Genomic DNA, 56,433 nt, shown 5'->3' with positions numbered 1-56,433 from the left:
CGGGCGTGGCCGAGGAGGCGAGCGAGCGCGGCTACCGCTTCGATGCCGGCCGGATCCATGATGCCGAGGGCGCCGCGGACCCGATCCCGGTGGCCGACGGCCAGTTGCTGCTGGAGTGGGCCCATCTGAGCGCCAAGCTCCTCAGGCGCACGCCCGATCTCGCCGCGCGCTGGTCGCCGGTGCGCCTTCCGGACCCGCACCCCTCCTTCGTGGTGGTTCCCGGACCCGTCGCAGACTGGGAGCGCGCGGCGGTGGTGGATGTCAGTCGGTGACGCCCTCGGCCTCGACGACCTCGGTGGCGCTGAGCGAGTCCAGGAAGGCGATGACGACGTCGCGATCGGCGGCGCTGAGCTCAGCCGCCACGGCGAAGCGGCGAGCGTGTTGCCGGCCCACGCTCTCGCGCGCATCCTTTCGGGTGGCCTCCGTGACCGAGACGGTCAGGGCCCGCCGGTCGGTCGGATGGGGTCCGCGTCGTACGTGCCCGCCCTTCTCCAGACGGTCGAGCAACTTCGTGGTGGACGCGCTCGAGATGCCGAGATAGTCGGTGATGGCGCCCGGTGTGACCTGTCGCTTCTGATTGTGCGCCGCGATGAGGTAACGGAGCGCACGCATGTCCGTCTCGTTCAGCCGCATGTAGCGGCGTGAGGACTCGCTCATCCGTTCCGCTGCCTCGTGCCAGTCGCGAAGTGCGTTCATGACCCGGACGACCTGCTCGACATCGGTGTCGCTCATACCTGTGCGATCCACCAGTTCACTGACCGGATCTCCCACGCGCGGGTCGTGCATGGCTGCTGCGACCGCGTCACGTGTTCTCTTCACGGGCAACATGCTAGCCGCCGACGGTATAATCATGCTAGGTTTAAAGTAAGATTAGCATGTATCTAGACAGGCGAGTATTCCGTGCTCGCCTACCTGCTGGCCGTGCTTCCCTACGCTCGCCTCCGTGACCGTGACTCCGTCCGTGCGCACGGTGGCTGGACGAAGTTCCTTCTGATCAACTACGTCGTGGGCTTCCTCATCACGATGCTGATGATCTGGCACACCCTCACGACCTGACCCCGATCCATGGCGTCCGCCACACCTTGCTCAAGGAGACCGATGTCGACGACCTCGACGAAGAACGAGCCGCCCACGACCGCGCAACCCGCACGGTGGTTGCGGATCCTGATCCCGCTCATCCTGGTCGGGGCCTGGCTGGCCGCGGCCGCCGTCGGCGGACCGTACTTCGGTCGGGTCGATGAGGTCTCGAGCAACGATCAGACCACCTTTCTGCCGGCGAGCGCCGACGCGACCGAGGTCGCCGAACTCCTCCCCGAGTTCGCCGGGAGCGAGAGCATTCCGGCGATCGTCGTGTACACCGCCGCGGAGCCGCTCACCGAGGACGAGCTTGCCCAGATCCAGGAGTCGACGGCGGTCCTCAGCGACGTGCCCGGCGTCACCGACGGGATCTCGCCTCCGGTGCCCTCGACCGACGGACTGGCCGCCCAGGTGTTCCTGACGCTCGATCCCGACGCGGATGTCCCGGTCGCGGTCGACGAGGTGCGGGCCGAGCTCCGGGCGAGCACCCCCGACGGCGTCGAGGTGCATGTCACCGGGCCGGCCGGCTTCACCGCGGACCTGGTCGACGCGTTCGGGGGCATCGACGGGATCCTGCTCATGGTGGCCCTCGGTGCCGTGTTCGTGATCCTCGTGATCGTTTACCGCTCGCCGTTCTTGCCGCTGGTGGTGCTGACCACGAGCATGAGCGCGCTGTGCGCCGCGCTACTGACCGTCTGGTGGCTCGCGAAGGCCGGGATCGTGCTGCTCAGCGGCCAGACCCAGGGCATCCTGTTCATCCTCGTCATCGGTGCGGCCACCGACTACGCGCTGCTGTACGTGGCCCGCTACCGAGAGGCGCTGCGCCGCTCCTCGACCGCGTGGGCTGCGACGAAGGCGGCGCTACGCGGTTCCTTCGAACCGATCCTCGCCTCGGGCGGCACGGTGATCGCGGCCCTGCTGTGCCTGCTGCTCTCCGACCTGAACTCGAACAAGTCGCTTGGACCGGTCGCCGCGATCGGGATCGGCTTCGCGCTGCTGGCCGCGCTCACGTTGCTGCCGGCGCTGATGCTGCTGACCGGCCGCGGCGTCTTCTGGCCGCGGCGCCCGGCCTACGACCCGACCATCGGAGACGAGGACGAGATCCCCACGACGGGCCTGTGGGCCCGCCTCAGCAGCGCCATCGCGAGGCGACCGAACCAGATCTGGATCGGCACCGCCGTCGTGCTTCTCATCGCTTGCGCGTTCGTGCCCCAGCTCAAGGCCTCGGGCGTGGCGAGCAGCGACTTCGTGCTCACGGCATCGGACGCCCGCGACGGACAGGAGGCGCTGGGCGAGCACTTCCCCGGCGGGTCCGGCAGCCCTGCGCTCGTGGTCGCCGACGCCGAAGAGGTCGAGTCGGTCGCGGCCACGATCCTGGACAACCCGGGCGTGGCGTCGCTCGCCGCCGTCAGCGCGGACTCGCCCAGCGGTACGGCGCCGGTGACCGCAGACGGCGTGCAGCCGCTCGCGGACGGCACGCCCGCCCCCGCCCTCACCGAGGTCGACGGCCGGGTGATGCTGCAGGCGACCCTCACGGACCCGCCGGACTCCGATGCGGCCGAGGAGACCGTCCGTGAGCTCCGTGAGAGCCTCGGCGACGACATCCTGATCGGCGGCGTCACCGCCACGGCCGTGGACTCCAACGACGCCTCCACCCGGGACCGGACCCTCCTGATCCCGCTCATCCTCGCCGTCATCGCCGTGATCCTGATGGCGCTGCTGCGCGCGATCCTCGCCCCGGTGCTGTTGGTCGCCACCGTCGTGCTGTCCTTCGGGGCGGCGATGGGGGTGTCGGCCCTGGTGTTCAACAACGTCTTCGACTTCCCGGGTGCGGACCCGGCCGTGCCCCTGTTCGGATTCGTGTTCCTGGTGGCGCTCGGGATCGACTACAACATCTTCCTGATGAGCCGGGTCCGAGAGGAGTCGCTCGAGCACGGTACCCGGTCCGGCATCCTGCGGGGGTTGTCCCTGACCGGCGGCGTGATCACGTCGGCCGGCGTGGTGCTAGCCGCCACGTTCGCGGCCCTGGCCGTCATCCCGATCCTGTTCCTCGCCCAGCTCGCCTTCATCGTCGCGTTCGGCGTGCTGCTGGACACCCTGGTGGTGCGCTCACTGCTCGTCCCGGCGTTGTCCTACTCGATCGGACGCACGATCTGGTGGCCGTCCAAGCTGGCGCGGGGTGAGCGGTGAGGCGGGCCGGCTGAGCGGCTTCGGGCTTCAGGCGACGCCGAGCCGCAGTCGCACCGACTGGAGTGCCGCCGCGGTGTCAGCGTGCGCCAGGACCGTGAGCCACAGGACACTCTCCAAGTGGGCCCGGTCGTGCGCGGGGTCGTCCAGATAGGCGGCCCAGTTCTCGATCGCCTCCAGCAGGTCGTTCGGGCTCGAGGTCGCATCCCAGCCCGCGTCGATCGTCTCGGCGAGCCGTTGCGCCGCCTGGGCATCCATGACGCCCTCGAGCGCCGCCCGGAAGTCGGTGAGCGCGGTCCGCGCGTGCTCGTCCAGGACCCCCACCAGCGAACGTCCGGCGGTGCCCGCGAGGGCATCGGTCAGCGCGCGCTTGGTCGCCGGCTCCACGCGGTGCGGGTCGGCGGCCCCGACGGCGTCGCGCACGTCGTCGATGACCTGTCGCCGCTGGTCGCGCGCGCGATGCGCCGCGGCCTTCTCGCGCCGGCTCGCCCGCCACTCGTCGAACATCGTCCGGCTCCCTCGTCTCATCCGCCGCCAGCGTACGGGTGCGGGCCTTCGCCGGGACAGCCACCGGCAGTTGGTGACTGAGCCCTCGCACGCGACCGTGCGCGGATGGTCCCCCGCCCGCTACTGCCAGATCGACGCGCGCTCGGCGAAGTCGGCCGTCTGCACGGGCACGATGCAGAACACCAGCCCGCCGGGGTCCGCCATGATGCGGTACTCCTCGTGCTCGACGACCACACGCGCGCCGAGTGCGAGCAGCCGGGCCGTCTCGGCCGGGACGTCGTCGGTCTCGATGTCCAGGTGCACCCGCGACGGCGTGCCCGTGCCGGTGCGCTGGAGCACGAGGCTGACGTCGCCACCGAGGGCGGCCAGATGCTCGTAGGGATTCTCCGACGGCGGCGCACCCGTCGCGGGACCGCCGGTGGCGGCCGCCCAGAACCGGGCCGCGTCCGGGTAGAGGTCCGCCGGGTGGTCGATGAGGACGACACCGATCCTGCTTCGATGCATGGCGACCACGGTAGCGGCCGTCACGACCCGGCGGAATCGTCGATGACCCGGGCGAGCCGTTCCAACCCAGGGCCGATCCGCTCCACGTCGATCGCGCCGTAGCCGAGCACGATTCCGTCCGGCGTCGCCGGGTCGGCGGCGAAGTGTGAGATCGGCCGCACCGCGATCCCGGCCGCCCGGGCCCGGGCGGCGACGGTCGGGGCATACAAGCCGGTACCGAGCCGCGCAGCCACGTGCAGGCCCGCCACGGATGGGATCACTGCCAGCCGCCCCGGCGGCCAGTCGGTGAGCGCGCCCAGGAGGGCTGCCCGCCGGGCCGCGTAGACACGGGCGGTCCGCCGCAGGTGCGCGGCCAGGTCCCCGTCCTCGATGAACCGGGCCAGCGCGAGTTCGGTGATCGGGTTCCCGTGCCAGTCGGTCAACGACCGCGCGACCCGCAGTGGGCCGCGCAGCGCCTGCGGGGCGACGAGGAAGCCCAGGCGCAGCGCGGGGGAGAGGGTCTTGGAGAACGAGCCGACGTACACGGTGTGCCCGTCCGGGTCCAGGCTCTGCAACGGGTCGAGCGGGCGGGCGGCGTACCGGTACTCGGAGTCGTAGTCGTCCTCGACGATGAGCGCGTCCGCCTCCCGTGCCCAGAGCAGCAGTGCCCGCCGGCGGGCCAGGGACATCACTGCGCCGAGGGGGAACTGGTGCGACGGCGTCACGTACACCAGCCGGGCGCGGGCCGGGAGCGCGTCCACCATCAGGCCCTCGCCGTCCACGCGGACTCCGATCACGTGCGCGCCGCATGCCTCGAAGACGCGCCGCGCGGGCGGGTAGCCCGGCTCCTCGACGGCGACCACGTCACCCGGGCCCACCATCACCCGGCCGATCAGGTCGAGCGCCTGCTGGGCGCCGTTCGTGACCATGACGTCGTCCGCCGTGGCCCTTACGGCGCGGGAGGCACCGACGTGCCGCGCGATCGCGGCCCGGAGTGGTCGAACGCCCGACGGCGCGGCGTAGCGACCGAGGTCGAGGTTCGTCACCCGGAGCTCACGGGAGAGCAGGCGCCGCCAGGTCGCGAGCGGGAACAGTTCGCCGTCGGGCATCCCGACCGAGAAGTCGAACCGCGGGTTCGAGCCCGCCGGCGGCATCCCCGCCGGCATCCGGGACCAGACCGCGAGCGGACGCAGCCCGTCCGCGGGGCGTCGGGGCGCCACGGCCGTGGGTGGCGGGGGTGCCGCGCGCACGTACGTCCCGGACCCGACCCTCGCCTCGAGGTAGCCCTCCGCGGTCAGCCGCTCGTACGCGCTCGCCACGGAGTTGCGGGAGACACCCAGGTTCAGGGCGAGCTGGCGCGTCGGCGGCAGTCGTCGCCCGCCAGGTATCCGGCCGTCCCGGATCGCTTCGAGGACGCCGCGGTAGATCGCGCCGACGACCGTCGGGTGCCCCTCGAGGCTGATGTGGAGTTCCACGGGAGATGCTCCGATTGGCCCAATCACAATCCTGACATTTGGACCTTATCAGGAGCCAATATCCGGCCTACCGTCGCAATCGGCGCCTCATCGGGAGGCGTCGACGGAAGGAGAACCCATGACCGCACGACTGATCGTCTCCGAGCTGGCCCCGGCTGCCTACAAGGCGATGATCCGCCTCGACACCGTGACCGGCTCGAGTGACCTGCCCCAGCCGCTGCAGGAACTGGTGCGCGTGCGCGCGAGTCAGATCAACGGATGTGCCTACTGCGTGGACCAGCACAGCGCCGACGCCAAGAAGGCGGGCGTGGCGGATAACCGGCTCTGGGCGGTGGCGACCTGGCGCGAGGCGCCCTGCTTCGATGACGCCGAGCGGGCCGCCCTCGACCTGACGGAGTCGATGACCCGCTTGAGCGAGGGGGGCGACCGCGTCGGTGACGGCGTCTGGGAGGCCGCGAGGGCGCAGTTCGGCGACGAGGACCTCGCCGCGCTGATCATGCTGATCACGATGATCAACGCCTGGAACCGGATCGGCGTGACCACGCGGATGGTGCCGGAGTCGTTCGCCGACGCTGCCTGAGTCCTCGATCGCACTGGACGGGTCGACCCGCCCCGTGGGCTCGCTGGGCAGGTCGTGGACCGTGCCCGGGGTCAGCCGTTGAACACGTGGGGCGGCTCCTCTTCCTCCTCGTCATCGAGGTCGGAACTGGTGACGTCGTCGAGGTAGCGGCCCACGGGGCCGGCGTAGGTGGTCAGGCTGTCCCGGAGCCCTTCGAGCGCGACCACGGCGGCACGGCGCTCCTCACCCAGGTCCAGCAGGGTGAGGGCCAGGAATGCGCGGGCCGCCGCGGCGTAGGGCTCGACGAGCGTGGAGTCGAGCTCGGCCCAGAGCAGGTCCGCGGCCTCGGTCGCCCGGCCGAGGTTCCGCAGCGTCGACGCGAGCTGGATGACCGCCTGCTGGTGGTGCTCCGGGTCGAGCCCGCCCGAGAGTGCCCGTCGGTAGGGCGCCTCGGCGCGGGCCTCCTGGCCGGCGTAGTCGTACGCGCCGGCGAGCTCGAATGCGGCCAGCGGGTCACGCTCGTGCCCGGCGACGAGCTTCTCGATCTCCGCGAGGACCTCGTCCGGGTCCCGGCCCTTGGCGTTCGCCCAAAGCTCGGTGATCGACTCGTGCCAATTCGGTGCCGCGGTGCCTTCCATGGCCCCATGATGGCGCACGCACGCCGGTCGCCGCCCGATCGGCAGGATTCCGACCGCCAGGTGAACCCCCGCCGGCAGCGCCGGCACTGGCGCCGGCGTCGGCCCTGGCGGACAATGGAGAACTCGACGAGGTGGCGAGCCGGTGATCTATTGGATGCTCCTGCTGTGGGCCGTGGCCCTCACCCTGGCGGTGTGGCCGTGGGGGTATCTCACGGCCCGGCGCCGGGCCCGGGAGCGCCGCAGGCGGGCCGAGGCTGCCAACCCGACCCAGGCGATCTGGCCGGACCGCGCCAGGCGAGCACCCGCCGTCGACCCCCTCGTGGCGCTCGAGGTGCAGATCCGGCTGGCGGAGCTCGCAGCCGAGGTGCAACTCGTCGAATCAACGCCCGGGATGTACGCCCAGGCCCACCATCTGCGCGCCGCGCTCGCGGCCTATGACGCGATGCTGGCCCAAGCGTGTGCCCTGGCCGGGCTGCCGTTCCCCGGGCAGGCCCTCACCACGCCGGTGCCGGAGGAGGAGCGCGAGCGGCGCGAGTTGGAGCTGAGCTCGCGAGGCTGGCACTGGTGAGACGGTCCATCCGGCGGACGGTGTTCGCGCATGGGCCGCAATGTTTCTATCCTGTACCGGGCGCATCACCGATTCGTTAACAGGCCTGAGCCGGGCCCACCCCCCGAGCGCCCGATCAGTACCGCCTGCGTCGCGCACGCGAAGAACCAAGGAGCCTTTGTGGAACCCGATCTGAATGCCGTCTTCGAACTCGTGCTGCGCCGCAACCCCGGCGAGGTCGAGTTCCACCAGGCCGTGCGTGAGGTGTTCGACTCCCTGGGTCCGGTGCTGAAGAAGAACCCGCACTACGCCGACGAGGCCGTGCTGCAGCGGATCTGCGAGCCGGAGCGGCAGATCATCTTCCGGGTGCCGTGGGTGGACGACGAGGGCACGATCCGGATCAACCGTGGCTTCCGGGTGGAGTACAACTCCGCGCTCGGCCCGTACAAGGGCGGCCTGCGGTTCCACCCGTCCGTCTACCTCGGGATCGTGAAGTTCCTCGGCTTCGAGCAGGTCTTCAAGAACGCCCTCACCGGCATGCCGATCGGCGGCGGCAAGGGTGGGTCCGACTTCGACCCCCGCGGCCGCAGCGACGGCGAGGTGATGCGGTTCTGCCAGTCCTTCATGACCGAGCTGTACCGGCACATCGGTGAGTACACCGACGTGCCCGCCGGTGACATCGGTGTGGGCGGCCGTGAGATCGGCTACCTGTTCGGCCAGTACAAGCGGATCACGAACCGGTACGAGTCCGGTGTTCTCACCGGCAAGGGCCTCACCTGGGGTGGCTCGCTGGTGCGCACCGAGGCCACCGGCTTCGGCACCGTACTGTTCGCGAACGAGATGATGAAGACCCGGGGCGAGAGCTTCGACGGCAAGCGCACCGTGGTCTCCGGCTCCGGGAACGTGGCCACCTACGCGATCGACAAGGCGCAGCAGTTCGGCGCGCACGTGGTCGCGTTCTCCGACTCCTCCGGATACGTCCTCGACGAGGCCGGCGTGGACGTCGGTCTGCTGCGTCAGATCAAGGAGGTCGAGCGCGGCCGCGTGAGCGAGTACGTGGCCCGGCGCCCGGGCGCCACGCTCGTGTCCGAGGGGTCCATCTGGGACGTGCCGGCCGAGGTCGCGCTGCCGTGCGCCACCCAGAACGAACTGCACGAGGACCACGCGGTCACGCTGGTCAAGAACGGCGTCAAGGTGGTCGCCGAGGGCGCCAACATGCCGACCACCCCCAAGGCCGTCCAGCTCCTGCAGGATGCGAATGTGCTGTTCGCGCCCGGCAAGGCGGCGAACGCGGGCGGCGTGGCCACCTCCGCGCTGGAGATGCAGCAGAACGCGAGCCGGGACGCCTGGTCGTTCGAGCACACCGAGGAGCGGCTCGCCGAGATCATGGCCACGATCCACCACAACTGTGCGGCCACGGCCGAGGAGTACGGGCAGCCCGGCAACTACGTGGTCGGCGCGAACATCGCCGGGTTCACGAAGGTGGCGGACGCGGTCATCGCGCTCGGGGTGATCTGAGCCCGGTGGCGACTCGCGTGCGGGCCGCAGCCCTGGAGATCGCGATCACCGGGGTGCAGGGCGCCCGCGCCGCGCTCGATGGCGGGGCGGACCGGGTGGAGCTGTGCAGCGCGCTCGAGATGGGCGGGCTGACGCCGAGCCTCGGCCTGGTGGACGCCGTGATCGCCGCCGGCATCGACGTGCACGTGCTGGTGCGACCCCGCCCCGGTGGGTTCGTGTTCACCGCCACCGAGGTGGAGGTCATGGTCCGCGACCTGGAGCACCTCGTGGACGCGGGCGTCGCCGGCGTGGTGATCGGTGCCCTCACGCCCGACGGCGGGATCGACCGTCATGCGGTCAAGTCACTGGTGCGTGCGGCCGAGGGGCGCGAGGTCACGTTCCACCGGGCGCTGGACGTGGTCACCGACCAGCACCGGGCCCTGGGAGAACTCGCCGACCTGGGCGTGCGCCGGGTGCTGACCTCCGGTGGTGCGCCCCGGGCCGTGGACGGTCTCGACGTGCTGGGCGCCCTCACGCAGACGGCGTCCGGTCGTATCGAGGTGATGGCCGGCGGCAGCGTGGAGCCAGAGCACATCCCGTTGCTGCTCGAGGCCGGCGTGGACGCGGTGCACCTGTCCGCGCGGGTGCGTCGCGACGACGCGGGTGCCGCCGGGCCCGGGGGCGGCCCGGCCGTCTACTCGATCGCCGATCCGGAGATGATCGCGCACGCCGCTGCCGCGCTGACCTGAGGTCGGTCGCCACGTCCCACCTCGAGCCCGCCGTCCGCCGCTCTCAGTGACCAGCGGCCAGCACTGCCGCGAGGCCCTCCTGCAGATCCTTGACGAAATACTCGGGCACCTCCAGTGACGGGAAATGTCCTCCGCGTTCGGGCGACCCCCATCGGACGATCCGTCGGTACCGCTCCTGCGCCCAGGGGCGCGGATACTTCTCGATGTCGCGGGGATACACGGTGATCGCTGCCGGGACGTCGACGCGAAGCTCGGGGTCCAGCGAGTTGTGGCTCTCGTAGTAGATGCGGGCCGACGATGCGCCGGTCCGCGTCAGCCAGTACAGGGTGACGTCGTCGAGGACGCGGTCTCTGGAGATCGTCTCGAACGGGCTGTCCTCGGTATCCGACCACTCGGCGAACTTGTCGAGGATCCAGGCGAGAAGCCCGACCGGTGAGTCGACGAGTGAGTAGCCGATGGTCTGCGGTCGGGTCGCCTGCTGCTTCGCGTACGCCGCGCGGTGGTGCCAGAAGTCGTGGGTCTCCTCGGTCCACCTGCGCTCGAGATTCGTCAGTCCTTCCGTGGACAGCCCGGGCGGCCCCTCCGCGAACGTCGTGTGGATACCGAGCACGTGCTTCGGGAACCTGCCACCGAGAACCGTGGTGATGTTGCCTCCCCAGTCACCGCCGTGGGCAAGGAAGGTGCGGTAGCCGAGCCTTCCCATCAGTTCCACCCAGGCGGCCGCGATCTTCTCGGTTCCCCATCCGGTGGTGGCGGGTTTGTCGCTGTAGCCGAAGCCCGGCAGCGACGGCACCACCACGTGGAACGCCGGCGCGTCCGCATCCTTCGGATCTGCCAGCTCGTCCACGACATCGATGAACTCGGCGACGCTGCCCGGCCAACCGTGCGTCAGGATCAGCGGCGTGGCATCCGCGCGCGCGGACCGGCGGTGCAGGAAGTGGATTCCCAGACCGTCGATGGTCGTGCGGAACTGGCCGATCCGGTTGAGGCGCTCTTCGAACGAGCGCCAGTTGTACCCGGTGCGCCAGTAGCTCACGAGATCGACGAGGTCGGCGAGGGGAACGCCCTGGTCCCACCGGCGCGGGTCGGGCCCGGCACGGTGGATCGTCTCGGCCTCCGGCAGTCGCGCCGCGGCCAGTCGCGCGCGCAGATCGTCGAGGTCGGCGTCGGTCGCGTGGGCCTCGAACGCTTGAACGTCGGTGGTTGGACGGGGCATGAGACCTCCTGGTCGTCGTGGAACCGGCTCGCACTCGCCCGGAACCGGCATAGACGGTTCTACCAGGCTGCCGAGCCGTCGCGCAACCGGCTAAGGTGGTTCCATGCATGCCGAGTTCCCTGACTTCCGCCTCGGCAGCGTGCTCGCAACCAGCTTCACGGCGACACTGACGGAGCGTCAGGGCAACCCTGTGGAGCGCATCCCCACGCCGCACCGACTCATCGACTGGCTGGCACTGAACGGCCTCGCCGTGGACTCCTGCACGACTGCCCAGCTCGACCTCGCCCGGGAGCTTCGAGAGTCGATTCACGCCGCCGCGACAGCGGCCGCGATCCAGGACACCATCCCGGCATCCTCTGTCCACGTCATCAATGAGCGCAGCGTCCAGGGTCGGGCGGCGGCCATCCTGACGTCCGACGGCAAGCGGCGGTGGCAGCTCACCTCGACCTCCGGCGTGGAAGACGCGCTCGGCGTGATCGCCGCCGACGCGATCAGCATCATCGCCGGCGAACGAGACGGGAGATTGGCGCTGTGCGCCTCACCGACCTGCCGGGCCGCCTTCTTCGACACCAGCCAGAGTCGCACCCGCAGATGGTGCGACATGAACACATGCGGAAACCGTCAGAAGAAGGCCCGGTTCAATGCCAACCGGCGCAACAGCCCCACATCAGCTGCGTGACCGGGTCCGGCGGGCAGGACCGCAGCGCGCGGTCATGACCCGAACTCGGTCCAGTGCCCTTCGGAGACCACCTCGACGGCGCCGTCGACGACCTTGATGGCCGTCTGTTCGTCGATTGCGTAGGCCGGGCCGCCGATGCCTGCAGCCCACCGCTCCGCGTCCGCCAGGGTGTTCTGCGGAAAGGCGTTCAGGTGCGGGAAGATCGAGAAGTCGACGACGCCAAGGGTGCGGTCGTCCGGAGCGGCCGGCCACTCGACGAAGTACTCCCCGATCCGGGGCGTCATCACCATGCTTCCGGCACTCACGCCCACCCAGACCATGTCGGGCAGCGAGGGCAGCAGCTCGGCCAGCCCGGACTCCCGCATCCAGTGGCTCAGGTACGTCGCGTCGCCGCCGTCGACGAGAAGCGCGTCGGCCTCCCGGACCCAGGGGACCCACCTCTCGGCGCCGATGGTGGGCAACGCGGTGAGCTCGAGGACGCCGAGCGACGCCCAACCAAGACCGGTGAAGTACTGGAAATCGGGTTCGGCGGCGACGAGGCCCCGCACCGATCTCGGACCACACATCGGGTGACCCCACTGCGCCGTCGGGACGCAGAGGGCGTGGCACTCGGCGACCGGCTTGCCGAGAAGCTGCTCGAGTGTCGAATGGATGCTCGGGTTGGTGACGCCGCCTGACGTGAGCAAGAGTTTCACGGTGCCTCCAGAGTTCGCGACGGATGGATGCACGGTCAGACCCGGGACCGCGCCGGAACTCATCGAAGGTCGGGCAGCTACCGCTCCGTGTGGCCGACGCTCACCCAAGGGCCGGCCGCGGCAGGGTGAGGATCTCGGCCCCGTCGTCGGTGATGGCGATCGTGTGCTCGCTGTGCGCGGTTCGGGATCCGGTCGCGCTGCGGAGGGTCCATCCGTCGGCATCGGTGACGAGTTCATCGGTGTCGGCCATGACCCACGGCTCCAGCGCGAGCAGCAGTCCGGGGCGCAGCCGGTAGCCACGGCCAGGGCGTCCGGTGTTCACGATGTGCGGGTCCTGGTGCATCGTCGACCCGATGCCATGGCCTCCGAACTCGGTGTTGATGGAGTACCCGGCCGCGGTCAGGACCGAGCCGATGGCATGGGAGATGTCGCCCAGGCGCGCGCCGGGTCCGGCGGCGGCGATCCCCGCGGTCAGTGCGCGCTCGGTCGCGTCGATCATCGCGACGCTCTCCGCGGGCCGGGCGTCGCCCACGATGAAGCTGATGGCGGCGTCCGATGCGATGCCTGCGTGGGAGACCGCGAGGTCGAGGGTGAGCAGGTCGCCGTCGGCAAGCGTGTAGTCGTACGGCATCCCGTGCAGCACGGCGTCGTTGACCGCCGTGCAGATGTAATGGCCGAACGGGCCACGCCCGAACGACGGTGCGTAGTCGACGTAGCAGGACTGCGCCCCGGCCTCGGCGATCATCGCCTCGGTCCAGCGGTCGATGTCCAGGAGGTTCGTGCCGACCAGGCTTCGGTTCTTCAGCGTCTGCAGCATGTCGGCGACCAGGGCGCCGGTGTGCCGTGCCTTGGCCATTTCGGTGGGTCTGAGGATCTCGATCATGTGGTGCCTTCCGGACGCTTCCAATAATTATCCCGGCCATATTATCCCGGTACTACTATTGGAGCCATGGTCAGGTTGCCACTCACCCCCGCAGAGGTCGAGCGCGGACGTCGCCTCGGCGCGCTGCTGCGCCGCGCCAGGGGCGAGCGCTCGATGCTCGAGGTTGCGCTCGACGCCCGTGTCTCACCCGAGACGCTGCGGAAGATCGAGTCGGGCCGCGTCGCGACCCCTGCGTTCCCGACCGTCGCCGCGATCGCCGACGTCCTCGGGCTCTCCCTCGATGTGGTCTGGGCCGAGGTCAACGAGCCCGACCGTGGTGTCGAGCACGACGGTCGCGGGATGCTGATGCCGACCGGATCCTCATCTCCCGACCGACGCGCGCCGATCTGACGGCAGCGGTCACCGCGAGTGCCTCGTCGCACCGGTTCCGGACCTGCGGGGCGGTGCGGTCAGGACGTCGGGGAGGTCGCGTCGGGACGTCCCGCGGATCGGTAGCCCGGGTGGACGTCCGGTGGAAGGTCATGACTCGCCGCGATCGTCGCCAGTAGCGAGCCGAGGGTGTGGCGCTCGGCGACCGTCAGGCCGCGCAACAGGTCCGCCTCGTGCGCCGCGCCGAGTTCGCGCATGTCCGTCAATACCGAGCGGCCGGCGGCGGTGAGGCTCAGCTCGTGGTGACGGCGATCGGTCTCGCTCCGGGTTCGCTGCGCCAGTCCCTTGCGCTCGAGGCCGTCGACGAGGGCGACCACCCGGCTCGGCCCGACGCCGAGTAGGTCCGCGAGTGCGCGTTGGCTGACCCCGGGGTGGGTCGCGATCAGTCGTAACAGTCCGACGTCCCCGGGCACGACGCCCAGCGTCGCGACTCGCTCGGCGAACCTGTCCGCCGCAAAGCCCCCCACCTGGGACAGCAGGAACGCGACGCGCTGCCCCGAAGCGCTGGTTCTCGGCGCTGATCCGTCGTCCCGATCCATGGCCTGAGTGTATCACTATCATGAATGATTCTGTGGTATGAATGATTCCCATAGAGCAACCAACTCGTCTCCTCCACAGATCCGAGAAGCCATGGCCATCACCGCACCCGCCCGCCCGCTCCGCCAAGGAGGGCCTCCGCTGCCACCCACGGCCATCGCCACCGTGGCGTTGGTGATGATGTCCTTGACCTTGCCCGCGGTGCTCAGCGGAGGGCAGACGTACCCCTCGCCATTCGGCGACGAGGGCGCGATTCTCGACTACTTCCGGACGAACCCGACGCCGGTGCTCGTCACCGCGCTGTTGCAGTTCGCCGCGTCGTTCCCACTGGCCATCTTCACGGCCACGGCATCCGTGCGCCTGAACAGACTCGGCGTTCGCGCCCCCGGCGCCACGATCGCGCTGGTCGGCGGCGTGCTGGCGGCCGGGGCGATGTCGATCTCGGCCATGATGACGTGGGCGCTCTCGCGGCCCGAGCTCGTCGAGCACGACGAGCTGGTCCGGATGCTGCACGATCTTGCCTTCATCTCCGGCGGACCGGCCTTCGTCGTGCCGAGCGGCCTGCTCGTCGCCGGTATCGCCGTACCCGGGCTGCTCGCCGGGCTGCTCCCTCGCTGGCTCGCGTGGGCGGGCCTCGTGATCGCCGGAGTCGCCGTGCTCGCGACGCTCTCCTTCGCCGTCCCCGCACTCGCGTTCCTGCTCCCGATCGCGAGGTTTCCCACCCTCGCGTGGCTCATCATCGTTGCCTTCCGCCTGCCCAAACACCGGGCACCGGCCAACCAGTCACCACAGCGAGGGGTCCCGGCATGACCGACGCCCAACTGGAGAAGCTCGTCCGCTTCCAGGACCCGGAACGGTCCCTGGGCTACGTCCGCACGATGGACGATCAGACCCGGGCCGCACTGTTCGGCACGACCGTCGGCGAGCTCCTGGCTGCCGAACGGGAACTGGATGACTCCAGGCGTGCCGCTGTCGAGTCGCTGGGCGCCCGCCCCGACGTGCGTGCCGCGTTGGCCGCCCTACCGCTGCAGCCCGGGCAGACGATCGTCGCGCTCGGCGAGAGCTCGACGGCGGACCGGCTCTCCTGGTTCGAACTCCTCGCCGGCCTGCTTTCCGCCGAGCGTCCGGACCTGGACCTGAACCTGCGGAATCTCTCCGTCTCGGGTGCCACCACGACGCAGACGCTCACCGCGATCGGGCAGGTCGCGCGAACGGGAGCGGACTGGATCCTGTGCATGCTGGGCGGCAACGACGCCCGGCGGTTCGACACCGCCGCAGGGCCGCGCCTGGTCAGCGAGCCGGAGACCGAACGGAACCTGCGCCTGATCCGCCGGCGCGCAGGCGGGGGGCGTGATCTCCGATGGGTCTGGCTGACGCCCACTCCGGTCGACGAAGCGAAGATCGCGGCCTACCCCTACTTCGCAGGAATGACCTGGACCAACCGGGATGTCTCGGCGCTCGCGGCCACCCTCGCGAGCACGGGGGATCTCGTGGTGGACTCAGGGCCGTCGGTCGGGGTTGATGAGCCGTATCTGGAGGACGGCCTGCACACGACCCTCGCTGCACAGGCGAACCTCGCCGCACACGTGCTCGTGGCGCTCGCCTCCGCACGCCGTTGAGATCAGGCCAGCCGTCGCCGCTCGTCCACGACGGCGATCACCAGCGCCACGGCCACGATGACCAGCACCACCCGCAGGCTCAGTGACATGGCGTGGTCGTAGTCGCCCGAGGCGGCGAGGGTCGAGAAGAACACCGCGGCGGTGGCGGCCACGCCCACCGAGGTGCCGACGCGCTGCCCGGTCTGCAGGGCGCCTGCGGCGACACCGGCGTGGTGCACCGGCACGTCGGCGAGGGTGAGCGCCTGGTTCGGGGAGATGACGATGCCGTTGCCGAAACCGGAGACGATCAGGACCGCCGCGATCCACCAGACGACCGATGCGCCGTCGAACAGGCTCACGAGCACGTCCGTGGCCGCGATCCCGATCAGCATCAGCACGATCCCGACCACGACGAGCCGCCGCCCGTACCGGTTCACCCACCGACCACCGAGCCAGGACGAGAGTGATCCGGCGAGCGCGAACGGGGTGAGCACCAGCCCGGCCTGCCAGGCCTCGAGCCCCAACCCGTTCTGCAGATAGAGGGTGGATACCAGGAAGATCCCGGTGAACCCACCGAAGTAGGCCATCCCGAGCGTCGCGCCGCGGATGTACGACGGCGTGTGCAGCAGGTCCGTGGTGATCACCGGTTGGCCGCCGCGCGCCTCGAGCCGACGTTCCCACCACCGGAACCCCACCAGGGCGAGCGCGGCCACGACCAGCAACCACCAGGGTGCGTCGGTGATCGAGCCCTCGGAGACCTGCACGAACGGGAACAGGAAGCTCACCACGGCGATCCCGAGCAGCACCAGCCCGGGCGCGTCCAGGCTGACCTTCGCCCCGCCGTCGCGGGCCGGCCGCACCCGTGGCAGCAGCCGCCAGGCGAGCACCAGTGCGACCAGACCCACCGGGACGTTGACCAGGAACACCGCCCGCCACCCCTGCTCCGGGCCGAACGCGGCGATCAGCGCGCCGCCCAGCAGCGGGCCGACGGCGGTCGAGAAGCCCACGGTGGCACCGAACCAGCCGAATGCGCGGCCGCGGTCCGGGCCGCGGAACAACTCCTGGATCATCGCGATCACCTGCGGGTTCAGCAGTCCCGCGGCGGCGCCCTGCAGCAGCCGGCCCACGGCCAGCATCGGCGCGGACACCACGAGCCCGCACAGCGCGCTGGTCAGCACGAACAGCGTCAGCCCGATCAGGAACATCACCCGCCGCCCGAACATGTCCCCGAGCCGCCCCGCGGGCACCAGCACCAGGCCGAACGCGAGCGTGTACCCGGCCACGATCCACTGCAGGTGGGACGGGCTCGCGGACAGGGCGCCCTCGATCGAGGGCAGTGCGACGTTCACGATGGAGACGTCGAGCAGGGTCATGAAGCCCGCCGTCAGGCAGACCGCGAAGGCCTGCCAGGGACGGCTCACGACGGCCGGTGGGGTGGTGGGCATCAGGGCTAGGTCTACCACGCAGCCCCGACGCCCGAGTCAGGTGCCCAGCCCGCGACCGGCGTGTCCCTCCCGCGCCCCCGCGCGGGCGCGGACAATGCAGAGGTGCCTCTCATCGACAACGCCGTGTACGTCGACGGCGCGCGGATCGCCGATCCCACCAGCCTGGACCAGACCTTCGAGTACCTGCGCGCCAAGGGCGGGCTCGGCTGGATCGGCCTGCTGCGGCCCACGGACGACGAGCTGACGACAGTGGCGGACGAGTTCGGGCTCCATCAGCTCGCTGTCGAGGATGCGCGCACCGGCCATCAGCGGGCGAAGCTCGACCGCTACGGGGACACGCTCTTCGTGGTGCTGCGGCCGGCCTGGTACGAGGACGCGACCGAGACGGTCGAGTTCGGCGAACTGCACGTCTTCGTCGGCCACGACTTCGTCGTCACCGTGCGCCATGGTGATGCGCCCGACCTGTCGCAGGTGCGGCGTCGGCTGGAGGCCGAACCGGACCTGCTCGCCCGCGGCGCCGAGGCCGTGCTGTACGCCATCCTCGATGAGGTCGTCGACCAGTACCAGCCGGTCATCCACGGTGTCGAGAACGACATCGACGAGATCGAGGACGCGCTCTTCAGCGACACGCGGATGGCGCTCTCGCGGCGGATCTACGAGCTCTCCAGGGAGGTCATCGCGTTCCAGCGGAGCACCCAGCCGCTGGCCGGCATGCTCGACGCGCTCCAGCGTGGCGGCGAGAAGTACGGCGTGGACGTCGAGCTGCAGCGTCTGTTGCGCGACGTCGCCGACCACGTCATCCAGGTGACCGACCGCATCGCATCGTTCCGCGCCATCCTGGCGAACGCGCTCACCGTGAACGCCACGATCGTCACGCAGCGCCAGACCGAGACCTCGCTCGAGCAGAACGACCAGGTGAAGAAGATCTCGGGCTGGGCGGCCATCCTGTTCGGACCGTCGCTCGTCGGCGCGATCTACGGCATGAACTTCGACCACATGCCCGAGCTGCACTGGGCGTTGGGCTATCCCTTCGCGCTCGCGCTCATGGCGGCGACGAGCCTGACCCTGTGGCGCATCTTCAAGTGGCGCAAGTGGATGTAGCGGGCCCTATCGCTCACGGATCACCAGCACATCCTTCGGGGCGAGCCGCAGCGTCTCACCGACGGTGATGACCCGCCCGGTGAGCACGTCCGTGCCTGCGACGTGCGCGGGCACCTCGACCGGTGCGTCGCCGTGCCAGAGCACGAACGTGTGGCGCACGCCGTCGCGTTCCCGCACGCACACCTCGAGGTCCGCGACGTCCGGGTGCGGCCCGAGCAGCCCGTACCGGGCGAGCGCCGCCTGGACCACCCAGGCGACGCCGTCGGCCGCCAGTTGCGTGCCCACGTACCAGGCCTCGCCCGACCGCCCGGCCCCGCCCCCGGCTGCCGTACCGGGCCGGTACCGGGTCACGGCCGGCTCGCCGACGTAGAAGTCCGCGCCGTAGGTGCCGATCACGTCGGCGCCCTCGGGCACGAGGACCTCCATCACCAACCGGCCGTCGGCGGTGAGCGAGCCACCGCCGTCGGGGTCGGTGAGGGTGACCGGGTTCGCGACGTCGGTCGGCTGGGCGTCCGTCTCGGCCACCCGCACCCCGAAAAGGGACGTGAAGCCGGCGGGGTCGTCGCCGAGGAAGGCGTTGTCGTCGGAGTCCACCCGCCCGGACAGGAAGGACGTGATCACGGTGCCGCCGCGAGCGACCACGGCGGCGAGCCGCTGCGTGAGGTCGCCCTTGATCATGTGCAGCAGCGGCGCGAGGACCACGTCGTAGCCGGTCAGGTCCGCGGTGACCGGGACCGCGTCCAGGCCCACGTTCGCGTCCCACAGCGCGCGGTGATAGCCCAGCACCACGTCCGGGTAGCGCACGTGCCGGTTCGGGCCGTCGGAGATCTCGGCCGCCCACCAACTGTCCCAGTCGAACAGCAGTGCCACCCGGGCCGGCGTGCGTGCGCCGAGCACCGCGTCGCCGAGGCGTTCGAGCTCGGCGCCGAGCGTGGCTGCCTCGGTGAACGCGCGGGTGTCCGTCCGTCCGGTGTGGTCGAGCAGGGCGCCGTGGTACTTCTCGCACGCCCCGACGGACTGGCGCATCTGGAAGTACAGCACCGCGTCCGCGCCGTGCGCGACCGACTGCCACGACCACAACCGCAGCACCCCGGGCCGCTTGACCGGGTTCACGTCCCGGCTCGCGGTGGTGGTCGGGGTCTGCTCCATCACCCAGAACGGGGCGCCGTCCTTGAGCCCGCGCATCAGGTCGTGCGTGAACGCCATCCGGGCCTGGGACTGCTCGTTCGGTGGGTAGTTGTCCCAGGAGGCGAGATCCAGGTGCTCGGCCCAGCGGTGGTAGTCGATCGGGCGGTACATGCCCATGAAGTTCGTGGTCACCGGGGTGTGCGGGTCGTGCTCGCGGATCGCGGCCTTCTCGTCGGTGAAGTTGCGCAGCATCGCGTCCGAGGTGAACCGGAGGTAGTCGAGCGTGATGCCCTGGAACGCGGTGTGGTTCGGTCCGCGCCAGTGCTCGGTGAGCGCGCTCGGTGGCTCGATCTCGTCCCAGTCCGTGAACGTGTGCGACCAGAACGTGGCGTTCCAGGCCTGGTTGAGCCGGTCCAGGCTGCCGTACCGCTCGCGCAGCCAGACCCGGAACGCGGCGGCGCAGTTGTCGCAGTAGCAGGCGCCGCCGTACTCGTTCCCGACGTGCCAGGCGATCAGGCCCGGGGTGCCCGCGTAGCGCTGCGCGATCCGTCCGGCCAGTGCGGCCGAGAGGCGCTGGAACACCGGGGAGCTCGGGCACGCGTTGTGCCGCTGCCCGTATCGGTGTCGGCGACCCTCGAAGTCGGTGCGGGTCACCTCCGGGTGCGCCTTCGCGAGCCACGGCGGCAGGGCCCCGGTCGCGGTGGCCAGCACGATCCGGCGGCCCTCGGCGACGATCCGGGCCACGATCGCATCCAGGGTGGTGAAGTCGTAGGTGTCCTCGGCGGTCTGCAGGTGCGCCCACGCGAACACCCCGACGGTGAGGGTGTCGATGCGGGCCAGCCCGAACGCGCGATGGTCGTCGGCCCAGACCTCCTCGGGCCACTGCTCCGGGTTGTAGTCGCCGCCGTAGGCGATCGCGGGCAGCTGGTGGTCAGCCATCGATGAAGTTCTCCTCGAGATGGTTGCGGACGGGACGCTCCCCACGCAGCAGCAGCCAGATCAGCGGGGCGGCGGCGAGCACAGGGAGCCAGTCGGATACGCCGAGTGCGGCACCCACGACGACCGCCACGAGCGCCGCGACGCCGATGCTCGCCATGGGCTTCGCGGTCAGGTAGTAGATGCTCAGCCGGGCGACGTCCCGGGTGCGCAGCTTGTACAGGGACGAGATCACCACGGCGTGGCCGCTGGCCACGATCAGTCCGAGCCCGACGGCGGCGCTCACCGCCCCGAGGACGGTGCGCAGGGCCGGTGGTCCGGTGACCGCGTCCAGGTTGGTCAGGTTGATGCCGATCAGCGTCAGCGCGGCGAGCGCGGGCAGCCACCAGCGCAACACGTCCCAGGCGCAGCGCCGGTAGCCGCGCAGGAAGTAGCGGGCCGGTTCGGGGTCGCCGTCCTCGCCGAACGCCCGCCAGGAGTACACGACCGCGCCGGTGGCCGGGCCGAGCGGCACCATGGCGAGGGCCATCAGCGGGATGTTGCTGGCATCCGGAGCGAGCAGGAGCAGCAGGACCAGGCCGGGCAGCGACGCGAGGACCCAGCACACCTCCAGGACCACGAGCCAGTGGATCACCGCGGCCACCCGGGAGATGGGTCGGCTGGAGAAGTCGCGCTGTGCCATGGACGTCATTGTGTCGCTCCAGGGTGGGTCGGCGGGTCGGCGGCTCGGGTCGGCGGGCTGGGGTCGGCCCGAGCCGCCGCCCGGCACCGGGGGTGGGGTGCCGGGCGGCGACGCAACGGGTGACTCGGGAGTGGCCGGATCAGCCGGTCGTGACGTCGGCGGCCTCGTTCACGAGGTCGACGTACCGGGACATCCCGGCCGCCTCGAGTTCGGCGACGTAGGCGTCCCACTCGTCGAGCGAGCGCTGACCGAGGATGAACGCCGCAGTGTTCTGCATGACGTTGTCCTGCAGGGCGGTCTGCAGCAGCGACGCCTGCTCGCGCTGCATCTCATCCATCGTGATCGCCGGCCCGCTCGGGGCGACGTCCTTCTCGTTCATCGCGTCCAGGAAGTCCACCACCTCCGGGCGCAGCATCGACTGGACCAGGTCCGCGGTGGCGCCGTGGTTGAGCATCCAGACGCCGTTGTGGAAGCCGTAGTCGGTGTTCAGCGCCTCGGGTGCGCCCGGGTTGAGGCCGTTGATGTCGATGGTCTCCACCAGGGTGCGGGTGCCGTCGGCGGCAGTGTTGTAGGTCTCGCCCTCCACGCCCCACTTGGCGAACTCGAGTCCCTCGTCGGAGAAGTACAGCCAGTCGACGAACTGCAGCATGGCAACGAAGTTCGGCGAGTCGGCCGCGTCGGCCGAGAACGCGATCCCGGACTCGAACCGGCCGCCGGTCCCGGCGTCCATGATGTTGCCGGCCGGACCAGCCGGCACGGTGAGGTAGCGCACCTCGGCCTCGGTGTTCCCGGCGTCGGCGAAGGCCTGGCGGTACCGCAGGATCTCCTGGTCGTTGACGCCGATCGCGGCGGACTGGCCGGAGGTGAACTTCGCGATGGCGGCGTCATCCTCCTGGGTGAGCGACTCCGGGTCCAGCAGCCCCCGCTCCACCAGGTCGGCGAAGTAGGTGACCAGGTCCCGGTAGCCGTCGGAGGAGCCGGTGTAGACGTACTCCTCGGCCTCGGGGTCCCAGATGACGCCGTCGCCGTAGCCCCAGCCGGCCTCCGTGCCGAAGTTTCCGGACGCCGCCTGCAGGGTGGCCTCCAGCGGCCCGTTCGCCGACCAGCGGTCGGAGTAGGGGTAGGCGAGTTCGGGGAAGGCCTCGTTGACGATCTCCAGCTGCTCGGTGAACTCATCCCAGGTCTCCGGGTCCTCGGTGATCCCGGCGGCCTCCCACAGGTCTGCCCGGATGGCGATCGAGTAGCCGGGCTTCGGGTTCTCGTGCAGGCCGGGCAGCAGGTAGTAGTTGCCGTCCTCCTGGCGGAGCAGGTCGAGGTCCTCCTGCAGGCCCCACTCCTCCACCTTCTCGGCGAAGTTCGGCAGGTAGTCGAGGTACTCGGAGATCGGCAGCACGGCGCCGCTGCCGGTGAACGGCTGGATGTCCGCGTTGTAGGTGGACGGGATCAGCATCGGGGCGTCACCGGCGCTGATCAGCAGCGAGCGGCGGTCGTTCCAGTCCGAGAGCGGCACGTTGACGAAGTCGAACGTGACGTTGTTGTCCGCCTCGAGGTGCTGCAGGATCGACCAGTCCTCATTGAACGGGTAGTTCGGGTGGTCGCGGTAGAGGAGGGAGAACTCGATCGGCTCGGTGGCTACGAACGTGGTGCCGATGCCGTAGTCCTCCATCGCGCCGACCATGTTGTCGTCGAGCTCGCCCGGCTCCGGGCCGTTCTCACCCTCGCCGCCGCCGTCAGAGCTGCACGCTGTGAGCGTGATGGCCAGCGCCGCGGTCAACAGGCCGGCGGCGGCCTTCCTTGCATTCCTACTCATTGTTTCCTCCGGGGTTGTGCGTCGTCGCATCCGACGGTCGGTTGTTGCGGGGGTGGGGGGAACGGACGCGACTCAGCCCTTGACCGAGCCGAGCATCACGCCCGAGACGAAGTACTTCTGGATGAACGGGTAGAGGCAGATGATCGGCAGCACGGTGAGCACCATCGTCACGGACTGCACATTGGCGGCGATCTGCGCGCCGTCGGAGCCCAGGCCCTCGGTGCCGGTGGCGGCCGCGAGCAGATTCCGTAGATAGACCGTGACCGGGTAGAGCTCGGCCCGGTCCAGGTACAGGAAGGCGCTGAACCACGAGTTCCAGAACGCCACGGCGTAGAACAGGACCATGGTCGCCAGCACCGCCTTGCTGAGCGGGATCACGATCCTGAAGAACACCCCGTACGTGGACAGGCCGTCGATCGCGGCCGCCTCCTCGAGCTCGGCGGGGAAGTTCTCGAAGAACGACTTCATGATCAGCAGGTTGAAGACGCTGATCGCGTTCGGGATGACGATCGCCCAGATGGTGTTCTTGAATCCGAGCTCGTTGATCAGCAGGTAGTTCGGGATCAGACCGCCGCTGAAGAACATCGTGAACACGGCGAGCCCGATGAAGAACTGGCGCCCCTTCAGTTCCTTGCGGGAGATCGCGTACGCGAACGTGGTGGTCATCGCGATCGCGATGGCGGTGGCCACCACGGTGTAGATGACCGTGTTCCTGTAGTTGATCCAGAACATGTCGTCGCTGAGCACCGCCGCGAACGTGGTGATGTTGAACCCGCGGGGGATCAGGTTCACCTGGCCGGCGATGATGAATCCCTCCGAGCTGAACGCCTTCGCGACCAGGTTGATGAAGGGGTACAGCGTGAGCGCGCAGATGAGGGTGAGCACCACGACGTTCGCCACGCTGAACGCCTTGTACCCGCGGGTGTCCTTGATGGCGGTCGTGGACCGGCGCACGGCCGCGACGTCCGGCACGGCCTGGATCGGATCGGTGGTCACCACAGGGAACTCCCCACGACTCGGCGCGAGATCGCGTTGGCGGACATTACGAGGGTGAGGCCGATCAGTGCCTCGAACAGGCCGATGGCCGTGGAGTAGGAGTAGCTCCCGGACTGGATGCCGACCCGGTAGAGGTAGGTGGAGATGACGTCCGCCGTCGAGAAGATGAGCGGGTTGTACAGGAGCAGGACCTTCTCGAACCCGACGGCCATGAACGTGCCGATGTTCAGGATCAGCAGCACCACCATCGTCGGGCGGATGCCGGGCAGCGTGATGTGCCAGGTCTGGCGCCACCTGTTCGCGCCGTCGATCCGGGCCGCCTCGTACAGCTGGTCGTCGATCGTGGTCAGCGCGGCCAGGTAGAGGATCGTGCCCCACCCGACCGTCTGCCAGATCTCGGACGAGACGTAGATGGGCCGGAACCAGGACGGTTCCTGCATGAACGAGATCTGCTCCGCACCGATCGCACCGAGGATCTGGTTGATGGTGCCGTTCAGCGACGTCAGTTGGAGGACGATGCCGGCCACGATGACGATCGACATGAAGTGCGGCAGGTAGGTCACGGTCTGCACGAACCGCTTGAACTTGCGTGAGCGCAGCTCGTTGAGCAGCAGCGCGAGGACGACCGGCAGCGGGAACACGATGATCAGGGTCAGCGCCCCGAGGATCAGCGTGTTGGTGAAGACCCGCCAGAACGTCGGGTCGTTGATGAACATCTCGATGTAGTACAGGCCCACCCACTCGTCGCCGAACATCGAGCCGCCCGGTCGGAACCGGCGGAACGCGATGACGTTCCCGAGCATCGGCACGTACCGGAAGATGATCAGGAAGACGACGGGCAGCACGAGGAACGTGTACAGGCGCCAGTCCTTGCGCAGCGCCTGCCGCCAGGTGACCTTGCCGCCTCCTGCGCGGCGGCCGCCCGTACGGCGCGTGCCGGCACGGCCGCTGCCGGCCGGCTCCTGGACGGCGACGGCGGTCGCTGCCTCGGCGGGTGCGCTCTCGGGGGCGAGCGGGTCCCGGATCGTCATGGGGTCACCTCCGCGGGTAGGTCGGCCTCTTCGATGACGACGTCGCAGCTCAGTGCGCGGTCGGGTCCGGTCTCGCGTTCGGTTCCGACGAGCCGCAGGCCGAGCGCCGCGACCACGTCCGCGCTCGAGCGGGCGAGCCGCAGCTCGACGTCGCCCGGTTCGACGAGCCGTCGGCCCGCCAGCCCGGTGAACGAGGTCAGGTCCGCGGGCACGGTGAAACGCACCCGGGCCGCGGCGCCCACGTCGAGCGGCACCCGGGCGAAGCCGATCAGCCGCTGCACCGGGCGGGTCACCTGTGCGACCGGGTCGTGCAGGTAGAGCTGCACGACCTCGGTGCCGGCGCGGTCACCGGTGTTGCGCACGGTCACCTCGACGGTCGCGTCGCCGGCCACGTCCCAGTCGGTGGCGCCGGCTGCGCCCGCCTCGTCCACCACGGTCGCGGACTCCCACTCGAACGAGGTGTAGGTGAGCCCGTGGCCGAAGCCGAACAACGCCGTCGGGTCCAGGTTCGAGACGCCGGAGCGGGCGCCGAGCGGCGCCGTCAGGTAGGTGCCCGGACCGCCGGTGGGGCGGCGGGGCACGCTCACCGGTAGCCGGCCGGACGGCGCGACCGCCCCGGTGAGCACCTCGGCGATCGCCCGCCCGCCGAGCTGGCCCGGGAAGAACGTCTGCACGATCGCGGCCGCGCGCTCGGCGTAGGCGCCGAGCGCGTATGGGCGACCGGTCAGCAGCACCAGGACCACCGGGGTGCCGGTCGCGAGCACGGCCTCGATCAGATCAGCCTGGATGCCGGGCAGGTGCAGGTCCTCGGCGTCGCAGCCCTCGCCCGACGTGCCGCGCCCGAACAGTCCGGCGCGGTCCCCGACCGCCACCACGACGACGTCCGCCGCCGCGGCGACCCGGACGGCCTCGCCGAGGCCCCCGGGCTCGGGGTCGGTGACGTCGCACCCGCGGGCGTAGCTCACGTCCAGCCCGGTGCCGGCCAGCGCGGCCCGCACGGTCGGGATGTCCAGGCCGATCGGCTGTTCGGGGTGCTGGACGCCCACGTGTGCGGGGAAGGAGTAGCAGCCGAGCATCGCCATCTCCTCGTCCGCGAGCGGGCCGACGACGGCGACCCTCGCCCCAGGCGCGAGCGGAAGGATGCCACCCGGGTTACTGAGCAGCACGACCGCCTCGCGGGCCAGACGCAGTGCGACGTCCTGTGAGGCCGCGGTGTCGAGGATGCCGGCGTCGACGCCGGTGTCCTGGATGCCCACGGGCTCAGGGGCATAGTCGGGGTCGAGGAGGCCGAGGTCGATCTTCTGGCGCAGCACCCGGTGCAGGGCCCGGTCCACGAGCGCGACCTCCACCCGGCCGGCCCGGAGCGCTTCGAGCAGCGGCGCACCGAAGGCGTCCACGCTCGGCAGTTCGGTGTCCACCCCCGCGCGCAGCGCGAGGCCGGCTGCTTCGCCCGGCCCGGCCGCCACCCGGTGCAGCCGCTCCAGGAACCGGATCCCGAAGTAGTCCGCGACCACGGTGCCCTCGAAGCCCCACTCCTGCCGCAACAGGCCCGTGAGCAGGCGCTCGTCGGCGGCAGACGGGACGCCGTCGATCTCGGTGTAGGAGTGCATCACCGACCTGGCCCCGCCCTCGCGCAGCGCCGCCTCGAACGGGGGCAGGATGACGTCGGCGAACTCGCGCGGCCCGACCGAGACCGGGGCGAGATTGCGGCCGGCCCGCGAGGCTGAGTAGCCGGCGAAGTGCTTGAGCGTGGCCACGATCCCGGTGGACTCCAGTCCGCGGACGTACGCGGAGCCGATCTCGGCCACGAGCTGGGGGTCCTCGGAGATCGTCTCCTCGGTGCGGCCCCAGCGATAGTCACGGGTGACGTCGAGGACCGGGGCCAGGCCCTGGTGCACCCCGACGGCGCGCATCGACTCCCCGATCAGCGTCGCCATCTCGGCCACCAGGCCCGGGTCGAACGTCGCGCCCCAGGAGAGCGGCACCGGGTAGGCGGTGGCCTGCCAGGCGGCGAAGCCGGCGAGGCACTCCTCGTGCACCTGGGCCGGTATCCCGAACCGGTTCGCGGCCATGATCTCCCGCTGCGAACTTGCGAGCGAGCGGGCTCCGGCCGTGGGTTCCACGGGCGCGGTCCCGAACGGACGGGTCAGCTGCCCGAGGCCACCGTCGATCACGTCCGCCCACGCGGGGCCGGTGCCGGTCATATCCGCCTGGTGCGGGGCGACCCCGCCACCGGACGCATCCGCGCCGACCCACAGGCCGACGAGCTGCCCGATCTTCTCCTCGAGCGTCATCTCGGCGATGAGGGCGTCGGCCCGCTCGGCGCCGGAGAGCCGGAGGTCGTTCCAGGGGTGGACCGACTCGGCCGTGCCGGGCGGCCCGGCCGCCCCTCTTGAGATCTCTGTGGTCATCGAGACCTTCCTCCACCGCGCTGTGGGTCTCGGCAGCGATGCCTCGACGCGAAACTTTCGGAATTGCACCGATACTTTGTGATGGCGACCTTAAGTCGACGATGTGAGCGGTGTCAACGGCTGGTGCATCACGGAACGGAAACAGTTGCCTGTCCGGTCGGGTCAGGTGGTAGCGTCGCAGCGAAAGTTGCGGGTAGGAGTGAGGTCAGTCATGGCGCAGTCGTCGGGTCCTGAGTCGCCTGCCCCGCGCGGCAAGGCGACGATCGCGTCGATCGCCGCCGAGGCGGGGGTGTCGGTGCCGACCGTCTCGAAGGTGCTCAACGGGCGGCCGGACGTCTCCCAGAAGACGCGTGAGCGGGTGGAGGAGGTCCTCGCCCGGAACAGTTACCGGCGTCGACGGTCGAACGGCTCTCCCGGTCCCGCGCTCATCGACCTCGTCTTCCACCAGCTCGGTTCGCCCTGGGCGATCGAGATCATTCGCGGTGTCGAGGCGGTCGCCGCCTCCGAGCACGTCGGCGTGGTGCTCTCCGAGCTCGGCGGCAAGCACCGCCCGCCCCAGGAACTCCTCGACGCGGTCCTGGCGCGGCGCCCGCTCGGGGTCGTGCTGGTCCTGTCCGGACTCGACCGCGAGCAGCGCCACCAGCTCGAGAGCCGCTCGATCCCGTTCCTGGTCGTGGACACCGACGGGGAGCCGCCGGCCGGGGTACCCACGGTCGGCTCGAACAACTGGAGCGGCGGGCTGAGCGCGACCCGGCACCTGCTCGAACTCGGCCACCGCCGGGTCGCCGTGATCAGCGGGCCGGCGGACGTGCTGTGCAGCCGGGCCCGGGTGGACGGCTACCGCACCGCCCACGACGAGGTCGACATCCCGCTCGACCCCGGGCTGACGAGGTACGGCGACTTCAGCGTCGACGGCGGGTACCGGTACGGGATGGAGCTGCTGAGACTGCCGGACCGCCCGACGGCGATCTTCGCGGGCTCGGACATGCAGGCCCTCGGGGTGCTGCGAGCAGCCGACGAACTCGGCCTGCGGGTGCCGCAGGACGTCTCGGTGGTGGGTTACGACAACCTGCCGCTGGCGGAGTGGGTCGTGCCTCAGCTGACCACCGTGAACCAGCCGCTCTACGACATGGGCGCGACCGCCACCCGGATGCTGCTCGGCATCGCCAGGGGTGAGGCGCCGATCAACCGGCGCCTCGACCTCGCCGCCGAACTGGTGGTGCGCCGCTCCACCGCTCCGCTCGGCTGACGCCCCCGCCGAGCCGCGGCTGCCACTGCGGAGTGGCTGCGGCACAATGGCGAACGGCGCTCCGATCGACGACGTGGGGCGCAACTCCCTCCGAGCGCGGTGAAGGCGGTCCTGCAGGCGATGAGTGCACCCAGCGTCAGTTACTCGATCACGGTTCGACTGGAGATGCCGGCCCGGTCGGCGGCGGTCAGCTCGATCACCACCGCCGTCGAGGAGGCCGGGGGAGTCGTCACGGCCGTCGACGTCTCCGCCTCGGGTATCGACCGCCTCCAGGTGGACGTCACCTGTGCCACCGGCGGCGAGGACGACGCGGCCCGGATCGTCGAGGCGCTCGGCACCGTCGAGGGCGTGACGATCGGGCGGGTCTCGGACCGGACGTTCCTCGCCCACCTCGGCGGCAAGATCGAGATCCAGCCCAAGATGCAGATCCGTCACCGCGACGACCTCTCGCTCATCTACACCCCGGGCGTCGGGCGGGTCTCGCAACAGCTCGCCGCCCACCCCGAGGACGCGGTCCGGCTCACCATCAAGCGCAACACGGTGGCAGTGGTGACGGACGGTTCGGCCGTACTCGGCCTCGGTAACATCGGCCCGATCGCAGCGCTGCCGGTGATGGAGGGCAAGGCCGCCCTGTTCAAGCGGTTCTCCGGGATCGACGCGTTCCCGCTCTGCCTGGACACCCAGGACGTCGAGGAGATCGTCCGGACCGTGAAGATCGTGGCGCCGGTGTTCGCCGGCATCAACCTGGAGGACATCTCCGCGCCGCGGTGCTTCGAGATCGAGGACCGGCTGCGCGCCGAACTCGACATCCCGGTGTTCCACGACGACCAGCACGGAACCGCCATCGTTGCCGTCGGCGCGCTCACGAACGCGCTCAAGGTGGTCGGCAAGGACATCGGCGACGTCCGGATCGTGCAGTCCGGGGCGGGCGCCGCCGGCTCGGCGATCCTGCGTCTGATGCTCGCAGCAGGGGCGCGCGACGTCGTGCTCGCGGACGTCGAGGGCATCATCCGGGCCGACCGGCCGAACCTGGAGCCGACCCTCGCCTGGATCGCGGAGGCCACCCAGGGGGACCGGTACGGCGCCGCCCTGACCGAGGCCATGGTCGGCGCGGACGTGTTCATCGGGGTCTCCGCACCCAACCTGCTCACGGAGGCGGACATCGCCGCGATGGCCCCGAACTCCATCGTGTTCGCGATGGCGAACCCGGTGCCGGAGGTGGACCCGGCGATCGCGACCCGGCACGCCGCCGTCGTCGCCACCGGCCGCAGCGACTTCGCGAACCAGATCAACAACGTCCTCGCGTTCCCCGGCGTGTTCCGCGGCCTGCTGGACGCCCGGTCGACGCGCATCACCGATGACATGCTGCTCGCCGCGGCGCACGCACTCGCGGGCGTGGTGACCGCTGATGAGCTCAACGCCACCTACATCGTCCCCAGCGTGTTCCACCCGAACCTGCACACCGCGATCGCGGCCGCCGTGAAGGCGGCGGCCGAGGCCGATCCGACGGCGGTCGCACCGGACTGATCGACGGCCGTCCGCGCGCCGTTGCGCCGGGTGCCCGCGTGGGCCCACGGCAAATTCCCTTGCCGGTCTGCCTACCGTCGATGGTGTGGACGAGGATGGCACACGCACGGACGAGGGCCGGATCTCCCGGGTGGACCGGGGTTCGGTCTCCGTCCTGCTGCCCGCGGCGGGTCCGGGCGAGGAACCGGCGGAACTGACCATCGCCACCGGCCGGGACGGCACTCTGCCGGCCGTGGTCGGCGACCCGCTGCACCCGGCCGTCGGGGACCGCGTGGTGGTCGACGGCGACCGGACGCTGGTCGCGCCCCGGACGAGCGAGCTCGCCCGGGACGGGTCGGACCGCACGTCCGTTGAGCAGGTGATCGCCGCGAACGTCGACGTGGTGGTCATCGTCGAGCATCTCGAGCCGGCACCGTCGCTGGGCCGCCTGGAACGGATGCTCACCATCGCGTGGCGCTCCGGCGCCATCCCACTGGTGGTCCTGACCAAGGCGGACCTGGTCTCGGACGCGGCCCACTGGGTCACCGAGGCCGGCGCCGTCGCTCCGGGCGTCGGCGTGGTCGCCATCAGCGCGAGCACCGGTGCCGGGCTCGACGAGCTCGAGGTGCACCTGGGGGAGGCGCAGACCCTGGTGCTGATCGGTCCTTCCGGTGCCGGCAAGTCGACGCTGGTCAACGCGCTCGCGGGCGCGGACGTGATGGTCACCGGTGTGGTCCGCGGGGACGGCCGCGGGATGCACACGACCACGCACCGTCAACTCGTGCCGCTGCCCGGTGGTCGCCTCCTGATCGACACCCCGGGGTTGCGGTCGGTGGGCATCGTGGCCACAGAGGAGGCCGTCGCGGCCACCTTCGAGGACATCGCCGCCCTCGTCGAACTGTGCCGGTTCAACGACTGCGCGCACGAGCGGGAGCCGGGCTGCGCCGTCGTCGCGGCACTCGATGCCGGGGAGCTCAGCGAGCGACGCTTCGAGTCCTGGCGCAAGCTCCAGCGCGAGGCGCGCCGTCAGGCCGCCCGTGCGGACCACCGGATCGCCGCCGAGCAGCGGCGGCAGGTGCGTACCCGCGGTCGCGATGCCCGGGAGGCGTCGCGGATCAAATCACGGCGCTGACCGGCGCCGGGCGACGCGGTCCGGCACGGACGCGGATGAACCGCGACCATCGAGCACCACGAGCCGGTTGAACGTTCCATGACCCCGCGGTGAACTCACCCGCCGGGGACGCCGAATCCCTTCCGGCCCTGACCCGGGAGCGCTACCGTGCCGGGTACCCCTGTTATCTGAATCACACAAAGGATGCCCCCACATGTCACCATCCTCCAGGGGCGGACGCAGGCATGCGTTCCGCCCGATAGCAACGATCACGACACTCGCACTCGCGAGTCTCGGCGCCGCGGTCCCCGCGTTCGCCGCACCACAGGACGACCCCAGCAGCGCCTCGGCCGGACTCTCCTCGGGGGATGAGAGTGCCGCGACCTTCGCGCAGACCGACGGGTCGATCTTCATCAGCGAGATCCACTATGACAACGCGGGCACCGACGCCCGCGAGTTCATCGAGATCCAGGCCCCGGCCGGCACCAGCCTGAACCGCTGGACCGTGGTGCTCTACGGCGCCGACGGCGTCGCCTACAACACCTCGAACGTCCGCGGCTCCGCGAGCAACGGCACGGTCGTCGTCAACTACGGCTCCGAGTCCATCGTCAACGGCACCGGCGGTGTCGCCCTGGTGAACCCCGACGGCGGCGTCGTCGAGTTCCTCTCCTACGGCGGAGCCATCACGGCGGCCGATGGCCCGGCGGCAGGCCTGGCCAGCACCGACCTCGCCGTGCAGCAGACCGAGACCGAGCGCGGCCTGACCCTGCAGCGGATCGGCACCACGTGGACCGGCCCGGTCGCGGGCACGCAGGGCGCGCTGAACCCGGAGCCGGAGCCGGAGCCCGAGGTCGAAGCCTTCATCAGCGAGATCCACTACGACAACGCCGGCGCCGACACCGGCGAGGCCATCGAGGTCCAAGCAACGGTCGGGGCGGACCTGACCGGCTGGACCCTGGTCCTGTACAACGGCAACGGCGGCAGCAGCTACGACACCGACCCGGTCGGCGGCGTCGTGCCGGACGCGGGCGTGCTGGTCGTGAACTACCCGACCGACGGCGTCCAGAACGGCTCGCCCGACGGCGTCGCGCTCGTGGACGCGGACGGCAACCTCGTCGAGTTCCTCACCTACGAGGGCACCTTCACCGCGAACAACGGACCGGCGGCCGGGGTGACCGGCACCGACATCGGCGTCAGCGAGGCCAGCTCCACCCCGATCGGTCAGTCCCTGCAGCTCATCGACGGCGTCTGGACCGGCCCGGCGACGAGCTCCTTCGGCACCATCAACACCGCCGAGGACCCGGGCGAGCCGGGGGAGCCCGGCGAGGACACCCACACGATCGCGCAGATCCAGGGCACCGGCGACGCCTCCCCGGTGGCCGGTCAGACCGTGACCACCACCGGTGTGGTCACTGCCGCGTACCCGACCGGCGGCTTCAACGGTTACTACCTCCAGACCGCGGGCAGCGGCGGCGACGCCGACCCGAGCACACGCACGGCCTCCGACGCCGTGTTCGTGTTCTCCGGCGCAACGGTCGGTTCCGTTCAGATCGGTGACCACGTCCAGGTGACCGGAACGGTCGTGGAGTTCAACGGCCTCACCGAGATCACCGTCGGAGCCGGCGGCGCCGTGGTGCTGGACACCCCGGCCGAGGCGGTCAAGCCGATCGAGGCGTTCGCCCTGCCCGGCAGCGACGCCGAGCGTGAGGTCTTCGAGGGCATGCTCGTCGCCCCTGTGGCCGACTACGTCGTCTCCGACACCTACGCCCTCGGCGGCTGGGGTACCACCGCGTTCGGCTCGATCGGGCTCGGCCTCGGTGGCCCGCTCGTGCAGGAGACGGACGTCGCCCTGCCCGGCACGCCCGAGTTCGACGCGGTCGCCGCTGACAACGCGGCCCGCGCCATCACCCTCGACGACGGGCAGTCCGCCCGCACCGCGACCAGCGCGAACGTGCCCTACCTCACCGGAGCGCCGAACGTGCGTACCGGCGCCGGGCTCACGTTCGCCAGCCCGGTCATCGTCGACTACCGGTTCCAGTGGAACTTCCAGCCGACGGCCCCGGTCGACGGCAACGCCGACGACGTGGTGCTGTTCAACACGGGCAACACCCAGGAGGCGAACGCCACCCCGGCGGATGTGGGCGGCGACCTGACCCTGGCCACCTTCAACGTCCTGAACTACTTCACCACCCTCGGTGTTGACCTGGCCGGTTGCCAGCCCTACACCGACCGGGACGGCAACCCGATCACGGTCGACACCGGCTGTGACGCCCGCGGCGCCTGGGACGCCGAGAACCTCCAGCGTCAGCAGGACAAGATCGTCGCGGCGATCAACGGGCTCGGTGCCGACGTGGTCTCCCTCGAGGAGATCGAGAACTCGGCGCAGTTCGGGCAGGACCGGGACGCCGCGCTCGCGGCCCTCGTCGACGCACTGAACGCCGACGCCGGGGCCGGCACCTGGGCGTTCGCGCCCTCGCCGGCCGTGCTTCCGGACCTCGCCGAGCAGGACGTCATCCGGAACGCGTTCATCTACCGGCCCGCGAGCGTCGAGCTCGCCGGTGAGTCGGTGGTCCTGACCGGGTCCGCGGCGTTCGACAACGCTCGTGAGCCGCTCGCCCAGGCGTTCACCGCCGTCGGCAGCGACTACACCTTCGTCGCCGTGACCAACCACTTCAAGTCCAAGGGAGGCGACTGTGGCGACCTGCCGGAGGGCTGCTTCGACGCGGACCGGGTGGCTCAGGCGCAGGCGCTGACGGCGTTCGCGCAGGAGGTGGCCGACGCCGCCGAGGTGGAGGACATCTTCCTGCTCGGTGACTTCAACTCCTACGGCGCGGAGAACCCGGTCGTGGCGCTGGAGGACGCCGGTTACACCAACCTGAACACCGACGAGACCACCTACGTCTTCGACGGCAAGGTCGGTTCGCTCGACCACGTGTTCGCCAACGCGTCCGCACTCGAGCAGGTCACCGGCGTGGATGTGTGGAGCATCAACTCGGCCGAATCGGTGCTCGCGGAGTACTCGCGCTACAACTACTTCGCCAGCGAGCACTTCCAGGCCGGGACGCAGTTCCGGGCCTCGGACCACGACCCGATCATCGTCGGGATCGACGTGCCGGAGACGGCCACCCCCACGGTGGACATCAACCTCCTCTCGATCAACGACTTCCACGGCAGGATCGAGGCGAACGGCCAGTCGGCGGGAGGTGCGGTCCTGTCCTGTGCGGTGGACAGCTTCCGCACGCAGAACCCGAACACCCTGTTCGTCTCTGCCGGGGACAGCATCGGGGCGTCGACGTTCACCTCGTTCATCCAGCAGGACCAGCCCACGATCGATGTGCTGAACACGATCGGCCTGGACGTCTCGGCGTTCGGCAACCACGAGTTCGACCAGGGGCAGGACGACGTTAACGACCGGGTGATCCCGGCGTCGAACTGGCCGTACGTGGCCGCGAACATCGTGGACGCCAACGGTGACCCGGTGTACGACCCGTACACGATCCTCGACGTCGACGGCATCTCGGTCGGTTTCATCGGTGCGATCACCGAGGAGATGCCGGCTCTGGTCTCCCCGGCCGGCATCGAGGGCCTCACCTTCAGCGACATGGGTGAGGCGGTCAACTCCTACTCGGCACAGCTCTCCGACGGGGACGAAGCCAACGGTGAGGCGGACGTGATCGTGGTGCTCGTGCACGACGGCGCGCCCTCCCCGGACCTGGCCAGCGCCGACGGCACGCCGTACGGTGACCTGGTCGCCGGCGCGGACTCCAACATCGACGCGATCCTCTCCGGGCACACCCACACCGCCTACACGCACGACGTGGATGGCATGTGGGTCACCCAGACCGGCCAGTACGGCGAGGCCATGGGCAACCTGGCCCTGACCGTGGACCGGGCCACCGGCGAGGTCACCGCAGCGACAGCCGAGAACGTGGACCTGGTCCCCGTCCCCGGTGACCCGCGGGCCACCCCGCCGATCCCGCGGGAGACCTTCTGCGAGGGTGATCCGGCGGTCCAGGAGATCATCGACGAGGCCGTGGCCGTCGCCGACGAGCTCGGGGCCGTGCCACTCGGCGAGATCACCGCGGACTTCAACCGGGCCCGTCAGAGCGACGGCTCGGAGAACCGCGGTGGCGAGTCCACGCTGGGGAACTTCGTGGCGGACGTCCAGCTCTGGGCGGCGCAGCGGACCAACCCGAACGCGCAGATCGCGCTCATGAACCCGGGCGGTCTGCGGGCGGACATGACGTACGCCGCCTCCGGCAACGAGGGCGACGGCGTGCTCACCTACCGCGAGGCGGCGATCGTCCAGCCGTTCGCGAACACCCTGGTCACCACCGTGCTCACCGGTGACCAGCTCGCCCAGGTGCTCGAGGAGCAGTGGCAGCCCGACACCGCGTCCCGGCCGTTCCTGCGGCTGGGTGTCTCGGCTGGGCTCACCTACACCTACGACCCGGACGCCGCAGCCGGTGAGCGGATCCTTGACCTGTCCCTGAACGGCGAGCCGATCGACGCGGCCGGGCAGTACACGGTCGTGGTGAACTCGTTCCTCGCCTCCGGTGGAGACAACTTCGCCACCCTCGCCGAGGGCACGAACACCGCCGACTCCGGCCAGAGCGACCTCGTCGCCATGGTGGACTACATGGCCGAGTTCGGTTCGGCCTCGCCGGACTACAGTCAGCGCGCCGTCGGCGTCAACTGGGTCTCCGACCCGGCGGCCGAGTACGCGGCCGGTGACGAGATCGCCCTCGACCTGTCATCGCTGGCCTTCTCGGCCGGTGAGCCGGTTCCGGCGGAGGTCGTGATCACCCTCGGCGGTCAGCAGGTCGGCACTGCCGCGGTGGACCCGGCCATCGTGGACACCACCGACGAGGTCGGCCAGGCGCAGGTGCGGGTGACCGTGCCGGAGGGTCTGGAGGGCACCGTCGACCTGGTCATCAGCGATGACAACGGGACCTCGGTGACCACCACCGTCACGGTGGTGGCCGACGAGGAGCCCGAGGAGCCATCGTCCCCGTGGGAGGCGTTCGCCCGCTTCCTCTGGGCGCTGCTGAAGCTCCTCTTCCCGTGGTGGCCGTGGCCGTGATGAGCCCGGGCTGGGCCTCCTGAGGTCCTAGCCCGGTAGGCAGAGCCGGACGCCCGGTCCCACACCGCGAGGTGGGGGCCGGGCGTTCGGTCGTTCAGGCCGCGCGAGGGTGTCGTTCTGCGGCGCAAGAGGCGGGTGCGCCGCATCGACGCACGCTCGCGCGGCGGGCCCGGCGGTGGGAACCGGGCCGAGGGATGGCGGTGGGCCGGGTAGGTTCTCTGCCATGGCACGACGGCGGATCGGCACCGAGCAGGGCGAGGCGGCACTGTCCGCGTGGCGGGCCGAGGGCGCGCAGGCCGCGCCGGCCGACGTGCGTACCGCGGTGCGGTACAGCCTCGAGGAACTCGGCGAGGTGGCGCCCGGCAACTCGGTCGAGGTGCGGGTCCCACCTGCCGGAGTGGTGCAGGCGATCGAGGGGCCACGGCACACTCGCGGCACCCCGCCGAACGTGGTGGAGATGGATCCGCAGACCTGGCTCGGGCTGGCCACGGGCGAGTTGACCTGGGCCGACGGCGTCGCATCGGGCCGGGTCCGCGCCTCCGGGCAGCGTGCCGACCTGAGTGCGGTGCTCCCGCTGTTCTGAACGGGTTGCCGAACCGGACCGCTGCCGGGTTCTCCGGTCCCATTCCGCGCGGGGTAACGTCTCAGGCATGAGCACGTTGGAACAGGGCGATCACGAGCCCGACGGCGAACGGGAGCCGGTACCGCCCGTCCCCTCGGTCACGCCCACCCCGGTTGCGGAGGAGGGCGCCGAGGCGCCCGTCGACCCGCCGGCGGTGCTGGACTCCGACGTGGTCGCCCACAAGCGCGACGACGGCGCCGACCCGGCTGGGCCTGCTGCCGTGGACGGTGCCGACGCAGCCGGGGACGCCGACCCTGCCGCCGATGAACCGCCGCCGGCCTGGGCGGGCTCGGCCGAGCAGGTCTCCGAAACCACCTCCCTCGACCTGGCCGCGATCGCCGACCGGAGCCGCGTCCGGCGGGCGCCACGGTTCGGCCGGTTCGTCGGCTTCGGCATCGTGCTCGGGATCATCATCGCCTTCGCACTGTCCCGGTTCGGCGAACCGACCGAGTACCTCGACCGGGGTGGCATGTTCATCGTGCTGATGGCGATGCTCGCCCCGTTCGGCGCTCTGGTCGCGTGCCTGATCGCCGTGCTGTTGGATCGGACCAGCAAGCGTCACCTGGACGCCGACCAGCACTGAGCGCGGCCCTGTGCCGCGGTCGCGCTGGAGCACCGCAGCACCGACCCGATCCAGAGGAGCCCGACGTGCCCCGTCGTACCGTTCACCTCGATTCCGCGGCCACCCAGACCGTGGGACCGGCGCTCGCCGAGATCCGCAAGGAGCTGGAGGTCCCCGGACCGTTCAGCGAGGAGGCGGTCGCCGAGGCCGAGGCCGCAGCCGCAGCGTCGCCGACGGGTGGGGTGGATGCCACGGACGTCGAGTTCGTGACGATCGATCCGCCCGGCGCGAAGGACCTCGACCAGGCGCTGCACCTGTCCCGCGAGGGGGACGGCTACCTGGTCCGGTACGCGATCGCGGACCCGGCGTCGTTCGTGACACCGGGCGGCGCCATCGACACCGAGCTGGCCGACCGGGGCGTGACGTTCTACGGCCCGGACGGCTCGGTCACGCTGCACCCGCCGGTGCTCTCCGAGGGTGCCGCGAGCCTGCTCGAGGATGTCGAGCGGCCGGCCTGCCTGTGGGAGATCGCCCTGGATGCCACCGGCGAGATCGCGTCGGCGAAGGTCTACCGGGCGCGCGTGCGTAGCCGCGAGCAGCTCACCTACGACGAGGTCCAGGAGCGCATCGACGCCGGCACCGCGAGCGACTCCCTTGCCTTGCTGGCCGTGGTCGGCGGGCTGCGCCAGGAGCGGGAGAAGGCCCGAGGCGGGGTGTCGCTGGAGATCCCCGAGCAGGAGGTCGACGTCGACGACGGCGGTTACCGCCTCTCCTATCGCGCCACCTTGCCGGTGGAGGAGTGGAACGCGCAGATCTCCCTGCTCACCGGGATCGCCGCGGCGAGCCTCATGCGGGGCAAGCGGGCCGGGATCTTCCGCACCCTGGAGCAGGCCGACCCGCGCGACGTGAAGCGGCTGCGCCGAGCAGCCCACGGCCTCGGCATCGACTGGCCGGCGGACGCGTCCTACGGCGACGTGCTGGCGCCCCTGGACGGAGGCGTCCCGGCCCACGCCGCGTTCACCCAGGAGGCGACGTCACTCTTCCGGGGAGCCGGCTACCTCGCCTTCGACGGCGACCTGCCCCCGACGTCCGAGCACGCCGCGATCGCCGCCGAGTACGCCCACGTCACGGCACCGCTGCGCCGGCTGGTGGACCGGTACGGGCTCGAGGTCTGCCTCGCAGCCACAGCCGGGACCGACGTGCCGGACTGGGTGCGCGAGGCCCTGCCCGGACTGCCCAAGATCATGAACCGGTCCGGTCAGCGCGCGAACTCCTACGAGCGGGCCTGCGTGGACCTCATCGAGGCCGTCCTGCTGCAGCCGCAGGTGGGGGAGACGTTCGACGGCGTGATCGTCGACCTGAACGAGCGCCGCAACGGCAGGAACGGCACGAACAGCACCGGCGGCAGCGGAGCCGACGCCCATGCCGCCGCAGAGACGACGGACGCAAGCGTCGCCGTCGTACCAGCCGTTGCGCAGGAGGGCACCGTGGTGCTCGCCGACCCGGCGATCCGCGCGACGGTGACCGGCGTGAACCTCCCGCTCGGCGAGTCGGTGCGAGTTCGCCTGACCGTCGCGGACCCCGGCTCACGCGACGTCCGGTTCGAACTCGTCGCGGACTGACGAAGTCCCTGCTCCGGAGTTCGCGTCGCCGGGCGCCTGTGGGACGATAGGCGCGTGGTAGGTGGAGATGGTCGGCTGTCGCATGAACTCCTCCCAGGCGAGAAGGGCCCGCAGGACGCTTGTGGCGTCTTCGGGGTCTGGGCCCCGGGTGAGGAGGTGGCGAAGCTCACCTACTTCGGGCTCTACGCCCTGCAACACCGAGGCCAGGAGTCGGCCGGGATCGCGACCAGCAACGGTCAGCAGATCCTCGTCTACAAGGACATGGGCCTGGTGTCCCAGGTCTTCGACGACATGTCGCTGCGGACGCTCACCGGTCACATCGCGCTCGGCCACGCCCGCTACTCCACGACCGGCGCGAGCACGTGGGAGAACGCGCAGCCGACCCTCGGCCCCACGTCGTCGGGAACCGTTGCCCTTGGCCACAACGGCAACCTGACCAACACAGGCGAACTGATCGCCCTCGTCGGTGAGCGCTACGGGCCGGAGCAGCGCAAGAAGCTGCTCGACGGCGGAGCCTCCGACACGATGGTGCTCACCGCGCTGCTCTCGGGGGACCCCGAGCACACGCTCGAGATGACGGCGGCCGAGGTGCTGCCGCGGGTGCGCGGCGCCTTCTCGCTGGCGTTCATGGACGAGCACGCCCTCTACGCCGCGCGCGACCCGCAGGGTGTCCGCCCGCTCGTGCTGGGCCGGCTGGAGCGCGGCTGGGTGGTCGCCTCGGAGACCGCGGCGCTGGACATCGTGGGTGCCTCGTTCGTGCGTGAGGTGGAGCCCGGTGAGCTGATCGTCATCGACGAGGACGGCCTACGCACGCAGCGGTTCGCCGAGGCGGCGCCCAAGGGCTGCGTGTTCGAGTATGTGTACCTGGCCCGACCGGACACCGCGATCGCCGGCAAGTCCGTGAACGCCGCGAGGGTGGCGATGGGCCGCGCGCTCGCGAAGGAGCACCCGGTGGACGCGGACCTGGTGATCCCGGTCCCGGAGTCCGGCACCCCGGCCGCCATCGGCTACGCCACCGAGTCCGGCATCCCGTTCGCCCAGGGACTCACCAAGAACGCCTACGTGGGCCGCACCTTCATCCAGCCGAGCCAGACCATCCGTCAGCTCGGCATCCGGCTGAAGCTGAACCCGCTGCGCGAGGTCATCGCCGGCAAGCGCCTGGTGGTCGTGGACGACTCGATCGTGCGGGGCAACACCCAGCGTGCCCTCGTGCGGATGCTGCGCGAGGCGGGGGCGGCCGAGGTGCACATCCGGATCTCCTCGCCGCCGGTGAAGTGGCCATGCTTCTACGGCATCGACTTCGCGACCCGGGCCGAGCTGATCGCGAACGGCCTGAGCGTGGACGAGATCGGCCACGGTCTCGGCGCGGACTCGCTCGGCTACATCAGCCTCGAGGGCATGATCCGGGCGACAGAACAGCCGGCGTCGAAACTCTGCGCGGCCTGCTTCACCGGGAAGTACCCGATCGCCATCTCCGACGGCCCGGAGGCCGCGCAACTGGTCGAGCAGGACGAGCTGCCGATCCTGGGCGTCGCCGGGGACGGGCTCGGGCCAGAACGCCGACTGGGCGCACCCGAGGACGGACTGACCTCCCTTGCGGTCGCGGCCGGCGGGGCCGGGGCGCTGAGGCACCCGTGAGCGAACAGACCGCCCCCGTCACGTACGCCTCCGCGGGCGTGGACACGCACGCCGGTGACAAGGCCGTGGAACTGATGAAGGACGCCGTGCGGGCCACGCACGGGCCGCAGGTGCTCGGCGGCGTCGGCGGCTTTGCCGGCCTGTACGACGCCAGCACCCTGCTGACGTACCGCAAGCCGCTGCTGGCCACGTCGACCGACGGCGTCGGCACCAAGGTCGCCATCGCCCAGGCCATGGACATCCACCACACCATCGGTTACGACCTGGTCGGGATGGTGATCGACGACATCGTCGTGGTCGGGGCGAAGCCACTGTTCATGACGGACTACATCGCCTGCGGGAAGGTGGTCCCGGAGCGGATCGCCGACATCGTTCGTGGCATCGCCGGTGCCTGCGAGGTGGCCGGCGCCGCGCTCGTCGGCGGTGAGACCGCCGAGCACCCGGGCCTGCTCGAGCCCGACGAGTACGACGTGGCCGGCGCCGCCACCGGCGTGGTGGAGGCCGACGCGCTGCTCGGCCCGGAGCGGGTCCGGGCCGGTGACGTGCTGATCGCCCTGGGAGCGAGCGGGCTGCACTCCAACGGGTACTCGCTCGTGCGCCGGGTGATCTCGCTGGCCGGGTGGGAGCTGGACCGGGACGTGCCGGAGTTCGGGCGCACCCTCGGGGCGGAGCTGCTCGAGCCGACCCGGGTCTACGCGGCCGACTGCCTCGCGCTCGCGGCCGATCCGGGCGCCGGTGTGCACGCGTTCACACACGTCACCGGTGGCGGGCTCGCCGCGAACCTGGCCCGGGTGCTGCCGGAGGGTCTCGTGGCCACCGTGGACCGCTCGTCCTGGGTGGTGCCACCCGTGTTCGACGTGGTGCGCCGGCTCGGGTCGGTGCCGTGGGCGGACCTGCAGAACACGCTCAACCTCGGCGTCGGAATGGTGGCCGTGGTCGAGGCGAACGGGGTCGATGCCGCGCTCGCCAGGTGCCGTGAACTCGGGCTGCCGGCGTGGGAGCTGGGCACGATCGCCGCGGCGCAGGACCTCGATGCAGATGCGTCGGACGAGGTGATCTCCGGGACGAAGGGCGTGCACGGGGGCGGCGTGCGCCTGGTGAACGACTACCGGACGTCGTGAGCCCGGTGCGCAGCGCCTGATGGCGCTTCGTCGCGCAACCACCCCACCCTGCAGGGCCCCGGCCACCCGGTGGATCGCCGAGATCCTTCACCATCGCAACTGGAACGTTGACCCGCTCGCGCTTAGGGGGTGGTTCCGACGTACCGGGTACGTCGGAGCCGCACCGCAACGTATCGGCGCCAGGGGAACGGGTGGCGATTCGCTCGCGTTCGAGTGCTCTGGCGAGCGTGCCCGACGCCGTCGGGCGGGCTGCCTACGGAGCATGCCCCACGCGGTCGGGTGGGCTGCCTACGGAGCATGCCCCATGCGGTCGGGTGGGCTGCCTACGGAGCATGCCCCACGCGGTCGGGCGGGCTGCCTACGGAGAATGCCCGACGCCGTCGGGCAGCACCGTTACGCAGCCCGCCCATCGTGAATGCGACGGCGCGACGGGCTCGCCGACACCCGCTGCCGGATGGCGGCGCGCCTCAGTGGCCCTACCTACGCACGTGGACCCAGCGTGCCGGGCACGCCCCGCTCAGTGGTCAGTTGCGCCGCGACTGCGGCGACCACTCGTCCTCATCATCAGCGGGCGGTACCTCGTACCGGTCCGCGAGGTCGGTCTGGGTCGGACTCGTCAGCTCACGTTCGAGCGCACTGTAGTCCGTCTCGGGGCTGTAGTACTTCAGCTGCCGAGCGACCTTGGTCTGCTTCGCCTTTTGACGGCCGCGCCCCATGGCGTGACCCCCTCCGCTTTGGTGCCGGTGTCACACCGTCCGAGGACGTAGTGACGACCGGGAGTGGGTTATCTGTCGTGGGACCCACCGTACCTTGTCACGGTGGCGATGGGCGAACCCGTTTGGTGGAACGGATGCCGTAGCACCGCTATTCCGCTAACGGAGAAACGCAGTGTCCGGCGGACCGGGACGGCGCGCTCCGCCGGAGGTCAGCGACTGCGCCGCAGCACCGAGATCCCAACGATCGCGGCCACCACCGCGGCCGCTGCGCCGACGATGCCGAGCGCCCTGGGCTTACCGGCCTTCACGTCGTCGGCGAACGCCTTGGCCTGCTCGGTGGTGGTGTCCGCGAGGTTCTTGGCCTGATCCTTGAGGTCCTGCACCTGACGGCGCGGGTCGACCCGGCTGGTCAGCTCGTCCATGTTCTTGGTGATCTCGGCGCGGGTGCGGAGCAGGTCCGCCTCGATCTCGGCGGCCGTGCGCTTGCGGGTCTCCGGCTTGTCCTGTTCGGTGCTCACGACTTGACTCCCGCCTTGATGGCCTCGATGTCCTTCATCACGTTCTCCTTCGTCTGCGGTGCCGGTGCGCTCTTCAGCGCGGCGCGTCCGGCCAGGCCGGCGATCGCAGCGATCAGGAGGACCGCGCCGGCGACGATCAGGGCGGCGGCCCAGTAGGGCAGCGCGGTCGCGAGGCCGAACATGGCGGCGGTGAGGAGCCAGCCGAGACCGAAGAGTGCGAAGACTCCGGCGACGGCGAAGAGTGCGCCGGTCACACCGAGGGACTTGCCCTTCTCGGCCAACTGGGCCTGGGCGAGCTGGAGCTCGTCCCGGACGAGCGTCGAGAAGTTCTCTGTGAGCTTGCCGACCAACTGGCCGATGGACGGTTCACTGGCCCCGGTCGGGGGTGTTCTGCTGTCAACCACCGTGACTCACCTCTCATGGACTCGCGGCGCGTTCCGCGCGCGCGTACTGGGTACAGCCAATCGTGCCAGGGGCCGATCGGCAACACGGTGCCCGCGCGGCGGGCATCGCTCACTCCTGCGCGATCGCTTCGAGGACGGGCAGCCGAGAGGCACGGATCGCCGGCCAGACGGCGGCCAGGACCCCGACGACCGCGGACAGCGCCACGATCGCGACGAGCTGGTCCCACGGGATGGCGAGCACGGACAGGCCCTGGTCGGCGAACACCGACCGCACGGCGGCGGCGAGCGCCACGCCCACGACGACGCCGACGACCGTCCCGAAGATCGCGGTCAGCACCGACTCGATCACGATCGTGACGGACAGTTGCAGACGTCCGAGGCCGACGGCGCGGATCAGGCCGATCTCCCGGGTCCGCTCGATCACGGACAGCGCGAGCGTGTTCACGATGCCGAGCACGGCGATCACGACGGAGAGGGCGAGCAGGGCGTAGATGATCACCAGCGCCTGGTTCACCCGGTCGGCGATCTGGTTGACGAGTTCGTCCGCGGTCAGCGCCGTCACCACGACGTAGGGCTCGATGATGGCGTCCAGCTGGTCGCCGAGTTCGGTGAGCGGGACGCCGTCGACGCCGTCGACGCCGACCATCACCACGTTCGCCGGGGCGGGGCCGAGGAGTTCGGCTAGCTGGTCCTCGCCGATGGTGACGTCCGCGTTCAGCGCCTGCGAGTTCGTGATGGCGCCGACCGTGAGGGTGAGCTCGGTGACGTCGGTGCGCAGAGTGATCTCGTCACCGATCTGCCAGCCGTATTCGAGGGCGGCGCTCGTGTGCAGGGCGGCCTCGCCGTCGGCCAGGGTGGCCAGGTCGCCCTCGAGGGTCTCGATCTCCAGCGTGGTGCCGAAGGCCGTCGGTGGCGCCCCGATGACCGTGGTGGCGGTCGGGTCCAGGCCCGGACCGCTCAGCTCGACGGGCGCCGTGGACAGGGCGTCGGCGCGCGCGACGTCATCGAGGTCCGCGATGGCGGTGACGGCCTCGGCCGGCACCGCGTTCGTGGCGGACAGGACCACGAAGTCGGCGCGGTACTCGGTCTCGACGATCGCCGTCGTCGACTCCCGGGCGGACGCGGCGAGCACCGTACAGGCGGCGACCAGGGCCATGCCGATCATCAGCGCGCCCGCGGTGCTGGCGGTCCGCCGGGGGTTCCGCATGACGTTGCCGCGGGCCAGCCGTCCGAGCGGCTTGATCGCGGCGACGAACGGGGCCGCCAGCACCCCGAGGGTGGCGCGTGCGATCACCGGGGAGAGGGCGAGCATCCCGACCAGGACGGCGCCGGCGCCGATGCCCAGCCAGGGTCCGGGCTCGAGCCCCCAGTACGGGTCCTCGTCCGTGGACACGGCCACGGACACATAGGTCGCGGCGACCCCGATCAGGAGCAGGAGGGCGCCGACCAGTGCGCGCCAGCGCAGGGACTTCTCGGTGACGGTGACGTCGTCACGCATCGCCTCCACCGGCGCGGTCAGCGCGGCCCGGCGGGCCGGCACGGCTGCGGCGACGAGGCTGACCGCGGTGCCGATGCCCAGGCACAGGACGGCGGTGAACGCGGTGACCGGGGCCTCGCCGGTGAGGTTCATTCCGAACCGGGACAGGATCCAGCGGATCAGGTCCACCAGGGCCACGCCGCTGAGCAAGCCGATGGCCGAGCCGACCAGACCGACGGCGAACGCCTGCGTGAGCACGACCGCGAAGACCTGCGCCGGGGAGGCGCCGAGCGCGCGCAGGAGTGCGTACTCGCGCTGGCGCTGGCGTACCGACATCGCGAACGTGTTCGTGATGATGAAGGCGCCGACGAACAGCGCAATGCTCGCGAACACCAGCAGGAACGTGCCGATGAAGCCGATGATCTCGTTGATCGCCTCGGACGCCTCGGCCCGGACGTCGTCGCCGGTGCGGGCCTCGAGGTTCGCGTCCGGGTGGTCGGCGAGCACGGTCTCGGTGATGGCATCGACCAGGTCCGACTGGCTGACGGCGTCCTCGCCGTAGACCGCGATCGAGTTCACGAGCCCGTCGGGGGCGAACAGCTCGGCGGCCACATCCGCGTCGAGGAACGCGAGGGTGGCACCGGAGGTGGGGGAGGCGTAGGCGCCCTCGGCGACGACCGTCACCTCCCGGACCTCGCCCCCGAGCACGACGGTCGTGGTGTCGCCCAGGGCCAGGCCGGAGGAGTCCAGTGCGCCGCTCTCCAGCCCGATCTCGTTCGGTCCCACGGGTACCTCGCCGGCAACCAGGTCGACCGCCGGGTCGTCGGTGTGCAGGGCGAGCGCCAGGCTGGGAGCCTGGCCGTTGACGACGGCGGTGCCGTCCGCACCGACGATCACGATCGGTCCCTGGACGTCGGGCAGGGCTCGAGCAACGCCGTCGACGGCGGCGACCTCGTCCGCGAGGGTGATGTCGATGCCGTCCCGGGCACCACCGAAGCCGGCGCCAGGGTCCGGCGGGCCGTCCGGGAGACCGTCGTCGGAGGTGGTGGCGACGCTGCGCAGGTAGGCGTCGCCCTGGAGGGAACTCTCGACGATGGAGTCGAAGGTGTCCGAGAGCATCGCCCGCAGGATGAACGTGCCGGCGACGAACGCGACGCCCAGAATCACGGCGAGCACGGACAGGGCGAACCGGACCCCGTGCGCGCGGATCTCGCGAAGGCTGACCCGCAGCATCAGGAGGCGTCCTGCTCCCGCGCCTCACCGAGCGCGGCGAGGGCCTCGAGGATGTCTGCCTCGGCCGGGTCGTGGAGCTCGCCCACGATCGCGCCGTCCGCGAGGAAGATCACCCGGTGTGCGTAGGAGGCCGACCGGGGGTCGTGGGTGACCATCACGACGCTCTGGCCGAGGTCGTCGACGCTGCGGCGCAGGAACCCGAGCACCTCACCGGCCGCCTTGGAGTCGAGGTTGCCGGTCGGCTCGTCGGCGAACACGATCGACGGCTTGGCGACCAGGGCGCGCGCGCAGGCGACCCGCTGCTGCTGGCCGCCGGAGAGTTCGGCGGGTCGGTGGGTGAGCCGGTCACCCAGGCCGAGGGTGCTGATGACGGTGTCGAAACGCTCCCGGTCGACCGGGGTGCGGGCGATGTCGAGCGGCAGGGTGATGTTCTCCGCCGCGGTCAGGGTGGGGACCAGGTTGTAGGCCTGGAAGACGAAGCCGATCCGGGTGCGGCGCAGGTTGGTGAGCTGGCGCTGGGACATCGAGGAGATGACCTGACCGTCGACCTCGACGGTGCCGGACGTGGGGGTGTCCAGGCCTGCCATGCAGTGCATCAGCGTGGACTTGCCCGAGCCCGAGGGCCCCATGATCGCGGTCAGCCGGCCGCGGCCCAGGTCCACGTCCACGCCGCGCAGGGCGTGTACGGCCGTGGCACCGGCGCCGTAGACCTTGGTCAGAGCGCGGGCCGAGGCGATCGGGTCATCAGCGGGTTCGGGGGAGGTGGAGACGGGAGCGGCGTGTCGGCCCATGGTGCGATTATTCGTGGTCCGGTCGCGCGAGGGGATCACTCAGGAGGGTGAGATCCAGGACGGGGACTACGACCGGGGGCGCAGAGAGGGCTGCGTCAGCGGTTGGCGGGCGAGTCCAGCGTTCACCACGCCACGGGAGGGAGCCGCCCGAGCTCAGCGCCGCCGTCGGGCATCAGGAAGGCGCCCGCTACGTGAGGCGGGACTGACCGCCAGACCCATGCTCCGCCGTCGGGCATGAGAAACGCCGCGGACCGAGTGGTTCGCGGCGTCTGCTCCGTGTGTGGCTCCGACCGGCGTCGATCCGGTGACCTTTCGATTTTCAGTCGAACGCTCTACCAACTGAGCTACAGAGCCTTGAAACGAACGCCCGGTCATCTGCATGACCGGGCGAGTGTTTCGCGACCCCGACCGGACTTGAACCGGCGACCTCCGCCGTGACAGGGCGGCGCTCTAACCAACTGAGCTACGGGGCCTCAGGTGAGGCTTGAGTCTACGTGCGATGCAATTGTGGTGCGTACCCCCAACGGGATTCGAACCCGTGCTACCGCCGTGAAAGGGCGGGGTCCTAGGCCGCTAGACGATGGGGGCCCGGTTGAAGCTGAGCGCCCGTGACGCTGTTCGGCGCCCCAAGACCTCCGAAAGCATACGGTACGCGAGGCCCGCGGAGCAAAACGCCTGGGCCCTCTGTGTGCGAGGTCACGTCGGGGTGGTTCGGGGGTGGTCCGGCGGGCCACGCACGGCCGCCGCGAACCCGGGAGATCCGGCATCTGCTGTCACACTGGGGCGGTGATCGAGATGTCCCGCGAGGAGTTCGAGGAGGCCGTCGCCGACGGTCTCGACCTGATCCCTGAGGAACTCGCCCGGCACATCAGCAACGTCGTGATCCTGGTCGAGGACGAGCCGCCCACCGACGCCGACGACCCGGACCTGCTCGGCCTCTACGAGGGCACCCCGCTCACCGAGCGCGGGGAGTGGTGGGCCGCCGGCTCACTGCCGGACCGGATCACGATCTTCCGTAACCCGACGCTGCGCTTCTGCGAGTCCAAGGATGAGGTGGCCGAGGAGGTCGCCGTCACCGTGATCCACGAGATCGCGCACCACTTCGGGATCGACGACGACCGGCTCCACGAGCTCGGCTGGGCCTGACGCCGCAGGCTGCCGCCTCGCCGACCGCGAGGTTGTTGGCTCCGCAACGCGCTGGGCAGCCAACAACCTCGCGCTCGACGGCGGAACCGGCCTTGGACAGCCCGGCTGGCGGTCGGGTGGGTGGTCCGGGAAAGGGTCGGTCGGTCAGCCCTGCGCGGCCTGCCGGGCCTCCCACGCCGTGGCCACCATCTGCTCCAGCGAGTAGCTCATCCGCCAGTCCAGGTCCCGCGCGGCCGCCTCGCCGGACGCCACGATCCGCGCCGGGTCCCCGGGCCGGCGCGCGGCGACGGTCGGCTCGAACGGGATCTGCGTGACCGCTGCCATGGTGTCCATGATCTGCCGGACCGAGACGCCGTCGCCGCTTCCGAGGTTGTAGACGGGCAGCAGCTCCCGGCCCTGCGCGAGCGCCTTGGCGGCACTGACGTGCGCGTCGGCAAGGTCCGCGACGTGGATGTAGTCGCGCACGCAGGTGCCGTCCGGCGTCGGGTAGTCGGTGCCGTTGATCCGTGGCGTCCGCCCTTCGGCGAGGGCCTCGAGCACCAGCGGGAACAGGTTGTGCGGGGAGGTGTCCCGCAGCTCCACCGCGCCGGACCCGACCACGTTGAAGTACCGCAGCGAGGTGTGCCGCAACTCGCTGGCGCGGCCCTGGTCGGCGAGCAGCCACTCGCCGATGAGCTTGGACTCCCCGTACGGGGACTCCGGGTGCGTGGGGGTCGCCTCGGTGACCAGATCCACGTTCGGGGTCCCGTAGGTCGCGGCCGAGGAGGAGAACACGATCGCCTCGACCCCGGCGCGCTGCATCGCCTCCAGCACCGACACGGTCCCGGTCACGTTCTGCGTGTACGTGTGCAGCGGCCGCTCCACCGAGACCCCCGCGTACTTGAACCCCGCCACGTGCACCACACCGATGCAGTTGTGCTCGTCGAGGGTTCGGGCGACCACGTCGGTGTCGAGGATGGACGCCCGGACGAACGGGACGCCGTCGGGCACGAACTCCTCGTGACCACTGGACAGGTCGTCCAGCACCACCACGCCGATCTGCGCGTCCCGGAACGCGTGCACCACGTGCGCGCCGATGTAGCCGGCCCCACCGGTCACCAACCAGGTCATCGCCGGGCCCCCTCGCGCTCGGTGTCGAATCCGGGCAGCACGACCGCACCATCGTCATGGGAGTGCGAGCGCAGCAGCGACATGGTCGCCCAGCCGCGCGCGAGGTAGCCCGCGTCGGTGTCTTCCTCGAAGTGCACGTCGTGGGAGGAGAACGGGCGGAACAGGAGCTTGTCGATCTGCTGGCTCACGACGTCGGTGTCGACGTCGAAGGTGGCCAGCCGGGCCGCTCGCAGGCCCCGCAGCTCGGCCGGCGGCACGTCCGGGATGTTCACGTTCAGGACCCGGGCGTCCTGGGTCTCGCTCGTGAACCACTCGAAGGCCCGCGTGAGCACCAGGTGCGCGGTGTCCCAGTGCTTCGGGTGCTCGGCTGCGATCGAGCTCGCGAGGGCCGGGATGCCCTGCGCGGACGCGGACAGGGCCGCGCCGACCGTGCCGGAGTGGATCACCGCGGGCCCGACGTTCGGGCCGAGATTGATCCCGGAGAGCAGCAGGTCGGGACGCTGACCGAAGGCACCGAGGCCGGCCGCGTAGGCGATCAGGGCGGGGCTCGCGTGCACCGCGATCGACTCGATCCCCTCCCGCAGGCCGTCCGGACGGCCGGGCGACGTCTTCACGACGCCGTTCTCGCTCTCACCGCTCAGCGCCGCGCTGTAGCCGGAGTACTGCTGGTTGGGGGCGGCGACGATCACGTCGTGACCGGCGTCCGCGGCGACGTGCGCCAGGGTCACCAACCCGGGTGAATCGATGCCGTCGTCGTTCGTGATCAGGACCCGCATCGCGGTGGAACTCCCTTGAGAGGTGGCTGATGGCCGGCCCGCGCCTGGCGCGGGTACTGCTCCCATTCTGCCCCGCCCGCCGCGATCGTGGGTGAGGCGTCCGCGTGCCCGACGGCGGTGGTCGGCTCGGGCGGGCCGGTGCCCGACGGCGGTGGTCGGCTCGGGCCGGGCCGGTGGCCGCCCGGCATGGGGTGCCGCTCCCAACGTGGATGGCTACGCTCGCCGGTGGGACGCCGCCGGCGCCCACACTCGATGATGAGAGGCCCGTGATGTCGACCACCGAAGAGATCCTCGACGCCGTCCCGATGGACCAGATCGCTGCCCGGCTCGGCGTGGACCGTGCCACCGCCGAGCGCGCCACCCGCGCGGCCCTGCCCACCCTGCTCGCCGGCATGAACGCGAACGCCGCCGACCCGGCCGGCGCCCGGTCCCTCGCCGGTGCCATCTCCACCCACGACGCGAGCCTCGTGGACGGCGGCGTGGACCTCGACCAGGTGGACACCGACGACGGCGCGAAGATCGTCCGCAACGTGTTCGGGCAGAACACCGACGCCGTCGTCAACACCCTGGCCAAGGCGGACTCCGGTGCGGAGGGATCCGGTGGCGGCCTCGGTGACCTGTTGCCGAAGCTGCTGCCGATCCTCGCCCCGATCGTGCTGTCCTTCCTCGCGAAGAAGTTCGGGCAGGGCGGCGGAACGGGCACGGACGCGGAGTCGGGCGGGGGCATCGGCGACATCCTGGGCGGGCTGTTGGGCGGTGCGGCCGGCGGCGCGGCCGGGTCCGGATCGGCTGGTGGCGGCCTCGGCGACATCCTCGGTGGCGTGCTTGGCGGCGGGTCCGGCACTGGGTCCGGCCCGGGCGAGTCCAGCGGTGGCCTCGGGGACCTGCTCGGTGGCCTGCTTGGCGGCGGCAAGCGCTGACCCGGGGCGCGAACCCTGCCATGCCGGGCTCCCCGGACCGCCGCGCCGGGGGAGGGCTACCCATGCACGCCGTGGAAGGCCGCTGGGGTTTCCGGCAGATTCCGAGAGACAATGTCCCCATGTACAAGGTCACGAAGTCCGAGGACGAATGGCGTAACGAGCTCAGCCCGCAGGAGTACCAGGTGCTGCGGCAGGCCGGGACCGAGCGCCCCGGTACCGGCGAACTCCTGAACGAGGAGCGGGTCGGCGTCTACAACTGTCGCGCGTGCGGCGCCGAACTGTTCCGCAGCGAGACCAAGTTCGAAGCACACTGCGGCTGGCCGAGCTTCTACCAGCCGAAGGAGTCCGACGCGGTCGAGCTCATCGAGGACCGTACCCTGGGCATGGTCCGCACCGAGGTGCGCTGCGCCAACTGCGGTTCGCACCTGGGTCACGTCTTCGACGACGCCCCGCAGACGCCGACCGGGGACCGGTTCTGCATGAACTCGGTGTCGATGACGTTCGAGCCCACCCAGGGATGACCCGGCTGCGGGTCCTCTCCTTCAACATCCAGAGGGGCCTGGCGGCCACGGGTGGCCCCACCGACGAACGCGCGCTCGCCGACGCGTTCGCCGGTGTGAGCGCGGACGTGGTGGCGCTGCAGGAGGTGGACCGCGACCAACCCCGGTCGCGCCACGTCGACCAGGCGCGCGTGATCGCCGATGCCCTGGGGTTGGCGCACCTCCGGTTCGCCGCGGTGCTCGGCGGCGACGTCCGTCTCGGCAAGCACGCCAGCACGCGCCTCGGGGACCACACCGGCGCCGGGTACGGGCTGGCGATCCTGTCCCGGTTCCCGGTCACGGCCTGGTTCGCCCGGCCGCTGCCCCGGGTCCGGATCCCGCTGCCCGGTTGGAGGAGGGCGGCGCCGTTCACCTGGCGCGATGAGCCCCGCGGCGCTCTGGCCGCGGTCCTTGCGACCCCGGCGGGACCGGTCGGGTTCTGCAGCACGCACCTGTCCCAGGCCGGCCCGATGGCTGCCCTGCAGTTGCCCCGTCTGCTCCGGTCGGTCGACACCCTCCCCGGAGCGCGCATCGTCTGCGGCGACCTCAACCTCAATCACGCCACGGTGGCGCGACTCGCACCGCGCTACGGTGCCGCCCGCGCGGACACGTTCCCGGCGGATCGCCCCCGCCGCCAGATCGACCATGCCCTGGTCCGCGGCGCCCGGATCGTCTCGGCGTCGGCCTCCCGGCTCCCGGTCTCCGACCACCGGGCCCTCGAGGTGACGGTCGACCTGGCCTGACCGTGGCCGACCGTGGGCCGTCCGGGACTCGGACCGCAGGCCGCGGCCGGCCGGGTGCGCTGGCATCATGAGCCAGGTGAGCGAGCCGAGATGAGAGGACTGGTCGACCGGACCCCGGCGCCACTGCTCTTCCTCGTCGGCGGCTTCTCGCAGTACGTCGGCGCAGCCCTCGCGGTTGGCCTGTACCCGACCATGCCCCCGCACGCCGTCGCCTGGCTGCGCGCGGTGTTCGCCGCCGTCGTCCTCCTGCTCGTGGTGCGCCCCTGGCGCGCCGACTGGAACCGCCGCACGCTCACCCAGACCGGCGTCTTCGGGCTCGTGCTGCTCGGCATGAACATGCTGTTCTACGTGGCGATCGAACACCTCCCGCTCGGTGCCGCCGTCGCCGTGGAGTTCACCGGCCCCGTGGCCGTGGCCGCGTGGGGAGGCCGGACGGCGCGGGCCCGGATCGCGATCGGGCTGGCCCTGTTCGGAGTGCTGTCGATCAGCGTGGTCGGCCTGGACTGGTCCGTGACCGGGTCGACGGCGGACCTCATCCTCGGTCTCGGTGCCGCGCTTGCCGCCGGGGTGCTCTGGGCGGCCTACATGGTCATCGGTGGCCGGATCGTGCGGGCGCGGGACGGCCTGTCCTCCCTCGCGGTGGGGCTCACGATCGCCGCGGTCGCGTTCGCGCCGTTCTCGGCGCCGTTCGCCGGCGCCGCCGTCCGGCCGGAGATCCTGGTGACCGCGGCGGCGGTCGGGGTGCTCTCCAGCGTCGTGCCGTACGTGCTGGACCAGGTCACCCTGAAGCGGCTCGGTACGGCCACGTTCGCGCTGATGAACGCCCTGCTCCCGGTCTCGGCCACCATCATCGGCGTCATCGCGCTGGCGCAGCTGCCCACGCTCGGCGAGGTGGTCGGCGTGCTCGCGGTGAGCGCGGCGGTGTGGATCTCGGGAAGCGGGAGACGGCCGGCGGTGGAGCCGGGCTGAGCCGGCCGCCGATCCGTTCCAACAGGCGGGAGCGGCCCGCCTGTGCCACGCTTTCGACTGCAGCCACCGCTGCGAATGTCTGTTCGAGAAGGATCGGGGTTCATCCATGGGTGAAGTCATCGGTGTCATCATCTTCGGCGCTGTCATCGGCGTCATCGCACGCCTCGTCCGGCCCGGGCCACAGAAGGTCGGGATGCTCTGGACGGTCATCATCGGGATCGTCGGGGCCCTGCTCGGCTACCTGATCTCCGGCTGGCTCGGCGTCAAGGACACTCCTGGTATCGACTGGATCCGCTGGGTCATCTCGATCGTCGCGGCCGTCGTCCTGCTCGGTGTCTACATGGGGCTGACCGCTCGGAAGAGCATGGGCGGGAACTCCGTCAAGAAGTGATCGGCGGCCTCGATCCCGGTGGGATCGAGGCGCGTCGAACGAGGGTCCGGTGGCTGGTCGGCCGCCGGACCCTCGCCGTGTGCGGGGACCAGCCGGACGAAGGTGAGATCGGCGCCGCGACTCTGGGAGAGTGGGGCCCATGGAGCTCATCATCGCGCCGGATTCCCGGGCCATCGCCACCATCGTTGCCGACGCGATCGCCGCGCTGCTGGACCGCAAACCCGATGCCGTGCTCGGCGTCGCCACCGGGTCCTCGCCGCTCGCGATCTACGACGAGCTCGCCACCCGGCATGCCGCCGGTGAGATCTCCCTCGCCCGCGCGCGAGCGTTCATGCTGGACGAGTACGTGGGCCTGGCCGCGGAGCACCCACAGCGGTACCGGAACGTGATCGAGACGGAGTTCGCCGGCCGGGTGGACATCGACCCGGCCAACGTGAAGGGCCCCGACGGGCTCGCCGCGGACATCCCGGCCGCCTGCGCCGCGTACGAGCAGGCCATCGTGGACGCCGGCGGGGTGGACCTGCAGATCCTCGGGATCGGCACCGACGGGCACATCGCGTTCAACGAGCCCGGCTCCTCGCTCGCCTCCCGCACCCGGATCAAGACGCTCACCGTGCAGACCCGCCAGGACAATGCCCGGTTCTTCGACGACGACCTTGAGCAGGTGCCCACCCACTGCCTCACCCAGGGCCTCGCCACCATCATGAGCGCCCGGCACCTCGTGCTCGTCGCCACCGGCCTGGCCAAGGCCGAGGCCGTGCACCACATGGTCGAGGGCAGCGTCAGTGCGATGTGGCCGGCCACGATCCTGCAGCACCACCCGCACGCGACCGTGCTCGTGGACGAGGCCGCCGCGTCCCGGCTGCAGCTCGCCGGCTACTACCGCCAGACCTACGAGTCCAAGCCGGCCTGGCAGGGCATCTGAGCGGAGCTCAGGGCAGCGAGATCGTGACCTGCCCCCGGCCGGTGCGTAGGTCAGGATCGGTCGCACGCAGCACCAGCCTGGCGATCTCCGGGCCCCAGACGCCACGCAGGATGGCGTCATCGAGGGGGATCGTCTCGACGCTGACGTCGAACGCCCCGGCGTCCACGTAGAGGTTCGCCAGGACCCGGTCGCCATCCGGGCCGAGGAGCCCGAGCGACCCGTCCGCGGCTCGCACCGGCGGTCGCGCCAGCAACAGGTGCACGCGCACGTCCCGGTCCTCGGCAGCGTCGTAGTCCGCGCCGTCGCCCCGTTCGGCGAGGTCCCACTCCTCGGTGATCCGCAGGGCTCCGTCGACCAGGCGCAGCTCGCGCTGCCAGGACGTCAGGCGCGCCTGCGCCGGGTAGGCGCCGGCGAGCTCCAGCCTGATCGACGAGGAGTCCCGGGCCAGCACCTCGCCGCGGAACTGCGCGCCCGCGGACTGGCCGATACCGTCGACCTGCGGCACCGAGTGGTACTCCGACCGTAGGTACCAGGTGTCGTAGCGCGACGGCGAGAAACTGGTGGCGGTGTACTGACCGGTGCCCACGTCGATGAGCACCGGCTGACCGTCGACCGCCAGCACGAGGCTGCCGACGTCGTTGTGGTTGTGCGGCTCGTCGTTGTGACCGCCCTTGGCCACCAGCCGGAGCCGGCCGTCGGCGCTGCCGAGGGAGACCACCTCGGACTCACCGAGCCAGTACGAGCCGACCCCCGGGGGAGGTGACGGCTGTTCGGGACCGGAGGCACCGCCGTCGGGCCAATTCGGATCGAACAGCGTGACCAGGGAGCGGTACATCGCCACCGGCAGCTCCAGGTCGGGCGTGAGGGTGCGGGCCATGGCGGCCACCTCGTCGTCGCCGACGGCCAGCGCGAACCGGTGCAGCAGCGCCGGCGGGTGTCGGTCCTTGTCGATGCCGGGACCCGGTTGCGGGACCCGGCCGACCCCGTCGCCGAAGCTCGCGGACCACTCGCCGCCGAGGTGCACCACGAGCGGGTAGCGCACCATCGACCGCAGCAGCGGGTGCGCGAGGACCCGCGCTGCGCCGGCGGGATCGGCCCAGCCGAGCACGTCGACGGCCTCGTACAGCCGGGCCGCCGACTGCCACCAGTACATGATCCCCTCGGTGCACCCGCCGTCCTGCGGTGCGTGCGCGAGGTAGCCGTCGAGGCTCGTCAGCGCCGAGGCGACGATGGCGCGGGTGCGCTCAGGCGCAGGAGGGTGCAGCAGCGTGGCGGTGAGCACGTTGGCCACGATCCACGGGTTCCAGTTCGTGCCGACCGCGTACCAGGTGTACTCGGGGCCGAGAGCCTCGAACGGAGCCAGCACCCGGCGGGAGATCTCCGCGCGGATCCGCTCCAGCAGCCCTCCGGCCGCGGCGAGCCGGTCGGCGTGCAGCCACGCGACCCAGGACAACGTCGCGGCGGTCTCACCGGCGAACAGGTCGAGCACCGGGTCCTGTGGGTCGGGGAGGTCGCGGCGCTGCTGCCCGGGCTGCGTGTCATGCGCGGGCAGGCACCAGCTCGCCTCCTCGAGCACGAACCCGAGGCCGTCGATCAGATCGTCGAAGTCGTGGCGGTCCGGCTCGGCGGCCAGGGCGAGCGCGAGCGCGATCAGCCTCCGGCGGCGGTCGAAGTACGGTTCCTCGAACGCACGCCGGCTGCCACTGCGGGTGAAGGCGAGGCGCTGCGAGTAGGTGGGCACCGGCCAGGACAGGTCGGCGACGGCGGAGCCTACCCGGCTGAGCGCGGCCGAGTTCGCGGGGGCGATCGCCGCCCACGCCGCCCGGTCCGCGGCCCGCGGGAACGGCACCCGGGCCCTGCCGGCGGCAAGGATCGCGGCGATGTGGTCCGGGTCGAACGTGGACCCCAGGACGGGGGCGGCCGGTGCGTCGGTGCGGGTCACGGTGGGTAGCCTAACCAGCGGTG

52 protein-coding genes and 3 tRNA genes (1 of these 55 only partly in view) are annotated in these 56,433 nt (G+C 70.9%); 28 read left to right on the top strand and 27 right to left on the bottom strand.

Going from position 1 to position 56,433, the window contains the following annotated elements; translation table 11 throughout:
- Positions 1–272, top strand: partial view of a pyrimidine dimer DNA glycosylase/endonuclease V gene (locus KCQ71_RS19120; RefSeq protein WP_223408886.1) — the 3' portion only. Its footprint begins 181 nt before the window's first position; 272 of the gene's 453 nt are visible here — the last part of the coding sequence; the start codon falls outside the window, past its left edge; its stop codon occupies positions 270–272.
- On the opposite strand, the gene KCQ71_RS19115 is transcribed toward KCQ71_RS19120, so the two are convergent.
- A complete protein-coding gene (locus KCQ71_RS19115) occupies positions 262–732 on the bottom strand; it encodes a MarR family winged helix-turn-helix transcriptional regulator (protein WP_223408884.1) in 471 nt (156 codons plus the stop codon). The genes KCQ71_RS19120 and KCQ71_RS19115 overlap by 11 nt on opposite strands.
- A gap of 168 nt (positions 733–900) precedes the next feature.
- Between KCQ71_RS19115 and KCQ71_RS19110 the strand changes: the two genes are divergently transcribed.
- Together KCQ71_RS19110 and KCQ71_RS19105 are read left to right on the top strand one after the other, a co-directional pair.
- Positions 901–1,056 carry a hypothetical protein gene (locus KCQ71_RS19110; protein WP_223408882.1) on the top strand — a complete coding sequence of 52 codons (156 nt, stop codon included), beginning with the start codon at positions 901–903 and terminating at the stop codon, positions 1,054–1,056.
- A 42-nt stretch (positions 1,057–1,098) separates the two neighbouring features.
- Positions 1,099–3,267: an MMPL family transporter gene (locus KCQ71_RS19105; RefSeq protein ID WP_223408880.1), complete on the top strand. Its 2,169-nt coding sequence runs from the start codon at positions 1,099–1,101 to the stop codon at positions 3,265–3,267.
- Between the two features lie 27 nt (positions 3,268–3,294).
- On the opposite strand, the gene KCQ71_RS19100 is transcribed toward KCQ71_RS19105, so the two are convergent.
- The 3 genes from KCQ71_RS19100 to pdxR all read right to left on the bottom strand — a co-directional run bounded on the left by KCQ71_RS19100 (position 3,295) and on the right by pdxR (position 5,729).
- Positions 3,295–3,792, bottom strand: coding sequence for a hypothetical protein (locus KCQ71_RS19100; protein ID WP_223408879.1), 498 nt, complete (start codon positions 3,790–3,792; stop codon positions 3,295–3,297).
- A 99-nt stretch (positions 3,793–3,891) separates the two neighbouring features.
- Positions 3,892–4,275, bottom strand: coding sequence for a VOC family protein (locus tag KCQ71_RS19095; RefSeq protein WP_223408877.1), 384 nt, complete (start codon positions 4,273–4,275; stop codon positions 3,892–3,894).
- Positions 4,276–4,295: 20 nt separating this feature from the next.
- Positions 4,296–5,729, bottom strand: coding sequence for a MocR-like pyridoxine biosynthesis transcription factor PdxR (gene pdxR / locus KCQ71_RS19090; RefSeq protein ID WP_223408875.1), 1,434 nt, complete (start codon positions 5,727–5,729; stop codon positions 4,296–4,298).
- 118 nt (positions 5,730–5,847) lie between these two features.
- Between pdxR and KCQ71_RS19085 the strand changes: the two genes are divergently transcribed.
- Entirely contained in the window at positions 5,848–6,309 is a 462-nt protein-coding gene (locus KCQ71_RS19085) for a carboxymuconolactone decarboxylase family protein (RefSeq protein WP_223408873.1), read from the top strand.
- A gap of 71 nt (positions 6,310–6,380) precedes the next feature.
- Here the strand turns inward: KCQ71_RS19085 and KCQ71_RS19080 are convergent, their stop codons facing one another.
- The gene (locus tag KCQ71_RS19080; protein WP_223408871.1) at positions 6,381–6,926 is read right to left on the bottom strand and encodes a tetratricopeptide repeat protein; all 546 of its coding nucleotides are present in this window, start codon (positions 6,924–6,926) and stop codon (positions 6,381–6,383) included.
- 142 nt (positions 6,927–7,068) lie between these two features.
- Between KCQ71_RS19080 and KCQ71_RS19075 the strand changes: the two genes are divergently transcribed.
- The 3 genes from KCQ71_RS19075 to KCQ71_RS19065 all read left to right on the top strand — a co-directional run bounded on the left by KCQ71_RS19075 (position 7,069) and on the right by KCQ71_RS19065 (position 9,719).
- A complete protein-coding gene (locus KCQ71_RS19075) occupies positions 7,069–7,494 on the top strand; it encodes a hypothetical protein (protein ID WP_223408869.1) in 426 nt (141 codons plus the stop codon).
- A gap of 159 nt (positions 7,495–7,653) precedes the next feature.
- Entirely contained in the window at positions 7,654–8,991 is a 1,338-nt protein-coding gene (gene gdhA / locus KCQ71_RS19070; RefSeq protein ID WP_223408867.1) for an NADP-specific glutamate dehydrogenase, read from the top strand.
- A gap of 5 nt (positions 8,992–8,996) precedes the next feature.
- Complete coding sequence (locus tag KCQ71_RS19065; protein ID WP_223408865.1) at positions 8,997–9,719, top strand: copper homeostasis protein CutC; 723 nt, start codon at positions 8,997–8,999, stop codon at positions 9,717–9,719.
- Between the two features lie 43 nt (positions 9,720–9,762).
- Here the strand turns inward: KCQ71_RS19065 and KCQ71_RS19060 are convergent, their stop codons facing one another.
- Positions 9,763–10,935, bottom strand: a complete 1,173-nt coding sequence (locus tag KCQ71_RS19060) for an epoxide hydrolase family protein (protein ID WP_223408863.1) — start codon at positions 10,933–10,935, stop codon at positions 9,763–9,765.
- A 103-nt stretch (positions 10,936–11,038) separates the two neighbouring features.
- Between KCQ71_RS19060 and KCQ71_RS19055 the strand changes: the two genes are divergently transcribed.
- A complete protein-coding gene (locus KCQ71_RS19055) occupies positions 11,039–11,614 on the top strand; it encodes a CGNR zinc finger domain-containing protein (RefSeq protein WP_223408861.1) in 576 nt (191 codons plus the stop codon).
- Between the two features lie 32 nt (positions 11,615–11,646).
- On the opposite strand, the gene KCQ71_RS19050 is transcribed toward KCQ71_RS19055, so the two are convergent.
- Complete coding sequence (locus tag KCQ71_RS19050; RefSeq protein WP_223408859.1) at positions 11,647–12,309, bottom strand: Type 1 glutamine amidotransferase-like domain-containing protein; 663 nt, start codon at positions 12,307–12,309, stop codon at positions 11,647–11,649.
- Between the two features lie 100 nt (positions 12,310–12,409).
- On the bottom strand, positions 12,410–13,192 hold the full coding sequence (map, locus tag KCQ71_RS19045; protein ID WP_223408857.1) for a type I methionyl aminopeptidase: 783 nt from the start codon (positions 13,190–13,192) through the stop codon (positions 12,410–12,412).
- A gap of 66 nt (positions 13,193–13,258) precedes the next feature.
- Here map and KCQ71_RS19040 point away from each other — a divergent pair, with 66 nt between their 5' ends.
- Complete coding sequence (locus KCQ71_RS19040; protein WP_223408855.1) at positions 13,259–13,582, top strand: helix-turn-helix transcriptional regulator; 324 nt, start codon at positions 13,259–13,261, stop codon at positions 13,580–13,582.
- Positions 13,583–13,641: 59 nt separating this feature from the next.
- Here KCQ71_RS19040 and KCQ71_RS19035 read toward each other — a convergent pair whose 3' ends face one another.
- The gene (locus KCQ71_RS19035) at positions 13,642–14,160 is read right to left on the bottom strand and encodes a MarR family winged helix-turn-helix transcriptional regulator (RefSeq protein WP_223408853.1); all 519 of its coding nucleotides are present in this window, start codon (positions 14,158–14,160) and stop codon (positions 13,642–13,644) included.
- A gap of 91 nt (positions 14,161–14,251) precedes the next feature.
- Here KCQ71_RS19035 and KCQ71_RS19030 point away from each other — a divergent pair, with 91 nt between their 5' ends.
- Positions 14,252–14,968, top strand: a complete 717-nt coding sequence (locus tag KCQ71_RS19030) for a hypothetical protein (RefSeq protein ID WP_223408851.1) — start codon at positions 14,252–14,254, stop codon at positions 14,966–14,968.
- Positions 14,965–15,777: an SGNH/GDSL hydrolase family protein gene (locus KCQ71_RS19025; protein ID WP_223408849.1), complete on the top strand. Its 813-nt coding sequence runs from the start codon at positions 14,965–14,967 to the stop codon at positions 15,775–15,777. The genes KCQ71_RS19030 and KCQ71_RS19025 overlap by 4 nt, the downstream gene beginning before the upstream one ends.
- A 2-nt stretch (positions 15,778–15,779) precedes the next feature.
- Here the strand turns inward: KCQ71_RS19025 and KCQ71_RS19020 are convergent, their stop codons facing one another.
- Complete coding sequence (locus tag KCQ71_RS19020; RefSeq protein WP_223408846.1) at positions 15,780–17,201, bottom strand: MFS transporter; 1,422 nt, start codon at positions 17,199–17,201, stop codon at positions 15,780–15,782.
- Positions 17,202–17,303: 102 nt separating this feature from the next.
- Between KCQ71_RS19020 and KCQ71_RS19015 the strand changes: the two genes are divergently transcribed.
- Positions 17,304–18,302: a magnesium and cobalt transport protein CorA gene (locus KCQ71_RS19015; RefSeq protein ID WP_223408844.1), complete on the top strand. Its 999-nt coding sequence runs from the start codon at positions 17,304–17,306 to the stop codon at positions 18,300–18,302.
- Positions 18,303–18,308: 6 nt separating this feature from the next.
- Here the strand turns inward: KCQ71_RS19015 and KCQ71_RS19010 are convergent, their stop codons facing one another.
- From KCQ71_RS19010 to KCQ71_RS18985, 6 genes are all read right to left on the bottom strand, one after another.
- The gene (locus KCQ71_RS19010) at positions 18,309–20,369 is read right to left on the bottom strand and encodes a beta-galactosidase (protein ID WP_223408842.1); all 2,061 of its coding nucleotides are present in this window, start codon (positions 20,367–20,369) and stop codon (positions 18,309–18,311) included.
- Complete coding sequence (locus KCQ71_RS19005) at positions 20,362–21,048, bottom strand: YesL family protein (RefSeq protein ID WP_223408840.1); 687 nt, start codon at positions 21,046–21,048, stop codon at positions 20,362–20,364. Before KCQ71_RS19005 ends, KCQ71_RS19010 begins: the two co-directional genes overlap by 8 nt.
- Before the next feature lie 139 nt (positions 21,049–21,187).
- Positions 21,188–22,858 carry an ABC transporter substrate-binding protein gene (locus KCQ71_RS19000; protein ID WP_223408838.1) on the bottom strand — a complete coding sequence of 557 codons (1,671 nt, stop codon included), beginning with the start codon at positions 22,856–22,858 and terminating at the stop codon, positions 21,188–21,190.
- Positions 22,859–22,930: 72 nt separating this feature from the next.
- Entirely contained in the window at positions 22,931–23,857 is a 927-nt protein-coding gene (locus tag KCQ71_RS18995; protein ID WP_372454061.1) for a carbohydrate ABC transporter permease, read from the bottom strand.
- A complete protein-coding gene (locus KCQ71_RS18990) occupies positions 23,851–24,885 on the bottom strand; it encodes an ABC transporter permease (RefSeq protein WP_223408836.1) in 1,035 nt (344 codons plus the stop codon). The genes KCQ71_RS18995 and KCQ71_RS18990 overlap by 7 nt, the downstream gene beginning before the upstream one ends.
- Positions 24,882–27,296 (bottom strand): beta-xylosidase/alpha-l-arabinosidase, encoded by a 2,415-nt coding sequence (locus tag KCQ71_RS18985; RefSeq protein WP_223408834.1) that lies wholly within the window; start codon positions 27,294–27,296, stop codon positions 24,882–24,884. The genes KCQ71_RS18990 and KCQ71_RS18985 overlap by 4 nt, the downstream gene beginning before the upstream one ends.
- A gap of 211 nt (positions 27,297–27,507) precedes the next feature.
- Between KCQ71_RS18985 and KCQ71_RS18980 the strand changes: the two genes are divergently transcribed.
- From KCQ71_RS18980 to purM, 9 genes are all read left to right on the top strand, one after another.
- Positions 27,508–28,545, top strand: a complete 1,038-nt coding sequence (locus KCQ71_RS18980) for a LacI family DNA-binding transcriptional regulator (RefSeq protein ID WP_223408832.1) — start codon at positions 27,508–27,510, stop codon at positions 28,543–28,545.
- 120 nt (positions 28,546–28,665) lie between these two features.
- Positions 28,666–30,072 (top strand): NAD-dependent malic enzyme, encoded by a 1,407-nt coding sequence (locus KCQ71_RS18975; protein WP_223408830.1) that lies wholly within the window; start codon positions 28,666–28,668, stop codon positions 30,070–30,072.
- A gap of 85 nt (positions 30,073–30,157) precedes the next feature.
- Entirely contained in the window at positions 30,158–31,183 is a 1,026-nt protein-coding gene (gene rsgA, locus KCQ71_RS18970) for a ribosome small subunit-dependent GTPase A (RefSeq protein WP_223408828.1), read from the top strand.
- A 193-nt stretch (positions 31,184–31,376) separates the two neighbouring features.
- A complete protein-coding gene (locus KCQ71_RS18965) occupies positions 31,377–36,245 on the top strand; it encodes an ExeM/NucH family extracellular endonuclease (protein WP_223408820.1) in 4,869 nt (1,622 codons plus the stop codon).
- A gap of 223 nt (positions 36,246–36,468) precedes the next feature.
- A complete protein-coding gene (locus tag KCQ71_RS18960; RefSeq protein ID WP_223408818.1) occupies positions 36,469–36,828 on the top strand; it encodes a sterol carrier family protein in 360 nt (119 codons plus the stop codon).
- Positions 36,829–36,895: 67 nt separating this feature from the next.
- Positions 36,896–37,450, top strand: a complete 555-nt coding sequence (locus tag KCQ71_RS18955) for a hypothetical protein (protein WP_223408816.1) — start codon at positions 36,896–36,898, stop codon at positions 37,448–37,450.
- A gap of 65 nt (positions 37,451–37,515) precedes the next feature.
- Positions 37,516–39,051 carry an RNB domain-containing ribonuclease gene (locus KCQ71_RS18950; RefSeq protein ID WP_223408814.1) on the top strand — a complete coding sequence of 512 codons (1,536 nt, stop codon included), beginning with the start codon at positions 37,516–37,518 and terminating at the stop codon, positions 39,049–39,051.
- A gap of 54 nt (positions 39,052–39,105) precedes the next feature.
- Complete coding sequence (gene purF, locus KCQ71_RS18945) at positions 39,106–40,689, top strand: amidophosphoribosyltransferase (protein ID WP_223408812.1); 1,584 nt, start codon at positions 39,106–39,108, stop codon at positions 40,687–40,689.
- Positions 40,686–41,810, top strand: a complete 1,125-nt coding sequence (gene purM, locus KCQ71_RS18940; RefSeq protein WP_223408810.1) for a phosphoribosylformylglycinamidine cyclo-ligase — start codon at positions 40,686–40,688, stop codon at positions 41,808–41,810. The genes purF and purM overlap by 4 nt, the downstream gene beginning before the upstream one ends.
- A gap of 524 nt (positions 41,811–42,334) precedes the next feature.
- Here purM and KCQ71_RS18935 read toward each other — a convergent pair.
- The 8 genes from KCQ71_RS18935 to KCQ71_RS18900 all read right to left on the bottom strand — a co-directional run bounded on the left by KCQ71_RS18935 (position 42,335) and on the right by KCQ71_RS18900 (position 47,537).
- Positions 42,335–42,526, bottom strand: a complete 192-nt coding sequence (locus KCQ71_RS18935) for a DUF3073 domain-containing protein (RefSeq protein WP_156739792.1) — start codon at positions 42,524–42,526, stop codon at positions 42,335–42,337.
- A gap of 209 nt (positions 42,527–42,735) precedes the next feature.
- Positions 42,736–43,044: a DUF3618 domain-containing protein gene (locus KCQ71_RS18930; protein WP_223408808.1), complete on the bottom strand. Its 309-nt coding sequence runs from the start codon at positions 43,042–43,044 to the stop codon at positions 42,736–42,738.
- Positions 43,041–43,448: a phage holin family protein gene (locus KCQ71_RS18925; protein ID WP_223408806.1), complete on the bottom strand. Its 408-nt coding sequence runs from the start codon at positions 43,446–43,448 to the stop codon at positions 43,041–43,043. The genes KCQ71_RS18930 and KCQ71_RS18925 overlap by 4 nt, the downstream gene beginning before the upstream one ends.
- A gap of 109 nt (positions 43,449–43,557) precedes the next feature.
- Positions 43,558–46,158 (bottom strand): ABC transporter permease, encoded by a 2,601-nt coding sequence (locus KCQ71_RS18920; protein WP_223408805.1) that lies wholly within the window; start codon positions 46,156–46,158, stop codon positions 43,558–43,560.
- On the bottom strand, positions 46,158–46,949 hold the full coding sequence (locus KCQ71_RS18915) for an ABC transporter ATP-binding protein (protein WP_223408803.1): 792 nt from the start codon (positions 46,947–46,949) through the stop codon (positions 46,158–46,160). Before KCQ71_RS18915 ends, KCQ71_RS18920 begins: the two co-directional genes overlap by 1 nt.
- Before the next feature lie 281 nt (positions 46,950–47,230).
- Positions 47,231–47,303, bottom strand: a tRNA-Phe gene (locus KCQ71_RS18910).
- Positions 47,304–47,348: 45 nt separating this feature from the next.
- Positions 47,349–47,422: transfer RNA gene (locus KCQ71_RS18905), tRNA-Asp, on the bottom strand.
- 42 nt (positions 47,423–47,464) lie between these two features.
- Positions 47,465–47,537 (bottom strand) — tRNA-Glu (locus KCQ71_RS18900).
- Positions 47,538–47,744: 207 nt separating this feature from the next.
- Here KCQ71_RS18900 and KCQ71_RS18895 point away from each other — a divergent pair.
- Positions 47,745–48,095 (top strand): metallopeptidase family protein, encoded by a 351-nt coding sequence (locus KCQ71_RS18895; protein ID WP_223409238.1) that lies wholly within the window; start codon positions 47,745–47,747, stop codon positions 48,093–48,095.
- Between the two features lie 144 nt (positions 48,096–48,239).
- Here the strand turns inward: KCQ71_RS18895 and galE are convergent, their stop codons facing one another.
- A complete protein-coding gene (gene galE / locus KCQ71_RS18890; RefSeq protein WP_223408801.1) occupies positions 48,240–49,205 on the bottom strand; it encodes a UDP-glucose 4-epimerase GalE in 966 nt (321 codons plus the stop codon).
- Complete coding sequence (surE, locus tag KCQ71_RS18885) at positions 49,202–49,981, bottom strand: 5'/3'-nucleotidase SurE (RefSeq protein ID WP_223408799.1); 780 nt, start codon at positions 49,979–49,981, stop codon at positions 49,202–49,204. Before surE ends, galE begins: the two co-directional genes overlap by 4 nt.
- Before the next feature lie 269 nt (positions 49,982–50,250).
- Between surE and KCQ71_RS18880 the strand changes: the two genes are divergently transcribed.
- The 6 genes from KCQ71_RS18880 (at position 50,251) to nagB (ending at position 54,468) form a co-directional block, all read left to right on the top strand.
- Positions 50,251–50,901 (top strand): DUF937 domain-containing protein, encoded by a 651-nt coding sequence (locus KCQ71_RS18880; protein WP_223408797.1) that lies wholly within the window; start codon positions 50,251–50,253, stop codon positions 50,899–50,901.
- 119 nt (positions 50,902–51,020) lie between these two features.
- A complete protein-coding gene (msrB, locus tag KCQ71_RS18875) occupies positions 51,021–51,422 on the top strand; it encodes a peptide-methionine (R)-S-oxide reductase MsrB (RefSeq protein ID WP_223408795.1) in 402 nt (133 codons plus the stop codon).
- Positions 51,419–52,183: an endonuclease/exonuclease/phosphatase family protein gene (locus tag KCQ71_RS18870; protein ID WP_223408793.1), complete on the top strand. Its 765-nt coding sequence runs from the start codon at positions 51,419–51,421 to the stop codon at positions 52,181–52,183. Before msrB ends, KCQ71_RS18870 begins: the two co-directional genes overlap by 4 nt.
- Before the next feature lie 90 nt (positions 52,184–52,273).
- Positions 52,274–53,152, top strand: a complete 879-nt coding sequence (locus KCQ71_RS18865) for an EamA family transporter (protein ID WP_223408791.1) — start codon at positions 52,274–52,276, stop codon at positions 53,150–53,152.
- A gap of 106 nt (positions 53,153–53,258) precedes the next feature.
- Positions 53,259–53,543 (top strand): GlsB/YeaQ/YmgE family stress response membrane protein, encoded by a 285-nt coding sequence (locus KCQ71_RS18860; RefSeq protein ID WP_223408789.1) that lies wholly within the window; start codon positions 53,259–53,261, stop codon positions 53,541–53,543.
- A gap of 139 nt (positions 53,544–53,682) precedes the next feature.
- Positions 53,683–54,468 (top strand): glucosamine-6-phosphate deaminase, encoded by a 786-nt coding sequence (nagB, locus tag KCQ71_RS18855; protein ID WP_223408787.1) that lies wholly within the window; start codon positions 53,683–53,685, stop codon positions 54,466–54,468.
- Positions 54,469–54,475: 7 nt separating this feature from the next.
- Here nagB and KCQ71_RS27725 read toward each other — a convergent pair whose 3' ends face one another.
- Positions 54,476–56,410, bottom strand: a complete 1,935-nt coding sequence (locus tag KCQ71_RS27725) for a heparinase II/III domain-containing protein (protein ID WP_223408785.1) — start codon at positions 56,408–56,410, stop codon at positions 54,476–54,478.
- Between the last annotated feature and the right edge of the window lie 23 nt (positions 56,411–56,433).

The organism is Occultella gossypii (assembly GCF_019947135.1).
GTDB classification, from domain to species: domain Bacteria; phylum Actinomycetota; class Actinomycetes; order Actinomycetales; family Beutenbergiaceae; genus Occultella; species Occultella gossypii.
This window is presented reverse-complemented; position numbering and strand designations above follow the sequence as displayed.

Excerpts from the sequence above, each read along its gene's own strand:
- KCQ71_RS18965 (WP_223408820.1), top strand. The coding sequence starts at position 31,377 with ATGTCACCATCCTCCAGGGGCGGACGCAGGCATGCGTTCCGCCCGATA.
- KCQ71_RS18975 (WP_223408830.1), top strand. The coding sequence starts at position 28,666 with ATGAGTGCACCCAGCGTCAGTTACTCGATCACGGTTCGACTGGAGATG.
- KCQ71_RS19100 (WP_223408879.1), bottom strand. The coding sequence starts at position 3,792 with ATGAGACGAGGGAGCCGGACGATGTTCGACGAGTGGCGGGCGAGCCGG.
- KCQ71_RS19030 (WP_223408851.1), top strand. The coding sequence starts at position 14,252 with ATGGCCATCACCGCACCCGCCCGCCCGCTCCGCCAAGGAGGGCCTCCG.
- KCQ71_RS19010 (WP_223408842.1), bottom strand. The coding sequence starts at position 20,369 with ATGGCTGACCACCAGCTGCCCGCGATCGCCTACGGCGGCGACTACAAC.
- surE (WP_223408799.1), bottom strand. The coding sequence starts at position 49,981 with ATGCGGGTCCTGATCACGAACGACGACGGCATCGATTCACCCGGGTTG.
- map (WP_223408857.1), bottom strand. The coding sequence starts at position 13,192 with ATGATCGAGATCCTCAGACCCACCGAAATGGCCAAGGCACGGCACACC.
- KCQ71_RS18985 (WP_223408834.1), bottom strand. The coding sequence starts at position 27,296 with ATGACCACAGAGATCTCAAGAGGGGCGGCCGGGCCGCCCGGCACGGCC.
- KCQ71_RS19080 (WP_223408871.1), bottom strand. The coding sequence starts at position 6,926 with ATGGAAGGCACCGCGGCACCGAATTGGCACGAGTCGATCACCGAGCTT.
- KCQ71_RS18960 (WP_223408818.1), top strand. The coding sequence starts at position 36,469 with ATGGCACGACGGCGGATCGGCACCGAGCAGGGCGAGGCGGCACTGTCC.
- nagB (WP_223408787.1), top strand. The coding sequence starts at position 53,683 with ATGGAGCTCATCATCGCGCCGGATTCCCGGGCCATCGCCACCATCGTT.
- KCQ71_RS19035 (WP_223408853.1), bottom strand. The coding sequence starts at position 14,160 with ATGGATCGGGACGACGGATCAGCGCCGAGAACCAGCGCTTCGGGGCAG.
- KCQ71_RS19095 (WP_223408877.1), bottom strand. The coding sequence starts at position 4,275 with ATGCATCGAAGCAGGATCGGTGTCGTCCTCATCGACCACCCGGCGGAC.
- KCQ71_RS19105 (WP_223408880.1), top strand. The coding sequence starts at position 1,099 with ATGTCGACGACCTCGACGAAGAACGAGCCGCCCACGACCGCGCAACCC.
- KCQ71_RS18895 (WP_223409238.1), top strand. The coding sequence starts at position 47,745 with ATGTCCCGCGAGGAGTTCGAGGAGGCCGTCGCCGACGGTCTCGACCTG.
- galE (WP_223408801.1), bottom strand. The coding sequence starts at position 49,205 with ATGACCTGGTTGGTGACCGGTGGGGCCGGCTACATCGGCGCGCACGTG.
- KCQ71_RS19005 (WP_223408840.1), bottom strand. The coding sequence starts at position 21,048 with ATGGCACAGCGCGACTTCTCCAGCCGACCCATCTCCCGGGTGGCCGCG.
- KCQ71_RS19000 (WP_223408838.1), bottom strand. The coding sequence starts at position 22,858 with ATGAGTAGGAATGCAAGGAAGGCCGCCGCCGGCCTGTTGACCGCGGCG.
- KCQ71_RS18980 (WP_223408832.1), top strand. The coding sequence starts at position 27,508 with ATGGCGCAGTCGTCGGGTCCTGAGTCGCCTGCCCCGCGCGGCAAGGCG.
- KCQ71_RS18915 (WP_223408803.1), bottom strand. The coding sequence starts at position 46,949 with ATGGGCCGACACGCCGCTCCCGTCTCCACCTCCCCCGAACCCGCTGAT.
- KCQ71_RS18865 (WP_223408791.1), top strand. The coding sequence starts at position 52,274 with ATGAGAGGACTGGTCGACCGGACCCCGGCGCCACTGCTCTTCCTCGTC.
- KCQ71_RS19085 (WP_223408873.1), top strand. The coding sequence starts at position 5,848 with ATGACCGCACGACTGATCGTCTCCGAGCTGGCCCCGGCTGCCTACAAG.
- KCQ71_RS19020 (WP_223408846.1), bottom strand. The coding sequence starts at position 17,201 with ATGCCCACCACCCCACCGGCCGTCGTGAGCCGTCCCTGGCAGGCCTTC.
- KCQ71_RS19060 (WP_223408863.1), bottom strand. The coding sequence starts at position 10,935 with ATGCCCCGTCCAACCACCGACGTTCAAGCGTTCGAGGCCCACGCGACC.
- KCQ71_RS19040 (WP_223408855.1), top strand. The coding sequence starts at position 13,259 with ATGGTCAGGTTGCCACTCACCCCCGCAGAGGTCGAGCGCGGACGTCGC.
- KCQ71_RS18880 (WP_223408797.1), top strand. The coding sequence starts at position 50,251 with ATGTCGACCACCGAAGAGATCCTCGACGCCGTCCCGATGGACCAGATC.
- KCQ71_RS18935 (WP_156739792.1), bottom strand. The coding sequence starts at position 42,526 with ATGGGGCGCGGCCGTCAAAAGGCGAAGCAGACCAAGGTCGCTCGGCAG.
- msrB (WP_223408795.1), top strand. The coding sequence starts at position 51,021 with ATGTACAAGGTCACGAAGTCCGAGGACGAATGGCGTAACGAGCTCAGC.
- KCQ71_RS18990 (WP_223408836.1), bottom strand. The coding sequence starts at position 24,885 with ATGACGATCCGGGACCCGCTCGCCCCCGAGAGCGCACCCGCCGAGGCA.
- KCQ71_RS19115 (WP_223408884.1), bottom strand. The coding sequence starts at position 732 with ATGAGCGACACCGATGTCGAGCAGGTCGTCCGGGTCATGAACGCACTT.
- KCQ71_RS18870 (WP_223408793.1), top strand. The coding sequence starts at position 51,419 with ATGACCCGGCTGCGGGTCCTCTCCTTCAACATCCAGAGGGGCCTGGCG.
- KCQ71_RS18955 (WP_223408816.1), top strand. The coding sequence starts at position 36,896 with ATGAGCACGTTGGAACAGGGCGATCACGAGCCCGACGGCGAACGGGAG.
- KCQ71_RS18920 (WP_223408805.1), bottom strand. The coding sequence starts at position 46,158 with ATGCTGCGGGTCAGCCTTCGCGAGATCCGCGCGCACGGGGTCCGGTTC.
- KCQ71_RS18860 (WP_223408789.1), top strand. The coding sequence starts at position 53,259 with ATGGGTGAAGTCATCGGTGTCATCATCTTCGGCGCTGTCATCGGCGTC.
- KCQ71_RS19055 (WP_223408861.1), top strand. The coding sequence starts at position 11,039 with ATGCATGCCGAGTTCCCTGACTTCCGCCTCGGCAGCGTGCTCGCAACC.
- KCQ71_RS19025 (WP_223408849.1), top strand. The coding sequence starts at position 14,965 with ATGACCGACGCCCAACTGGAGAAGCTCGTCCGCTTCCAGGACCCGGAA.